Origin of the sequence: Dyella sp., assembly GCF_051954575.1 — a bacterium.
In the GTDB taxonomy this organism is placed as follows: domain Bacteria; phylum Pseudomonadota; class Gammaproteobacteria; order Xanthomonadales; family Rhodanobacteraceae; genus Dyella_B.
The window spans coordinates 1-51,223 of sequence record NZ_JBQCHP010000024.1 but is presented as its reverse complement, the minus strand read 5'-3'; the positions used below and the strand labels follow the sequence as shown (position 1 = coordinate 51,223).

Sequence of the window (51,223 nt, the reverse complement as noted above, 5' to 3'; positions counted from 1 at the left end):
CTGCTTTAAGCCCTCAGCGCCTGGACGCCTCGCGGCATAGCCGGTACGTGGAACCTTTGGAGACTACCTTTCTATCTAGACGTGAGCGCTCAGGCTTTTAACCTTCCCATGCCGTGAGCCTTTTAGGCCATTTCTTTGGGTTACTTTTCTTTGGGCCAGCAAAGAAAAGTGACTCGGGCCCTTTAGGGACCGAAAGCGCCGCAGGCAATGGTCACCTTCGCGTGCGGCTCTGTTTCCTCGGCAAATTGTGGGGATATTTCAGGGTTTGCAACCCAGCTTTGTATTGTTCTTTTATCCGAATCAACATCGGTTACAGCAGCCTGATGCCGCACCCAGCCTACGTTGCGCGCTTGTACGGCTGCATGGCAATGCGTACCAGGTAGATCACGATCACCACGTTGCCGATCAACGCACCCAGCTTCAGCCACCCGAACTTGTGGAACACCTCGTACGCCTCCACCGGGATCAGCGAACCGGTGGCGATCACCGTGAACCATTCCGCCCAGTGTTTGCGCAGCCACAGGCCGATGCCTTCGGTCGCGAAGATCGCGGCGTAAGCCAGGGCAACGATACCGATGGCCATGAACTTGCTGGGGCCCATTTCCTGCAGCAAGCCGACCAGGCGCCAGCGCAGGTCGCTGCTGTCCTGCAACGACAGGTGCTCCAGGATGTGCACCAGGTGATCGAAGTTCTTTTCCTGGTGCAGGCCGAACGCTACGAAGGCGACGAAGAGCAGGCACAGCGTCTTGATCACCTCATAGATGGCGATCACGCGCAGGCCGAAACTGTGGCGGGCCTCGATCTCGGGGACGGGCTTGGTCATGGGGATTGCCCAGGGGCGATGGCTCGGGGTGAAGGGGACAGTGTAGTGGCAGCTACGGCTTGCGCACGTGCGGCTGCATCGCAATCCGCACCAGATAGATCACGATGGCGATATTGCCGATGAACGCCCCCAGTTTCAGCCAGCTGAACTTGTGGAACATCTCGTACGCCTCGAACGGAACCAGTGAACCGGTGGCGATCACGGTGAACCATTCCGCCCAGTGCTTGCGCAGCCATAGGCCGGTGCCTTCCGTTGCGAAGATCGCCGCATAGGCCAGCGCCACGATGCCGATCGCAGTGAACTTGCTGGGTCCCCAATTCTGCAGCAGTCCGACCAGGCGCCAACGCACGCCGCTGATGTCCTGTAACGATAGATGCTCCAGCACGTACATCAAGTGCTCGAAGTTCCGTTCCTTGTGCAAGTGGAACGCCGCCAAGGCCACAAGGATCAGGCCCGCCGACTTGATCGCCTTGTAGATGGCGATGAGGCGCAAGCCGAAACTGTGTTGGGCTTCGATGTCGGAAACGGGCTTGGTCATAGGGGCGCATCCCGGGTCATGGCCCGGGTTGAAAGAAACAGCTTAATTGCGGGTAGGTACGGCAAGGCCATGTCTCTATATGGACACAGCCTTGGCTTTCCAGCGTGACGAACGACAGGGCCGGGTCTGTTTGCCCGCCATGCCGCGTCATCGCTTAAGTCGTGTACCGACGTACACTCCTTCGCTCTTCCTTGCCTGGCGCGCACACAGATCCCGGCGCGGGCCACGCCAATAGTGCGAACAGGCCCTAGCAGCAGCGCCCGCCCGTGCCCTTGTAGCGCGCGGTCTGCCGGTCGCGGAAGAACTCGGCATAAGTGGGCACCTGGCGTTCCGGATGATGCGCGCGCAGGTGCGCGACGTATACGTCGTAATCGGGTACGCCGCAGCTGAGGCGGGCGGTTTGTACCAGGCGTCGCCAGAATGTCAGCAGCGTCATGGTCAGGTCCCCCGGTTGGCCGCCACGCTGGCCAGGGCGACGCGTGGCGCTTCACGCGCGGTGGGCGCATTGCTGCGCAGGGCCTTGACGATGGCGTACAGGCTGAAACACAGCATCGACAGCACCAGCAGGATGAACACCGCGGTGAGCGTGGCATCCACCCGGTTGTTGGTGATGATGCGCTGCATTTCGCCCAGGTTCTTGGCCGGCGCCAGCAACTTGCCGGCCGCCAGCGCGTCGGTGTACTTCTGCGCGGCGGCGGTGAAACTGATCGAGCCGGTGAGCTTTTCGAAACCCGCGGTCAGCGTGCAGATCACCAGCCACAGCGCCGGAATACCCGGCACCCACGCATAGCGCTGGCGCTTGAGCTTTACCGTCACCACGGTGGCGAGCATCAGTGCGATCGCCGCCAGCATCTGGTTGGCGATGCCGAACAACGGCCACAAGGTGTTGATGCCGCCCAGCGGATCGACCGCGCCCTGATACAGGAAATAGCCCCACAGACCCACGCAGATGGTCGTGGCCAGCACGTTGCCGATCCACGATTCGGTGTTCTTCAATGGCGCATGCACCAGGCCGGCGATTTCCTGGATCATGAAACGGCCCACGCGCGTGCCGGCATCGACCGTGGTGAGAATGAACAACGCTTCGAACAGGATCGCGTAGTGGTACCAGAACGCGACCATGCCTTCGCCGGGCAGGATGTTGTGCAGCAGTTGCGCCATGCCCACCGCCAGCGTGGGCGCGCCGCCGGCGCGGCCGAGGATGGTGGTTTCGCCGATGTCTTTTGCGGTGCGCGTCAGCTCGTCCGGCGTCACCACGAAGCCCCACTGGCTGATCACGCCGGCCGCGTGCTCGACCGTGGTGCCCACGACCGCCGCGGGCGAGTTCATGGCGAAGTACACGCCCGGATGCAGCGACGCCGCCGCGATCAAGGCCATGATCGCCACGAACGCTTCCATCAGCATGCCGCCGTAGCCGACCATGCGCGCTTCGCCTTCATTGGAAAGCAGTTTCGGCGTGGTGCCCGAGGCGATGATCGAATGCCAGCCCGATACTGCGCCGCACGCGATGGTGATGAACAGGAACGGGAACAACTGGCCCTGGAACACCGGTCCCGTGCCGTCGATGAAGCGCGACACCGCCGGCATCTGCAACTGCGGCGCGGCAAACACGATCGCGATCGCCAATAGGAAAATGGTGCCGATCTTCAGGAACGTGGACAGGTAATCGCGCGGCGCAAGCAGCAGCCATACCGGCAGCACCGAGGCGACGAAGCCGTAGACGATCAGCAGCCAGGCCAGCGATTTCGCATCGAAATCGAACAGCGCGGCCAGGCCCGGCGTGGCCGCCACGTGCGCACCGTAAGCGATGGAGCTCAGCAGCAGCACCAGGCCGATCAGCGACACTTCCAGGATCTTGCCGGGCCGCAACCAACGCAGATAAATACCCATCAGCAGCGCGATCGGAATGGTGCAGGCGACCGAGAACGTGCCCCACGGGCTGTGCGTCAGCGCCTTGACCACCACCAGCGCGAGCACCGCCAGCACGATCATCATTAATGCCAGCAGGCCGAACATCGCCACCACGCCGGCCAGTGCGCCCAGCTCTTCGCGCAGCATGTGGCCGAGCGAGCGCGCATCGCGACGCACCGACAAGCCCAGCACCATGAAATCCTGCACCGCACCACCCAGCACCACGCCGAACAGGATCCACAAGGTGCCCGGCAGATAACCCATCTGCGCCGCCAGTACCGGCCCCACCAGCGGGCCCGCGCCGGCGATGGCGGCGAAGTGGTGGCCGAATACCACCCACTTGTCGGTGGGCACGTAATCCAGGCCGTCGTTGCGCAAGACTGATGGTGGCGCGCGACCCGGATCCATCTGCAGCACGCGGTGTTCGATGAATTTGCCGTAGAAACGATAGCCGATCAGGAAGATCGCCACCGCGGCGGCCACCAGCCAGATCGCGTTGACCGGTTCGCCGCGCCGCAGCGCGATCACCGCCAGGCATGCGGCGCCTATCGCGGCGACGATGGCCCAGAGGATCTTGCCCGCAATACCCGTCGGCCTCAGTGCAGCGGTAGCCATAAATACCCCGGATCGTCAAAGCCTGCCTAAGATTCTTCCTGTCGACGCCGGGGGTCAATACCGGATCGGGCGCGTTTTGCAACGGCTTGGGTTCACGCCACGCCGCCCGCAGTTAGACTTCCAGGCAACCGGCATACGCGACGAGGTTGGCATGATCCGCGAGATTCTGAAGATGGGCGACCCCCGCCTGCTGCGCGTCGCGCCGCCCGTGCCCGACAGCATGGTCGGCAGCGCCGAGCTCGATGCGTTGATCGCCGACATGTTCGGCACCATGCACGACGCCGGTGGCGTGGGCCTGGCCGCGCCGCAGATCGGCGTGGACCTGCAACTGGTCATTTTCGGCTTCGAAAGTTCCGAGCGTTATCCGGACGCGCCGCCGGTGCCGCAGACCATCCTGCTCAATCCCATCATCACGCCGCTCTCGCAAGACATGGAAGAAGGCTGGGAAGGTTGCCTGTCCGTGCCGGGGTTGCGCGGTGCGGTCAACCGCTATTCGCTGATCCGCTACGAAGGCATCGATCCCAAGGGCGCGCGCATCGACCGCAACGCCGAAGGTTTTCATGCGCGCGTGGTGCAGCACGAATGCGATCACCTGATCGGGCGGCTGTATCCATCGCGCATTACCGATTTCACCAAATTCGGCTTTACCGACGTGCTGTTTCCGGGCACGGATGCCGGCGCGGAAGATTGAGCCCACCGCTACTCAAGATCGCGACACCGACGCGCGGCCGGCCACCAAGGTCGTAGCGGCCTTGTGGCCGATGCGCGTGGCCACGGGAGCGGCCACGAAGGCCAGCGCAACCAGGCAAACGCCGTTCCATCCGGCGTGCGCCCACGCAAGGCCAGCGACCGCCGCGCCGATGGCGCCGCCGATAAAGAAGATGCCGGTGAACAACGCATTGATCCGGCCGCGCGCTTCGGGCCTCAACAGGTTGACCGCGCGCCGGCCCAAGGCCTGATCGCCGATGGTGCCGGCATCGAGCAGGATCGCCGCCACCACCAGCAGAAACAGCGATAACACCGGTGAAAGCCGGCTGGCCATTAGTCCGCCGATCCAGGCCAGCGCGATGCCGGCGATCGCCACCAGGCGCGCGGCGTGCGTGCCGAGGCGATCGTGGCCGCGATCGCCAAGCCGGCCCGCAATCGGCGCCGCCAATGCACCGCTCACGCCGACCAGGGCGTACAGCGCGATGCCGTTGGCGCTCAGGCCGAATGGCGCGTTCGAAAGCCGCAGTACCACCGTGCTCCAGAACGCATTGAAGGCCGCAAAGACCAGCGCCGCCGAAAAGGCGCGCTGGCGCAACACCGGCTCTTCGCGCAGCAAGCTCGCCATGGAAGCAAGCAATGCGACATAACGTCCGGCATGCGCCGGTTGCCGGCGCGGAAGCATGCGCGCCAGGAGCAGCGTCAGCGCACCCACCGTTACAGCCAGCAGCAGATAGCTGGCGCGCCATCCAAAATACCCGGCCACCACGCTGGCCAGCGGACGCGAAAGCAGCACGCCCAGGATCAGCCCGCTCATGATGTTGCCGATCACGCGCCCGCGCTGCGCTTCGGGCGCCATCGCCGCGGCCATCGGTATCAGCATCTGGATCGCCACCGCGGTGAAACCGGTCAGGCCGCTGACCAGCAGAAACGCGGCCGGCGGTATCGGGCAGGCGGCCAGCCCCAACGCCACCACGTTGGCACTCAGCGTGGCGAGCACCAGCGAACGGTTCTCGCAGATATCGCACAGCGGCACCAGCACGAACAGTCCGCACGCATAGCCCAGCAAAGTCAGCGTGGACACCAGTCCGACGGCAGCCGGTGAAAGATGTAGCGAGCGCGCGATCATACCCACCAGCGGCTGCGCCTGGTAAAGGCATAACACGATCACCGCCGTCGCCACCGCGAACAAGCGGACGGGAACCTGCTGGGTTGCGACGGTGGTGGAAGAGGTCGGTGACATGAGGCCCTCGATTAAAGCACCTGGCGGCACATTCTCATGCTTCGCCTGTGCCGGGAGAATCATCGCTAAGATGGAAGGATCATTCCGCTGAACGGGAGAATCGCCATGGCCAGCCTGGATGACTACCGCACCTTCGTCGCCGTGGTGGAGCAGGGCAACCTTACCGCCGCCGCGCGGCATCTGGAGCGCTCGCTGCAGGCGGTGAGCCGTTCGCTGGCCTCGCTGGAAAGCGAACTGGGCGTGGAACTGATCCAGCGCACCACGCGCCGGGCCCAACCCAGCGAAGCCGGGTTGGCGTTTCATGCGCGCATCAAGGCGGCGTTGGCCGATATCGACCTGGCCCGTTCGGAACTGGCCGAGCATGGGGCGCGTATCGATGGCGTGCTGCGCATCGGCGGCTCCACCCAGTTCAGTGCGCCGTATGTGGTGCCGGTGATCGCCGCTTTCATGGAGCGTTATCCGGAGGTGAGCGTCGAATTGGTGGTGGGCGACCAGCGCGCCGATCTGCAACGCGAAAAATTGGACGCTGCCATACGGCTCGGCGATTTGCCTTCCAGCCGGCTGCACGCGCGTCAGCTGGGCACGCTGCGCATGGTGACGATCGGGGCGCCTGGTTATTTTGCGCGTCACGGCCGTCCGCGCACGCCGGCCGATCTGCGCAAGCACGCCTGCATCGTGCGTCGTACGGCGCAGGCGCCGCAGCGTTGGGACTATCGCCGTGGCAGCCGCAAACAGACCGTGGAAGTGCGCGGACGTTTCAGCGCCGACAACGCGGCAGCCTGCAATGCGGCGGCGATCGCCGGGCTGGGTATCGGCGTGGCGGCGCTATGGCAGGTGCGTCATCTGCTTGACCAGGGCCGGCTGGAAACTGTGCTGGATGAGTGGCAATTGCCGGGATTGCCGCTGCACATCGTATGGTCGCCGTCGAAGCAGCTGCCCGCGCGCACGCGTGCCTTCATCGACTTCGTGGCGGCACGCTGGACGGCCGAACCGCCAAGCTGAGCACCTCAAGCACGCTGCGGATGCAGCAGGAACCAACCCAGAAAGAACACGCCGGCGATCATGCAATACGTGCCGAACGTCGCCAACCTTCCGCGGCCTTCGAAATAGCGCATCAGGAAATGCAGGCTGAGCCACGCTGCGACAGCGGTCAGCACGCCACCCAACAACGCATCGCCCAATTGCGCGGGCGCTTTGAGCAACTTGGGAATTTCCAGCAGGCCGGCGGCGAGAATGATCGGCGTGCCGAGCAGGAACGAAAATTCGGCCGCCTTTTCCTTGTCCAGGCCGGTGGCGGAACCGGCGATCATGGTAAGACCGCTGCGCGAGAAGCCGGGAATCAACGCGCCCACTTGCGCCAACCCGACCAGGAAGGCGTGCCGGAACCGCAGCTTCTCCGGCCGCCTGTGCGCGCGCGTGCGCTCGATGCGATCACCAAGCCACAGCAATACGCCATTGACGATCAGCGCGAAGGCGACGATGCGCAGATCCTTGAACACCAGCTCCAGCCGCTTTTCCAGCAGCAGGCCCACTACGCACGCCGGCAACGTGCCGATGATCAGCGCCCACATCATATGGCCTTCATCGTTGTGCCGGCCGGACAACGATGCGACGAAACCGCGCATCAGCGCCACCCAGCGCTGACGGAAATAAAGCAGCAACGACAGTGCCGTACCCAGGTGCAACGCGACCAGAAAGGGAATGAGCTGCGGCGCGTGCTTGTCGATGTGCACACCGAACAGCGCGGGCACCAGTAGCGTGTGGCCAAGACTGCTGACCGGAAACAGCTCGGTGACACCTTGCAGCACGCTCAGGAAAAACAGAAACCACAAACTCACACGGTCATCCTTAGAGGGTGGAGCGGCGAGGATGCCATCGCTGTGGTGAAAGGCGTCTGAGCGTGTTGCGCGATGCACTTGCCTGTCTTGCAGCCGTCATCTTCGCGAAAGGAAGCATGACGGCCACAAGACTGGTGATCGGCTATACCCCGCCTTAAGGCGACTTAACCTTGAACTGCTGCGTCAGCAAGGCAAGCTTCGCCTTCATCTCTTCCGGCTTGTGCGTGCCCTGCGTGGCGTAGAACGCGGTGTACAGCTCTTTGGGCGTGTCGCTTGCGGGCGGATCGATCACCGTGGCGATGTCCATCTCGTCGCCATCGTTGTATGGCACGCCATCGTACGGATGCTGCTTGTGCACCAGCTTGCCCCAGGCTTCCTTGAAGTTATCGTCGAGATCGACACTGGGCGCGATATGCCGCGTGATGCTGATGCGATCCGGGTCGGTGGTGTTCAAGCGCAATTGCACCACACCGGCCTGCAGCGCGAACTTGCCGTGGCTTTCGTAGTAACCCACGCCGACGGCGAACAGGTTGTCCGGATCGACGGACTGCAGCGCCACGGGATAGCCAAAGGCGATGTTGCTGGATTCGTAGCTGAAATGCTTGCCGTAGTCGACGTCGATGCGGGCGTCTTTGAGCACATCCGGCAGCAGTGATTTTTCGGCCAGGAAATCCTTCCACTGCGCCAGCGTGCCGCCGTAGTCGACGTTGAGGAAATCGGCCAGCGCTTTCAGGTCAATGATGCTGTCGTGCGTGATCACCGAGGGATTCAAACGCATCATGATCGCGTAGCCATCGGGCGTGGGCAGCGCGAACACCACCATTTGGCCGTTGATGTACGACAGCGACCACACGAACGTCTTCCAGTGCCGCTGCCAGTTGTCTGTATAGGTGGCGCTGCTGGCCGGGTTGCCGAGCGAGGTGATCTTGATCTTTTCCGGGCCGACTTCGCGCGTCCAGTAACCGGTCTTCAGGATCAGATCCATCATCTGCTTGGGATCGTTGTAGAAGGTGACCGCCTTCACGGTATCCGGCCGGCGCAAATGCATCAGGAAGGTGTGCCCGACGTAGCCGCTGGCGACATAGCCGTTGCCGCTGAGCGGAACGCGATTGAGTTCGCGTCCGGAATACACCCACTGCCCGCTGCGGTTGCGCACGATCATTTCGGGAAACAGGCTCAACTGCGGCGTGTCGTGCAGGATGTGATTGGAACCGGCGCCACGCGGAAACAGCTCATCGCCCTGCTGCTGCAGCAGCGCCTTCAACATGTCCTCGCTCTTGGCGTTGAGCAGCTTGAGATAGGTGGCGCTGAACTCGTCGTACGTGGCGGGTAGGGGGAATTGCGCCTTGAACGTGCCGTTCTGGTTCTCTTCGATGATGTCCAGCTGATAGGACTCGCGCTTGTCCATCACCGCCAAGCTGCTCGTCGCGTTGAGCACTTCGCCGATCGGTAGCGCGTAATTGAGGTTTTCGTTCGGCGACTTCATCAGCACCACGCCAATGACCTTGCCATCTTGGTCGAGCAACGGACCGCCGCTGTTGCCAGGCGAGGCGGCCGCGGAGAAGCGCATCCACTTCCAGCGCCCGTTTTCGTCCTCCGGTGTGTCAGAGGTATACAAGCCGTCGCGAATCACCACGCCCGTACCGAGCGCATTGCCGACCGCGTACACCACGCTGTTCAACGAAGGCTTGGCGTTGGTGTCCAGTGCGGCGTCGCCGTTGGGTTGCTCCTTCAGCGAGAACACCACGAAATCTTGCTGCAGGGAAAACTTCACGATCTTGTCGATCGCATACACGTGACCGCCGGCATCGCGCAACGCTGGCGGCCCGGTGAGATCGCCTACTGCAGCCAGGAATACGTGGCCGGCGGTGACATAGCGGTTGTGGCCGATCGAAAAGGCCGTGCCGACGGAAAAGAACTTGTCCGTGCGCTCCTGATACGGCAGCAGGTCGAGTGGCAGCGGTTTTTCGTAGGTGAGCGGATCATCCACCGCGCGCGGAATCACCACCTCGAAGGTGGCGGCGTCGATTTTCGAAACCATGGAGGGGTCGGGGCTGGCCGCATGCACGCATGCCGGTGCGGCAAACGCCACTATTACACACAGCATCGGCATCAGCCGCTGCAATAAAACGCAAGTTCCTGAGATGACTGCCCGAGCCTGCCCACTCAACGTCTGCATATGTCCGTTCCCTCTTATAGATTCCCGACCGGTAGAACACCGATTTCCCGCGCCGGATACTGACATAGTGCCGTTGCGCGGGGGAGGGGCCGGAAAGGCGAGGGTCGATCAGCGGTAGCGGTTGATGCTGTCGCGCAGTTCGATGGTGGCGGCGCGCGCGGCCTGGGCGAAGTCCTCGCCTTTACCTGCGTAGAGAATGGCGCGCGAGGAACTGATCATCAGCCCCGTACCCGTCGAGGTGCGGCCATTGCGCACCACCGCTTCGACATCGCCGCCTTGCGCGCCGATACCCGGCACCAAGAGCGGTACGTCGCCGACCAGGGCGCGCACCTCGGCCAGCTGTTCCGGCCAGGTGGCGCCGGTGACCAGCGCGCAGTTGCCGTGCGTGTTCCATTCCTGCGCGATCAGGCGGGCGACGTGCTGGTAGAGCGGCTTGCCGCCGACGTCCAGGTCCTGCAGGTCGGCGGCGCCGGGGTTGGAAGTGTGGCAGAGCAAGATCACGCCCTTGTCGGCGCGGTCGAGAAACGGCTGCACCGAATCGCGGCCGAGATAGGGGTTCAGCGTGACGGCATCGGCGCCGTAGCGATCGAAGGCTTCGGTGACGTAATGCTGCGCCGTACTGCCGATGTCGCCGCGCTTGGCGTCGAGGATCACCGGCACGCCCGGATGGCTGGCGTGGATGTGCGCGATCAGGCGTTCCAAGATTTCTTCGGCGCGCAGGGCGGCGAAGTGGGCGATTTGCGGCTTGTACGCGCACACCAGGTCGGCGGTGGCGTCGACGATGGCTGCGCAGAAGTCGAACACCGCGTTGGGATTGTTCTTGAGATGCGCGGGGAACTTGGCGGGTTCGGGATCGAGGCCGACGCAGACGAGGGAGTTGTTGCGGGTCCATGCTTGTTGCAGGGATGGCATGAAATGCATCGGTCTCTCTCCTTGCCGCCTTTTGATCCCCTCTCCCCTCCGGAAAGAGGGTTAGGGCGAGGGGGTAATCTTGCGTTGCAGGTCAATCAGGGCGTGGTTCTATTTGGAGGTTGAGGCCAGCCTTGGCCCCTCACCCCCAGCCCTCTCCCCCGTTATTGATCAAAGATGGGGGAGAGGGAGTGGAGCGCGGCATCAGGCAAGCTTCTTGTACTTCACCCGATGCGGCTTCGAAGCCTCTTCGCCCAGGCGACGCTTCTTGTCCGCCTCGTACTCGTTGTAGTTGCCGGGGAAGAATTCCACGTGCGAGTCGCCTTCGAACGCCAGGATGTGCGTGGCGATGCGATCGAGGAACCAGCGATCGTGCGAGATCACCATCGCGCAGCCGGGGAATTCCAGCAGCGCGTCTTCCAGGGCGCGCAGGGTTTCCACGTCCAGGTCGTTGGACGGTTCGTCCAGCAGCAGCACGTTGCCGCCCTGCAGCAGCGTCTTGGCCAGGTGCAGGCGGCCGCGTTCACCGCCGGAGAGGTTGCCGACGATCTTCTGCTGGTCGGTGCCTTTGAAGTTGAAACGGCCGATGTAGGCGCGCGACTGGATCTCGAAGTTGCCGATGGTGAGGATGTCCAGTCCGCCGGATATTTCCTGCCACACGTTGTTCTTGGCATCGAGCATGCCGCGCGACTGGTCGACGTAGGCCAGCTTGACCGTATGGCCCAGCTTCACTTCGCCCGAATCGGGCTGCTCCCTGCCGATGATCAGCTTCATCAGCGTGGATTTGCCGGCGCCGTTCGGGCCGATCACGCCGACGATCGCGCCCGGCGGCACCTTGAACGACAGGTCGTCGATCAGCAGGCGATCGCCGAAGGCCTTGGTGACGTTCTTGAACTCGATCACTTCCTGGCCCAGGCGCTCGCCCGGCGGAATGAAGATCTCGTTGGTTTCGTTGCGGCGCTGGTATTCGACCGCGTTCAATTCCTCGAAGCGGTTCAGGCGCGCCTTGCCCTTGGACTGGCGGCCCTTGGCGGCCGAGCGTACCCATTCCAGTTCCTTCTCGATCGCCTTCTGGCGCGATTTTTCCTGCTGCGCTTCCTGCTTCAGGCGCTGGTCTTTCTGCTCCAGCCATTCGGTGTAGTTGCCCTTCCACGGAATGCCGCGGCCGCGGTCCAGTTCCAGGATCCATTCTGCGGCGTTGTCCAGGAAGTAGCGATCATGGGTGACCGCTACCACGGTGCCCGGATAGTTCTGCAGGAACTGCTCCAGCCAGTCCACCGATTCGGCGTCCAAATGGTTGGTGGGCTCGTCCAAGAGCAGCATGTCCGGCTTGGATAGCAGCAGGCGGCACAGCGCCACGCGGCGCTTCTCGCCACCGGAGAGCGGGCCGATCTTGGCGTCCCACGGCGGCAGGCGCAGCGCATCGGCGGCCACTTCCAGCTGACGCTCCAGCGCGTGCGCATCGTTCACCGCCAGGATGCTTTCCAACTGCTCCTGTTCCTTGGCCAGCTTGTCGAAGTCGGCGCCTTCCTCGGCATAAGCGGCATACACCTCTTCCAGGCGCTTCTGTGCGTCGAGCACCACCGACACGCCTTCTTCGACCGCTTCGCGGACGGTCTTTTCCGGATCCAGTTCCGGCTCCTGCGCCAGGTAGCCGACCTTGATGCCTGGCTGCGGACGTGCCTCGCCCTGAAAATCCTTGTCGACGCCGGCCATGATGCGCAGCACCGTGGACTTGCCCGCGCCATTCAAGCCCAGCAGGCCGATCTTGGCGCCGGGGAAGAACGAGAGCGAAATGTCTTTGATGATCTGGCGCTTCGGGGGGACGATCTTGCTGACCCCGTTCATGGTGTAGATGTACTGCGAGCTCATGGAGTCTCCGGAGGCGTGCGCGCGCTGGCCACGAGGGCGGGCGACGCGGCGGGCGTGGGTATCAAACCCGGCATTATAGCGGTTTAAATGTAAGCGCCGGTGACGGCACGCCGCCTTATTGCGAGCCGACGGTCACCTGTTCGCCACTTTTCGCATCCGCCCGGCCATGCCGCCCGGCCAGGCTCTGCGGCCATGCGTACACGACGAATGGCGGCCGGCGCCGCACCTCTCGCTCTGCCCGCCGCGTTGCGCCGCTGGGACCGGCGCGCGGCACGCTGGACGCACGCGCGGGGCCGCGCGGCCGTGGCCTTGCACGAGTTCGTCTGCTTCGGCGTGAAGCAGGCTTCGGCCTGCCTGTTCGGCGGCGGCATGGTGCTGCTGCTGGGCTTGAGCTGGGCGTTCTATCCACCGCATGCGACGCTGGCTCGCTACGACTTCTTGACGCTCGCCGCGCTGGCGATCCAGTGCGCGCTGATCGCAACGCGCCTGGAAACACTGGAAGAGGCGAAGGTGATCTTGCTGTTCCATGTGGTCGGCACCGTGATGGAGGTGTTCAAGACCTCGATGGGCTCGTGGATCTATCCGGAAGCCTCGCTGCTGCGCATCGGTGGCGTGCCACTCTTCAGCGGCTTCATGTATGCCTCGGTGGGCAGCTATATCGCGCGGGCATGGCGGTTGTTCGATTTTCGCTTCACGCGTCATCCGTCATTCGCCACCACTGTGTGGTTGGCGGTGGCGATCTATGTGAACTTTTTTGCGCATCACTTTCTGCCGGATGCACGCTGGTTGCTGTTCCCCGCGGTGGCCATGTTGTTCGGGCGCACGTGGGTGCATTTTCGTATCCGCCGCGCGCATCGGCGCATGCCCTTGCTGCTGGGTTTCGCGCTGGTAGCGCTTTTTATCTGGTTTGCCGAGAACATCGGCACGTTTACGGCCGCATGGCGCTATCCCGCACAGCATCATGGCTGGCAGATGGTGCCGCTGTCGAAACTCGGTGCGTGGTTTTTGCTGATGATCATCAGCTATGTAATGGTGAGTGCGGTGGCGAAAAAGCCGGCGAGGGCCGCGTAGGTTGGGGTGCAACCCCAACACCGCGAAGCCTGGAGGGATGGCGACGTTGGGGTTTGCACCCCAACCTACGGCTCAGTGCCTTGATTTCAAAGCAAAGTCCTGGCCCCGCTGGCGGGCTCATGACAAACCGGCATGTGCCCAGACGGCAGGACCAGGGTGGCCGCCTACACCGCCGGCCATTACACTTTCAAGTCTTACCCCGCCCCACGCGACCCAACGAGGCCCGAATGTTCCCGAAGCAGCAAACGATCGCCGGCTATGACGAAGAGCTGGCCAAGGCCATTGCCGACGAAGCCCGCCGCCAGGAGGACCACGTCGAGCTGATCGCTTCGGAAAACTACGCCAGCCCGCGCGTGCTGGAAGCCCAGGGTTCGGTGCTTACCAACAAGTACGCCGAAGGCTATCCGGGCAAGCGCTACTACGGCGGTTGCGAATACGTGGACGTGGCCGAGCGCCTCGCCATCGAGCGCCTCAAGCAATTGTTCGGCGCCACCTATGCCAACGTACAGCCGCATTCGGGCTCGCAGGCCAACCAGGCGGTGTATTTCGCACTGCTCAATCCGGGCGACACCATCCTGGGCATGAGCCTGGCGCACGGCGGCCACCTCACGCACGGTGCGAAGGTGAACCTCTCCGGCAAGATCTACAACGCCGTGCAGTACGGCGTGAACGAGCAGGGCCTGGTCGATTACGACGAAGTCGAGCGCCTCGCCGTCGAGCACAGGCCGAAGATGATCGTGGCCGGCTTCAGCGCCTACTCGCAGATCATGGACTGGGCGCGCTTCCGCGCCATCGCCGACAAGGTCGGCGCCTATCTGTTCGTGGACATGGCGCACATCGCCGGGCTGGTCGCCGCGGGCGTGTATCCCAGCCCGCTGCCGCATGCACACGTGGTCACCTCCACCACGCACAAAACGCTGCGCGGCCCGCGCGGCGGCATCGTGCTGGCCAAGGATGCGGGCGAGGAGATCGAGAAGAAGCTGCAATCGATCGTGTTCCCCGGCATCCAGGGCGGTCCGCTGATGCACGTGATCGCCGCCAAGGCGGTGGCGTTCAAGGAAGCGCTGGAGCCGTCCTTCAAGGACTACCAGACTCAGGTGGTGAAGAACGCCAAGGCCATGGCCAAGACGCTGATCGAGCGCGGCTACAAGGTGGTCTCCGGCGGCACCGAAAACCACCTGATGCTGATCGACCTGATCGGCCGCGAAGTCACCGGTAAGGATGCGGAAGCGGCGCTCGGCAAGGCGCACATCACCGTCAACAAGAACGCCGTGCCGAACGATCCGCGCTCGCCGTTCGTCACCTCCGGCCTGCGCGTCGGCACACCGGCGATCACCACGCGCGGTTACAAGGAAGCCGACGTGGTGGAACTCACGCAGTGGATCTGCGATGTGCTGGATGCGCCGGCGGACGAGAATGTCATCAAGACCGTGCGCGAGAAGGTTTCCGCGCAGTGCAAGAAATTCCCCGTTTACGGCTAAGACGTGCATTGTCCGTTCTGCCAGCACGAAGACACCCGCGTGATCGACTCACGCCTCGCTGACGACGGCGCCACCGTGCGCCGCCGTCGTGAGTGTCCGCAGTGTGGCGAGCGCTTCAATACGTTCGAAACGGCGGAACTGAAACTGCCCGCTATCGTGAAAAGCGGCGAGCGGCGAGAGAGTTTCGACGAGCGCAAGCTGCGCACGAGCTTCGAGCGCGCGTTGCAGAAACGCCCGGTGGCCAGTGATGACGTGGACGCCGCGGTGCGCGCCGTGATCGATGACCTGCGCAGAAGCGGCGAGCGCGAAGTGCCGTCGCGCTACGTCGGCGAACTGGTCATGCGTGAGCTGAAGAAGCTCGATCAAGTTGCTTACGTGCGCTTCGCGTCGGTCTATCGCAAGTTCGAAGACGTGCACGCGTTCCGTGAGGAAATCGAGAAACTTGAGCGCGATCTGCCGGGATTGGAAAACCTGCAGCTTTCATTGCTTGGCGAAGCGGGAGCCGCCGCCAAGCGCGGACATCGCAAGGGGTAATGTAGGTTGGGGTGCAAACCCCAACATCGGTATGCCACGCATCGTGACGTTGGGGTTTGCACCCCAACCTACATCAGGTTTCCGCTGAGTCAGCCGAGGCTTGCCAGCCATGCATCATCGGAGCCTTCTTCAACGCCTTCGAACAGGAACGTGGACAGGTAGCGTTCGCCGGTATCGGGCAACATCGCCAGGATCACGCTGCCTTGTTCGGCCTTTTCTGCATACTGAAGTGCAGCGGCGACCGTGGCGCCGGAAGAGATGCCAACGAAAATGCCTTCTTCCTTGGCCAGCCGGCGCGCGGTGTCGCGGGCGACGACTTCGTCGACCGGCAGGTCCACGTCGAACACTTTGCGGTTGAGCACGTCGGGCACGAAGTCCGGCGTCCAGCCCTGGATCTTGTGCGGCTGCCAGGGCTTGTCCTGCAGCATGGATGCGCCGGCCGGTTCGGAGGCGACGATCTTCACCTCCGGCCGTGCGAGTTTCAGCATCTCGCCCACACCGGTGAGGGTGCCGCCGGTGCCCCAGCCGGTGACGAAGGCGTCGAGCCGCTTGCCGGCGAAATCGCGCAGGATTTCCGCGGCGGTGGTGTTGCGGTGATAAGCGGGGTTGGCCGGGTTCTGGAACTGGCGCGGCAGGAACCAGCCGTGCTGCTTGGCCAGCTCTTCCGCGCGGCGCACCATGCCGGTGCCGCGCTCGGCGGCGGGTGTGAGGATGACCTTGGCGCCGTAAGCGCGCATCAGTTTGCGGCGCTCGATCGAGAAGGTTTCGGTCATCACTGCCACGAACTTGTAGCCGCGGGCGGCGCATACCATCGCCAGCGCCACGCCGGTGTTGCCGGAGGTGGCTTCGACCACCGTATCACCGGCCTTGAGCAGGCCCTGCTTTTCGGCATCCAGGATCACCGCGATGGCCAGGCGATCCTTGACCGATCCGCCGGGATTGAACGCTTCCACCTTCGCATAGAGCGTGACGTGCGAAGGCGCCACCCGATGCAGGCGAACGATGGGTGTGTGGCCGATGGTGTCGAGGATGTTTTCGTAGATCATGGCCGTCGCCCTTACGCAGATGAAGGTCACCAAGGCTACTCCCGATTTTGGCGGCGCGACAAATGCCGCCGGTTCGCGCACACTGATGATCTTGCATATTGATATTCAGAAGCTTCCATGACTTTCTCCGTCGTCGATGCTATGCACATGGCCCAGGCGCTGCGCCTGGCCGAACGCGGCCTGACCACCACCCATCCCAATCCGCGTGTAGGTTGCGTCATCGCCCACGGCGAGCGCGTGGTGGGGCAGGGCTGGCACGTACGCGCCGGCGAACCGCATGCGGAGGTTCATGCGCTGCGTGAGGCCGGTGAACAGGCACGCGGCGCCACCGCCTACGTGACGCTGGAACCCTGCGCGCACCACGGCCGCACGCCGCCGTGTGCCGATGCGTTGATCGCCGCCGGTGTGGCCAGGGTCGTGATCGCCGCCGAAGATCCATTCCCGCAAGTGGCCGGCAAGGGCATCGCCAAATTGCACGCCGCCGGCATCGTCGTGGAAAGCGGCCTGATGCGCGAGGCTGCGCGGGAGATCAATATCGGCTTCTTCAGCCGCATCGAACGGCAACGTCCGTGGGTGCGCGTGAAGCTGGCGATGAGCCTGGATGGACGCACCGCCTTGGCCAACGGCGAATCCAAATGGATTACCGGCGAAGCGGCGCGCATGGATGGACAGCGCTGGCGTGCGCGCAGCTCGGCCATCCTCACCGGCGTGGGCACCGTGCTTGCCGACAATCCGCAGCTGACCGTGCGCCTTCCATCCACTCAGGATGAGAAGCCAAGCGTTTTTCCCACGCGGGTCATTCTCGACCGCCAGCTCCGCACGCCCGCCGATAGTCATGTTCTGGATGGCCAAACGCCCACGCTTATCCTGCACGCGGCATCGGCGCAAGTCATAGACGACCGCTTCGCCAAGGTGGAGCGCATCGCCGTGCCCGAACAGGGCGATGCGCTCGATCTGCGCGCCATGCTTGGCCTGCTGGCCGAGCGCCATTGCAGCGAACTGCACGTGGAAGCCGGCCCCACGCTTTGCGGCGCGTTGTTTGCGGCCGGATTGGTCGATGAGCTACTGCTTTACGTCGCGCCCGTCCTGCTCGGTGACCAGGCGCGTCCGCTGATGCATCTGCCATCGTTGACCGAGATGACGTCACGCTGGTCGTTGCGCGCGGTGGACCAGCGCCAGTTGGGTAGCGACTGGCGCCTATTGTTGCGTCCGGCGTAGTTCGTTGGTTGTTTTCGGCACGCCCATCATTTGGCGAAATCGATACCGATCTTTCCAAAGTGCGTGCCGGCAATCATCTGCTCTATCGCTGCGCGCAATTGCCCGAATCCATAGACGCTGTCGAGTACCGGCTGCAGTTGTGTCGCCCCAAGCGCGGCGACCAGGCGCTCATGTTGTTCCAGCGACGCTACCGAAATGCCTTGTACCTGCACGCGCTTGAGAATGATCGGTATGAGCGAGGCTTGCAGCTCGCCGCCGGCCAAAAAGCCGACGACTCCGACGAAGCCATGCATGCGTACCGCTTCCAGCGATTGCGCAAACGTGGCGGCGCCGGCGGTTTCGACCACGACATCGACACCCTCGCCGCCAGTGGCTTCGCGTACGGCGGCACCCCATTGCGGCGTCGTGCGGTAGTTGATGCCGATATCGGCGCCGAGCGCTTTGCTACGCGCGAGCTTTTCATCGCTCGATGAAAGCAGGATCACCTTCGCACCGCGCAGCTTGGCCAATTGCAATGCAAAGATCGATACGCCACCCGTGCCTATCACCAGCACGGTCTGTCCGGTAGTAACGTGCGCCTGCTCCAGGACTTGCCAGGCGGTAAGCGCGGCAATCGGCAGGGTTGCCGCTTGCAGTGCATTCATATGGGCGGGAGCGTGGGCCAGCGAGTAGGCGTCGAAGTTGGCGAACTCGCGCATGACGCCTTCGTCGGGGCCGCCAATCTCCGCGCCCTCCCATTCCGGCCGCATGCGACCACCCAGCCAGCGCGACTTATAGAACGTGGTGACGCGATCGCCAGGCTTGAACCGCGTCACCGCCTCGCCCACTTCCATCACCGTGCCGGCGCCGTCGGAAATCGGTGCAATCGGCAAGTTCACGCCGCGGTACAAATTGCCGCTTATCAGCAGGTAATCGCGGTAATTCAAGGAGGCCGCTTCCATTCGCACCAGCACTTCGTTGGGCCTGGGGCGTGGAGCGGGAAGGTCGGCAAGTTTCAGGTGGTCGAGGCCGAAGGCATTGAGCTGGATGCTGCGCATGTCCGTGTTCCGTGGTGGGGGAGAGATGCCGGCCATGCTCTGCCGTTTTATGAAAGGTGATAATCTTCTGGAAATACATATCTTTTATTCATTACGTGAATAAATCTTTCGAGCTGACGCCCACCCGTTTGCGCGAGCTTCGCGGCTTTGCCGCTGCCGCGCGGCTGCTCAATTTCTCGCAGGCTGCGCGCATCGCTGGCTGCACGCCGTCGGTGCTGAGCCGGCGCATCGCCTCGCTGGAACAGGCCACCGGCAGTGCGTTGTTCTTGCGTACGACGCGGCGCATGACGCTCACCAAGCGCGGCGAGCAGTTGCTTGCCTATTGCGAACGGTTGGAAGCGGTGATGGCCGAACTGGCGGTCAACTTGCGGCCGGCCACTGGTGAGCTGACGGGCCGCCTTTGCGTGAACCTGCCGGCCGCGTACGGGCGCACTCGCATTGCGCCGTTGCTTGCGCAATTCATGCGCAGCCATCCTCAGATACGTGTCGAGGCGATCTACGACGACGCCTATGTGGATCTTGTCGAGCAGAAAGTGGATCTGGCCTTGCGCGTCGGCAAGCTGGCCGATGCGCGCTGGGTGGCGCGGCGGGTCGGCAACATGGTGCGTTATGCGTGCGCGGCGCCCGACTATCTGACTGCCGCGCCGCCCTTGCATGACCCCGCCGATTTGAAACAGCACCGCTGCGTGGCTTTCACCGGGTTGCGCACCGGCACGCTGTGGCAGTTCGCCCGGCAACGACAGCGCCGCTCGGTGCGCGTGGACCCGATACTCACCTGCAACGATTCACAAGCCGTGCGCGACGCCATCCTGGCCGGTGTGGGTATCGGCATTCAGGGCGATTACATGGCCGACGCGCTGGTCGCGGAAGGCCGCCTGGTGAAGGTGCTGCCGGAGTGGCCGCTCCCGAGTTCGCCGATCCATTTGTTGTGGCTACCCGGCGCGGATCGTGCGCCGGCGGTGCGCAGCCTGATCGATTTTCTGGTCGAGTCCCTGGTCGACACGTAGGTCGGGGTGCAAACGGCCGCCATCGCATTCGGTGTTAAACTCCGCCGGCCGGTTTCGGCACTTACAACAAACGTCTTCAGGGCGGGGTGGAATTCCCCACCGGCGGTAGAGGTTGGAGCTTGCTCACTATGACCTAAGCCCGCGAGCGCTTCCGGTTGCATCGGAAGGTCAGCAGATCCGGTCCAAAGCCGGAGCCGACGGTCACGCTGTTTCCGGTTCGCCGGGGCGGCTCATAGTCCGGATGAAAGAAGACGGCATCATGCATCGCCTGCGCGGTGCGTGTGCCTTTGCCTTGGGGCGTTCCCACATTCGTAGCTCGTGGAGAACGTTCATGCTTATACGCAAATACCAAGTTTCGTCCACCTTCCGTGCGGAGGTGCGCTGATGTTTACCGGCATCATCCAGAGTGTCGGCCGCATCGCGCGGCTGGAACCTCGCGGCGGTGACGTGCGCCTGCATGTCGATACCGCCGATCTCGATCTTTCCGATGTGCAGTTGGGCGACAGCATCGCGGTATCCGGTGCCTGCCTTACTGTGATCGCGCTGGAATCGCGTGGCTTCGCCGCTGATGTCTCCAACGAAACGCTATCGCTCACCACGCTGGGCAAGCACAAGAGCGGCGATCCGGTGAATCTGGAAAAAGCGCTGCGCCTGGCCGATCGGCTCGGCGGTCATCTGGTGTCCGGCCATGTCGATGGCGTGGGCAAGGTGGTGTCCATCGCGCCGGACGGCCGTTCGCAGCGCTGGACCTTCGAGGTGCCGGCGTCGCTCGCGCGCTATATCGCGTCCAAAGGGTCGATCTGCATCGATGGCACCAGCCTCACCGTCAACGAAGTAAACGGCACCCGCTTCGGCGTCAACCTGATTCCGCACACGGTGGAACACACGGTGTTCCATGCGCGGCGCGCGGGCGATGCGGTGAACATCGAAGTGGACGTGGTGGCGCGTTATGTCGAGCGGTTGATCGGTGGCGGCGAAGGCTCGCGCATCGATGAGGCATTTCTTAAGCAGCACGGCTTCGTGTGATCACCGGGCAAGGCAAAAACAAGGAAACAACCATGGCATTCAATACCATCCCAGAGATCCTCGAAGACATCCGCGCCGGCCGCATGGTCGTGATCGTCGACGACGAAGATCGCGAAAACGAGGGTGACCTGATCATGGCCGCGCAAATGGTGCGGCCCGAAGACGTCAACTTCATGGTGCGCGAGGCGCGCGGGCTGCTGTGCCTCACGCTCACCGAACAACGCACGCGCCAGCTCGGGCTGCGCCCGATGGTGAGCGACAACACCTCGCCGTACCACACCAACTTCACTGTTTCGATCGAGGCGGCCGAAGGCGTCACCACCGGCATTTCCGCGCACGATCGCGCGCGTACCATCCAGGTGGCGGTCAAGTCGGATGCGCAGCCGCAGGACCTGGCGCAACCCGGCCACGTGTTCCCGCTCACCGCGCAGGCCGGCGGCGTGCTGACGCGCGCGGGCCACACCGAAGCCGGCTGCGATCTCGCTGCGCTCGCCGGGCTGGAACCGGCCGCGGTGTTGATCGAGGTGCTGCATGAAGACGGTTCGATGGCGCGCCGGCCCGAGCTGGAAATCTTCGCGAAGAAACATGGCTTGAAGATCGGCTCCATCGCCGACCTGATCCGTTACCGGTTGGAAACGGAAAAGACCGTTGAGCGCGTGTACGAAGAAGATGTGCAGACCGAATTCGGCCCGTTCCGCCTGGTGGCCTATCGCGACGCCATTCGCCAGGGGCTGCATTTCGCGTTGACGCGCGGCGTGGTGGACGATGGTGAGCCGGTGCTGAGTCGCGTGCACGTGCGCAACACCTTGTCCGACGTATTGCATCTGCAGCGCGAGGATCTCGGTCTTACCGTCACGGCCGCGCTGCGCCGCATCGCCGATGAAAACCGCGGCGTGCTGCTGGTGCTGTCCGGAGAAGATACGCCCGAGGCCTTGCTGCGCCGCCTCAACCGGCAAACCACGCCGCAGGTGCCCAGCGACCAGCATCAGGAATGGCGTCAGCATGGCCTGGGCGCGCAGATACTGGCTGACCTTGGCGTACGCCGCCTGCGCGTATTGGGCACGCCGCGCAAGCTGGTGGGCCTGGCGGGCTTCGGCCTGCAAGTGGTCGAATACGCGGAATAAATCCGTAGGTTGGGGTGCAAACCCCAACATCGCCATGTTTGGGTGGATCGATGTTGGGGTTCACACCCCAACCTACATTTCAGGGATCGTAAGGCGGTCTGGCCATATTCATCACTGCCACGCGCCTCGCTTCGTGGCATCCTTCGCCCGGTTCACACCAGCTCGAAGGGATCAGGATGAAGCTCGCTCATTTGCCGCGCACCGCCGTCGTAGCCCGCACCGCCTTGTTCACCGCACTCTCGCTGGCCTGCCTGTCGCCGGCGCTGGCCGATCAATCGGCCACGTCGCCGGACCTGCGCGCATCGAACATGCTCAAGCGCATGTCGCTGCAAGACATGCATCACATGGTGCAGAGCTACAACGACATGATGACCCTGCAACAGCAGCCGGGCGGGATCGGCGCGGCCGGTTACGTGCCGGCCTTGCCGAAGCTGGGCATTCCCGCGCAACAGCAGAACGATGCCGGCATCGGCGTGCACAACTATCCGATCGACCAGGGCCCGGGCAAGCAGCCGGCGCATGTGCGTGGCGAAGCGGGCAACACCACGCCGCTGCCTTCCACGCTGGCCATCGCGGCCACCTGGAATCCGCAGATCGCCTACGAAGGCGGCCGCATGATCGCGGGCGAGGCGCACCGCCAGGGCATCAATGTGCTGCTTGCCGGCGGCATCAACCTCACGCGCGAACCGCGCGACGGCCGCACCTTCGAATACCTGGGCGAAGATCCGCTGCTCGCCGCACGCATCGATGGCGGCGAGATTCGTGGCATCCAGTCGCAGCACGTGATCTCCACCATCAAGCACTATGCCTTGAACGACCAGGAAACCAACCGCACCACCGTCAACGCCAACATCGGCGAACAAGCGATGCGCGAATCGGATCTGCTCGCGTTCGAGCTGGCGATCGAAGACGGCCATCCCGGTTCGGTGATGTGCGGCTACAACAAGGTCAACGGCGTGTGGGATTGCTCCAACAGGCATCTGTTGACCGACATTCTCAAAGGCGACTGGAAATACCCTGGCTGGGTGATGACCGACTGGGGTGGCGATCACGGCGTGATGGATGCCATGGCCGGCACCGACCAGGTTTCCGGCATCGATCCGGTCACCGGCTTCAGCCTGGGGCAAACCTTCAGCAGCTTCGGCGCGCCGTTGCTGCAGGCGATCGACAAGGGTGAGATTCCACGCAGCCGCCTGGAAGACATGGTGCATCGCATTTTACGCTCCATGTACGCGGTTGGCTTGTTCGAGCATCCGCCGGTGAACAAGCCGCTCGATGTGGAAGCCGATGCCCTGGTCGCGCAACACGCGGCCGAGCAGGCGATCGTGCTGCTCAAGAACGACCAGGACCAATTGCCATTGAAGTCGGACATCAATACCGTCGCGATCATCGGCGGCCATGCCGACGCCGGCGTGCTGTCGGGTGGCGGTTCGGCGCAGGTGTGGCCGATTGGCGGCCCCGCCATTCCTGCCGTGAAGGGACCAGAGTGGCAGTGGAAGGTCTACGACCCTTCCTCGCCGATGAAAGCACTACAGAAGCTGCTGCCGAACGCGAAGATCGTCTACGACGACGGCAGCGACCCGGCGAAAGCCGCGGCCTTGGCGAAGTCTTCCGACGTTGCGCTCGTGTTCGCCACGCAGTGGACCTGCGAAGGCATCGACCAGCCGAATCTTTCACTGGACGGCAAACAGGACGATTTGATCGATGCCGTAGCGGCCGCCAACACGCACACCGTGGTCGTGCTGGAAAACGGCGGCCCGGTAAAGATGCCGTGGTTGCCGAAGGTCAATGCGGTGGTAGAGGCGTGGTATCCAGGCGCGCGCGGTGGCGAGGCGATCGCCGGCGTGCTAGCCGGCAAGATCAATCCGTCCGGCCGTTTGCCGGTGACCTTCCCGCAGGACGAGCAGCAGCTGCCGCGGCCGCAGGTCACCAAGGCACTGGATGTCGACTACAACATCGAAGGCGCCGCGGTCGGCTACAAGTGGTTCGACAAGAAAAACCTCGAGCCGCTGTTCCCGTTCGGCTTTGGTCTCTCGTACAGCCATTTCGACTACAGCGACCTGCACGTGAGCACGCAGGGCAAGCGCGTGACGGTCAGCTTCAAGGTGAGCAACGCCGGCAAGCGTGCCGGCATGGATACGCCGCAGGTATACGTAAGCCTGCCGGGCGACAGCGGCGAAGCGCCGCGCCGATTGGCGGGCTTCGAAAAGGTATCGCTGCAGCCGGGCCAGAGCCGCACGGTATCCGTCACCATCGATCCGCGCCTGCTGGCGACGTTCGATGTGCCGGGGCATCAGTGGAAGATCGCGGGGGGCAGCTATCCGATCCAGGTGGGGCATTCGTCGCGGGATCTGGCGTTGAAGGGGGAGGCGACGGTAGCGGCAGCGACCGTGGCGCCCTGAATAGGTTGGGGTGCAAACCCCAGCATCGCGATGCGTACACGTTGGGGTTTGCACCCCAACCTACGCAAAATGGCTACGGCAAGGTCATGATCTTGCCGTAGCAATGACTCAGTGGGTCGGTTCGATTGCGCTAGAGTGCTCCCCTTGCCAATGGACTGACGAAACGAGCCTCGCATGCCAACCACGCCCTCCTGCCGCATCCGCCTGATCGCGCCTTCTGGCTATCCGCACGATCGCGAGGCCATGACGCGCGGCATCGAGAGGTTGCGCCAGGCCGGTTGCGCGGTGGAAGGCACGGAGGTGATCGATCGCGCCGAACTGCGCTACGCCGGCAGCGATGCGCAGCGCACGGCCGATATCAATGGGCTGACCACGCTCGACAGCTTGCCGGATATCGCGCTTTCCATCCGCGGCGGCTACGGCGCCACGCGCCTGCTGGAGCATCTGCATTACGACGCCTTGCGCGAACGTCTCGCCGGCCAGCCGATCGCATTGGTCGGGCATAGCGATTTCACCGCGCTGCAGATGGCGCTGTATGCGAAAAGCAGCATCGTCACCTTCGGCGGTCCGATGCTGGGGCCGGATTTCGGTGCGCAGCGATTGAGCCCGCTGACCTGGCGGCATTTCTGGCGCACGCTCAGCGCGCCGCACGGCAACGCCAGCTGGGATTGCGGCGAGGCAACGGAACTGGCGGTGGAAGGGCCGCTGTGGGGTGGCAATCTCGCCATGCTGTGCAGCCTGCTCGAGACGCCGTATTTCCCTCGCATCGAAGGCGGCATCCTGTTCGTGGAAGACATCGGCGAGCCGCCGTTCCGCATCGAGCGCCTGCTGTATCAACTGCATCTGTCGGGCGTGCTGGGGCGGCAGCGGGCGCTGATCCTGGGCGATTTCACGCAATGCCGGCCGGCCGCTTACGACAACGGCTATGGCCTGCCCGATGCCTTCGAGCAGATCCGGCGCATGGCGGGTATTCCGGTGCTGTCCGGCATGCCGTTCGGCCACGATGCGGACAAGTTCACCCTGCCGTTCGGGGTGCCGGCGCGGTTGCGCGTGGTGGGGCAACGGGCCAGCCTGGATTTCCACGGCTACCCCCATTTGCGCCAGGGCCACGAACCTTCCATGGCCTGATCGGCACTCACGGAACGCCAGTTTTGGGTCACACCGGTCCGCCGCCTGACCCGCACGCGCCAAAACCCGTAAAATGGCCCGCTCGCCATGGGCAGGCCGCCCAGCACAGGAATCCTAAGCAGCATGAAGATCATCGAAGGCGATTTCGCCACGCCCAAGGGCCGTTTTGTCATTGTCGCCGGTCGTTTCAATGGCTTTGTCGTCGAGCCGCTGGTGGCTGGCGCACGCGACGCCCTGGTGCGCCATGGCGTAAGCGACGAGGCCATCGATGTGGTGCGCGTGCCGGGCGCGTGGGAAATCGGGCTGGTGGCGCACAAGCTGGCGCACTCGGGCAAGTATGCGGCGGTGATCGCGTTGGGCGCGGTGATCCGCGGCGCCACCCCGCATTTCGATTTCGTCGCCGGCGAATGCGCCAAGGCGCTGACCCAGGCCGCGCTCGGCTCCGGCGTGCCGGTCTCGTTCGGCGTGCTCACCACCGATACCATCGAACAGGCCATCGAGCGTTCCGGCACCAAGGCCGGCAACAAGGGCGCGGACGCCGCCATCGCCGCGCTGGAAATGGTCAACCTGTACGGAAAGCTGTAATGAACCAACGTCCCGAGGGCATCGATCTCGCCGCGCGCTCGCGTGCCCGCCGCCGTGCGCTGCAGGCGCTGTACGCCTGGCAGATGAGCGGTAGCAAGATGTCATCGGTGATCGAGCAGTTCCGTCACGAGCAGGACATGGAAGTGGCGGATCTTGAATATTTCGAAGACCTGCTGCGCGGTGTGGAAGAACACGTGCAGGCGCTGGACGAAGCACTCAAGCCGTATATCGATCGCGAGGTGGAGCAGATCGATCCGGTGGAACGCGCCGCGCTGCGCCTGGCCGCCTATGAACTGAAATACCGCCCGGACGTACCGTACCGCGTGATCATCAACGAGGCGATCGAGGTGACCAAGCGCTTCGGTGCCGATCATGGTCACAGCTACGTCAATGGCGTGCTCGATAAGCTGGCGGCGCAGCTTAGGGTGACGGAGAAGCAGGGATAATCGGGCTTCTCTATCGAAGCGCTCGTCATTCCGGTGAAAGCCGGAATCCAGTACAAACATGTGTGCGCAGCACACGACTTAAAACAGGGTTTGCGTGCTTCGCACGGCGTATTCAACTGGATTCAGGCTTTCGCCGGAATGACGGCAACGCAAGATCGAGCTGTCAGGCAAGCATGGATGTCTGCGCGTAATAGGCCATAGTCAATCCATGGAATTCTCCCTCATCGACCGCATCCGCCAGCGCACCGCGCAAAGCCGTGATGATGTGCGCCTGGGCATCGGCGATGACGCCGCCTTGCTGGCCGTACCAACTGGCCAGGAACTGGCGGTGGCGATCGACACCATGGTCGAAGGCGTGCATTTCCCGCGCGATGCGGCGCCTGCCGACATCGGCTGGAAAGCATTGGCGGTGAACCTCTCCGATCTTGCCGCGATGGGCGCTACGCCGGCGTGGGCCTTGCTGGCGCTGACCTTGCCGCACGCCGATGAGGCTTTCATCGATGGTTTCGCCGACGGCTTCGCGCAGCTGGCGCAAACCTATCGGCTTGCCTTGGTGGGCGGCGATACCACGCGCGGCGCGCTCACCCTCAGCGTGGCCGTGCATGGCTTCGTGCCGCCGGGCAAGGCGCTGACGCGCGCAGGTGCGCAAGCAGGCGATGCGGTGCTGGTCACCGGCACGCTCGGCGATGCGGCGGCGGGTTTGCGCTTGTTGCAGCAAAGCCGCCACGGCGATGGGCAAGCGGACTATCTGATCGCGCGCTTGAATCGTCCCATGCCGCGCGTCGCGGCCGGCCTGGCGTTGCGCGAACGCGCCAGCGCCTGCATCGATGTTTCCGACGGCTTGCTCGCCGATCTCGGACATATCTGCGCGGCCAGCGGCGTCGGTGCCGAAATCGAAGCGGCACTGCTGCCGCGTTCCTCCGCCTTGCTGGATCGATTCGACGACGCTAGTTCGCGCGACTTCGCCTTGAGTGGCGGCGACGATTACGAACTGTGCTTCACCGTGCCGCCGCAACGGGTTGCCTCCGTGCAGGCAGACTTGGCCAAGCTCGGCTGCGGCGCCACGCGCATCGGCCGCATCGTGGACGGCCAGGGCGTCAAGGTTCGTGATGCGGATGGCCAGTGGCTCGAACCGGCCCGGAAAGGATGGGATCATTTCCGCGCATGAGCGATCGCAAAATACTTACCCACGAACAACGCCGCGCGCTGCTCGCCACGCCGGCCGGCTGGCTGGCCTGCGGCTTCGGGTCCGGCCTCGCACCGGTGGCGCAAGGTACGTTCGGTTCGCTGGCGGCAATCCTGCCGTGGCTGCTGCTGCGCCAGTACTCGCTGTCGCTCAACCTCGCGGTGATCGTGATCGGCTTTGCCGTAGGCATATGGGCATGCGATATCGCGGGTCGCGCCTTGCGCGTGGACGATCATCGCAGCCTGGTATGGGACGAATTCATCGGCCAGTGGATCGCCTTGCTGCCGGCGCTGCTGGCGTCGTGGTGGGCGATCGTGCTCGGCTTTGCCTTGTTCCGTCTGTTCGATGTGTGGAAACCGTGGCCGATCCGTTATCTCGACCGGCACCTGAAAGGCGGCCTGGGCGTGATGGCGGACGACGTGATCGCTGGCATTTTTGCCGCGGTGGTGCTGAAGCTGGTGCTTACCTGGTCGTGATGCGCAGTCGGCCGCTTACGGAAGATCGATCGTCCTTGTTATCGTAACGCCCTCTCCAACGCATCGAGGTGGCAGCCATGAGCATGGCATGGACGAAAAGGCTGGCGGCGTCGACAGTGATGGCGTTGCTCGCGGGCACACCTGTGGCGTACGCACAAGGCGCAACGCAAGGCAGTGATGCCGGCTCGACCTATCTCGCGCAGCATTTCAGCTTCGACGCGCTCAATCCGGATGTGAAGGATGCCATCACGCGCGCGAACCTTGCGCCGGTGCCGTTCGCCAAGGTCACCCTGCACACGCGCGAGGTGGTGACTTCATCGGACCAGACGCAACAACCGTCCCACTACACCACCGCCATGTCGCTGGAAAATGCCGGGCATGGCCTGGTGCGTCGCGTGGCGGCGGTGCAGGACAGCAACGGCAATACGATCGCCACGCGGCTGGATCTGACCTATCGCGGTTATTTTTCGTTTCTCACCCAGGGCATCTCCGCGCGCGCGAACAGCCTTCCGCCGGTGCAGGAGGCGCGCAAGGTATTGCGCCTGGATACCGCTACCGGCGGACACTTTGCCTTCGTCTATCTCTACGGCAGCACGGGCGGGCAAACCTTCCAGGATCCAGGGCAATTCCTGTGCGACAGCGGCAAACGCTACAGCGCATCGCAGCTCAATGCGGCGATCGAGGGCCAGGCGACGGAACTGGATTGCCGCATGATCGATACCAACGGTATCGAGACCGACAAACTGACGCTGGCCTATCTGGAGAAGTACGACGTGGCCGTGACCTTGCGCACGCACAATGTGCAGCGCACGGTGGAGAGTACGATCCAGGACTTCAGCGCGCACTGAAGTCTTGATCTCGGCAGGGATAGCAACGCGGTTCAACGCAAGCCAAAAGAGGATATCCCATGCAATACCGTCGCCTTGGTCGCACCGGCTTGCAATTGTCCGCACTGTCCTTCGGTGCATGGGTCACCTTCGGCCGCCAGGTCGGCCGCGCCGAAGCGCGCGAGATGATGGCATTGGCCTGGGATCGCGGCGTCAACTTTTTCGATAACGCCGAAACCTACAATCACGGCGAAGCCGAGCGCCTGATGGGCGACGTGCTGGCGGATCTGCGCTTTCCACGCGACAGCTATTGCATATCGAGCAAAGTGTATTTCGGTGCCGCGGAAAAGCCGCGTCCCACGCAGCGCGGCTTGTCGCGCAAGCACGTGATCGAAGCCTGCAATCAAGCGTTGGAACGCCTGCGCGTCGGGCATCTTGATCTGTACCTGTGCCATCGCCCCGATCCGGAAACGCCGATCGAGGAAACGGTGGCGGCGATGGATACCCTGGTGCGCCAAGGCAAGGTGCTTTATTGGGGCACCAGCGAATGGCCGGCCGCGGCCATCCACGAAGCGCATCGCGTGGCGCAAGCCATGCACATGTACGCACCGGTGGTCGAGCAACCGCAATACAACCTGCTGCATCGCGAACGTGTGGAACAGGAATATGCGCCGCTGTACGCCGCCTATGGCATGGGCACCACCATCTGGTCGCCGCTGGCGTCGGGTCTGCTGAGCGGCAAATACAACCAGGGCATTCCGGAAGGCTCCCGCCTCACGCAACCGGGCTACGAATGGCTGCGCGACATGGTGCTGGGCGAGGGCGGCGAACGCATCGAAAAAGTGAAGCGCATGCCGGCGATCGCCGCGGAAGTCGGCGCCACGCCGGCACAACTTGCGATTGCATGGTGCCTGGCCAATCCGAACGTATCGACCGTGTTGCTGGGCGCAAGCAGGAAGGAACAGCTGGAGCACAATCTCGATACATTGGAGTTGTTGCCGCGGTTTGATCTGGCGTTGAAGGAAAGGATCGAGCAGGCGTTGGCATAAACACGGCGCATCGCAAGCACCCGTAGGTTGGGCTGAGGCAACGCCGAACCCAACGTCGCGATGCAAACGCTCGCATTGGGCTCCCCCTGCACGTGGATGGCGTCAGCCTCCACCGGCTTGACTCACAAATGAGAATCATTATCATCCATTCGTCCCTTGACGATGGAGCTTAAAGTCATGTCCCACACCGGCACGCTACTCACGCTTTCCCGCCTGTCGCCGCCGCCGAGGGCGGCGAACCTGGACGATACCGGCCGCGATGCAGCTACCACCCCGGTTCGCCGGGTTTCCAGCCATCGCCTGCTGGCCGGCGAGCGCGAGCTGGTGATCCAGCACATGGGCAGCGAATACCACCTGCGGCTTACCCGCAACGGCAAGCTGATCCTTACCAAGTAACGCCGCTTCGTTCGAAAAACACACTCAGCCAGCCCTTCACGCCAGCCGGGTCTTCTACCTGTCCAGGAGATCGCCATGTTCGGCTGGCTTGCCGCCCGTTCCCCTCTGCTTTGCCATCGCGTGCCGCGCATGCCCGCGACGCGGCGCATTCGACGTATCACGCCGTATACGTTGATCAGCGCGCTGCCTGGTTTGGGCAACGTGCTCTATCTCCATGCAACCTCGAATGATGCGATGGCGAACATGCCGACGCCAGGACTATTGGTCGCACAGCCTGCGTTTGCGCCGTTGTTGCATGCACATTGGCTGGTGGCTGTCAGTGTGGTGACGGATGACGGCCCGCGCGAATGGTGTGAATGCATCGATCGCATGGGCCGTGCACGCGCGCGCTGGCATCTGCTGCCCGATACGGATTACCTCGCCTGGGATGCGCTTACGGCTCGCTGCACACCCGATTCGGGCACGTCGTCTTCCATCGATGCACAACCGTTGCGCCCTCATCATGCGTGCGTGGTGAATTTTCGCCTGCGCACGATCGCCGGCATGCTGTTGCTGGAACAAGATGCGAACACCACGTTGTCGGACTTGGGGGATCGCATCGCCGCACGCATCGCGCATGCCGAATCGGCCGTGCTGCAGGCGTAGCGGCCGGTCTGTCCACTGTCCGGCGAGTGTCCGCGGACAACGACCGAGCTGCGCCATGCGCATGCAAGCCTTTGAATAGACGCATGTAATTCTCCATCCGAAGGCTGGCACACGGATTGCAGTTCATGATCAGGGGCCGCCCTGTCCGCGGCCAAGGACTGCATCATGATTCGTGACACTTCCGCCCAGGACCGCCTGATCCAGGTCAAGCCCAGCCCCAAGAAAAAACTCTTGTGGATCGGCGGTGCGGCGGCCGTCGTGATCGTTCTGGCTTTCTTGATGCCTGGCGTCACGCGTCTGTTTTCCGCCGATTCGTCGGTAAGCGCCTCGCGGCTCGCGTTCGCCACCGTGCAACGCGGCCCCTTCATCCGTGATATCGCCGCCGAAGGCCAAGTGGTCGCCGCGGTCAGCCCCACGCTGTACGCCACCTATGGCGGCGCCGTCACCTTGAAAGTGCACGCGGGCGACACGGTGAAGAAAGGCCAGGTGCTGGCGGTGATCGACAGCCCCGAACTGGTCAACAAGCTGGCGCAGGAGCAATCCAACGCCGATGCGATGCAGGTGGACTACCTGCGCGCGCAGATCGATGCGCGCAAGAAGCAGTCGGAACTGCAGAAGGGCTACGACAACGCCAAGATCGACGAGGAAAGCGCCGAGCGCGATTTCGACCGCTACGAGAAAGCGTACAAGCTCGGCGGCGTGCCACAAATGGACGTGGACAAATGGCAGGACACGCTGACCAAGTCCAAGATCGCGCTGGCCCATGCGCAAGCCGATCTCAATCTCGGCAACGATACCGGCACGTTCGACATCAAGGCCAAGAAGCTTGCACACGATCGCCAGGTGCTGATGGTGCAGGATCTGCAGCGCCAGGTGGACAACCTCAACGTACGCTCGCCGGTGGACGGCCAGGTCGGCCAGTTGTTCATCGCCGAACGCGCCACCGTGGCGAAAGATGCGCAACTGCTCAGCGTGATCGACCTGTCCGCACTGGAAGTGGAAGTGAAGGTGCCGGAAAGCTTCGCGCGTGACCTTGCCGTGGGCATGGGCGGCGAGATCAGTGGCAACGGCAACAACTGGAAGGGCCTGGTCAGCGCGATTTCGCCGGAAGTGGTGAACGGCGAAGTGGCCGCACGCGTGCGCTTCGAAGGCGGCACGCCCAAGCAGTTGCGCCAGAACCAGCGCCTGTCCGTACGCATCCTGCTCGACCATCGCGACAACGTACTGACCGTGCAACGCGGCTCCTTCGTGGATGAATCCGGCGGCAGCTATGCCTACGTCGTGCGCGACGGCATTGCCACCAAGACGCCGATCCGCGCGGGCGAAAGCAGCATCGACAAGGTGGAGATCCTCGATGGCCTGAAGGAAGGCGACAACATCGTGATCTCCGGTACCGACAACTTCAAAGGCGCGCAGCGCGTGGTGATCAGTCGCTGATGCTTTGCGGGAATCGTAAATCGGCAATAGCGAAGAGCGCTCTCCGAGAGACCTTGGCACCTCGCTCCAACTGTTCCCGATTGACGATTTGAGAATCCCGGTCTGTAAAGAACTCTCTCGTACTCAATTCACTGGAAAGGACCAACACCATGCTGAAGATGACGCATCTCTCCAAGGTCTACCGCACCGAAGTGGTCGAGACCTATGCGCTCCGCGATTTCAACATCGACGTGAAGGAAGGCGAGTTCGTCGCCGTGACCGGTCCGTCCGGTTCGGGCAAGACCACCTTTCTTACCATCGCCGGCCTCTTGGAAACCTTCACCGGCGGCGAATACCACCTCGACGGCGTCGAGGTGAGCCACCTCGACGACAACGCACGCTCGAAGATCCGCAACGAAAAGATCGGCTTCATCTTCCAGGCCTTCAACCTGATTCCCGATCTGAACGTGTTCGACAACGTGGAAGTGCCGCTGCGCTATCGCGGCATGAAGGCGCCGGAGCGCAAGGAACGCATCATGGGTGCGCTGGAACGCGTCGGCCTTGCCTCGCGCGCCAAGCACTATCCGGCCGAACTTTCCGGCGGCCAGCAACAGCGCGTCGCCATCGCCCGCGCGCTCGCCGGCAGCCCACGCCTGCTGCTCGCCGACGAACCCACCGGCAACCTGGATACGCAGATGGCGCGCGGCGTGTTGGAGCTGCTCGAAGAAATCCACCGCGAAGGCGCCACCATCGTGATGGTCACGCACGATCCGGAACTGGCCGCGCGTGCGCAGCGCAACGTGCACATCATCGACGGCCAGGTGGTGGACCTTGCCGAAGATCCGCGCTTTCACACCGCGTATGTCGCCGCCGCAGGCCAGATTCGCGGCTGACACGCTTTGCTCCCTCTCTCCCATCTTTAATCAAAAATGGGGGAGAGGGCTGGGGTGAGGGGCCGCTCTCGCCAAAAACGTTGATACCGAGATTGAACACATCCCCATGTTCACCTATTACCTCCAGCTCGGCCTGAGAAGTCTCAAGCGCAATCCGATGCTCACCGCGCTGATGGTGATGGCGATCGGCTTTGGTGTGTCGGCTTCGATGATCACCTATTCGGTATTCCGTGCCGTATCCGGTAACCCGATACCGGAAAAGTCATCCCAACTGTTCGTGCCGCAGATCGACGCATGGGGGCCGCAGCAGAATGACAAAGGCGAACCATCAGGCGCACTGACGTATACGGACGCGATGGCCCTGATGCGGGCGCACCAAGCTACGCGCCAGACCTTGATTTATCGGGTAATGCTGTCTGCGTTGCCGCTGCGCGCCAATAGCGTGCCGACGTCAGCGGAAGGCTATGCCGTAACGGGCGATTTCTTTCCCATGTTCAATGTGCCGTTTCTGTATGGCAGCGGCTGGAACAGCGGCGACGATGAGAACCGCGCAGCAGATGTGGTGCTCTCGCAGGAATTCAACCAGCGCATGTTCGGTGGCGCCAACACAGTGGGGCGGGAAATCACGCTTTCCGGTCACGATTACCGCATCGTCGGCGTAATGAAACATTGGAATCCCACTCCACGCTTCTACAGCGTTTGGGGTGAAAGCGGATTTAACGATCCACCCGACTTCTACGTGCTGCTCAACCGTATGCTCGATCTGAAGGTCGATACCTGGGGCAGAAACAGCTGCCGCGGCAACCTGGCTTTCACCAGCTTTGATCAGTGGCTGCAAAGCAACTGCGTTTGGTTGATGCCATGGGTGGAATTGGATACGTCCAGCGAGGTTGCGCGCTATCGGCGTTTTCTCGAAGGCTACGCCGCCGATCAGCAGCGCGCGGGACGTTTCGCCTGGTCGCCCAATATTCGCTTGCCTGACGTGATGAAATGGCTTGAGGTGGAGCATGTGGTACCACCCGAAAGCCGCATTTCCTTGGCGGTGGCGACAGCTTTCTTTGTGATCTGCCTGGTTAACACGATCGGATTGCTGCTAGCCAAATTCATGCGTCGCGCCAGTGAGATCGGCGTACGCCGCGCGCTCGGTGCGACGCGTCATGAAATCTATGCGCAGTACTTGGTCGAAGCCGCTTCCGTCGGCCTTGCTGGCGGTCTGGTTGGCCTGCTGCTGACAGCTATCGGAATGTCGGGCGTGGGACTGCTGTTCGCACCGGAGATCGCCAAGCTGGCACACCTGGATATGTCGTTGGTGGGCCTGACACTAGTGGTGGCCACCCTTGCCACAGTGGCGGCTGCGTTCTATCCCGCATGGCGTGCCGCACAGGTGCAACCTGCCTGGCAACTGAAATCCAATTGAGGCGAGGGCATAAGCGTGCAGATTCATCCCATTCTTACAGCCTTGCGCCGGCACAAGGCCGGTACCCTGCTGATCGCACTGCAGATCGCACTGACTTTGGCGATCGTCTGCAATGCGCTGTTCATCATTCATCAGCGCTTGTCGCACATATCCGAAGCGAGTGGCGTGGATGAAGAAAATGTGTTCGTGATTTCAAATTTATGGGGCGAGGAATATTCCCCCGATGAAGCGGCAGCAAAGATTAAGGAGGACCTCGCAACGCTGCGGCAATTGCCTAGCGTGCAAGATGCCACGCCCAGCAATAGCTACCCATTGAGCACCAGCGGCTGGGACAACTTCATCACGCTGACGCCGGAACAGGTCAAGCCAACCACCGATGCGTCGGTTTACGCCGGCGACGAACATTTCGTGCGCACGCTTGGCCTCAAGTTGATTGCGGGGCGGGACTTCCGCGCGGACGAAGTGGTCAACCTAGGCAAGCGCCAGAACATCACTCCGGCCGTTACGATCGTCAGCAAGACGTTGGCCAGCAAGTTGTTTCCCCACGGCGATGCGCTTGGAAAAGCGTTCTACTCCATGAGCAGTACGCCGACTACCATCATCGGGATTGTGGAAACCCTGCATCGGGAAGATGTTGATACGTGGAGTGCACCCTACACTGGTGAGTCATTGATCTGGCCCATACGTCTGGTGGGGCCGGTGGGCGTCCGCTATCTGGTGCGCTCCAAGCCAGGCCAACTCGATGCGGCCATGCACGAAGCACCCAAAGCGTTGTATGCGGAAAACCGCATGCGCATGATCGATCCCAAGGATGGTCTCTTGAGCTTCGCGGAAGTGCGTAGGCGCGCGTTTGAGCGTGACCGCGGCATGGCGGTCTTGATGGGCATCATCTCCGTCGTGCTGCTGGCGATCACTGGCGCAGGCATCGTCGGGCTTACCAGCTTCTGGGTTGGACAGCGGCGCCGCCAGATCGGTGTACGTCGCGCGTTGGGCGCTACTCATCGCGATATCCTGAATTACTTTCTCACCGAGAACCTGCTGATAAGCCTGGGTGGCATCGCCATCGGCATCCTGCTGACGTTCGGCCTAAACATGTGGCTGGTTACACGCTTTGAATTGAAGTTGATGCCGCTCACGTATGTGCTGACTGGCATGGTGATCCTGCTTCTGCTCGGCCAAGGCGCGGTGTTCGCTCCGGCTTTGCGCGCCTCGCGCGTGCCGCCGGTGGAGGCGACGCGCCCGGTATGAAACACGACATTTCTCGCACGAAAACGAAGAACATAAATGGGGAGGCACGGCATGCTGGGCTACTACATTGATCTTGCAGTACGGAGTCTGAAGCGAAGTCGTGGCCTTACCGCCTTGATGATCCTGATCATCGGTTTTGGCGTGGCGGCTTCCATGACCAGCTATTCGGTGTTCCGCGCGGTATCGGGCGATCCGATTCCGTGGAAATCGTCGAAGTTGTTCGTACCGCAAATCGATATCTGGGGGCCGAAAGGGCATTCGGACGCGACCAACAACAACGAGCCGCCGGATGCTTTCGACTACATCGATGCCGTGGCGCTGATGCGCGATCATCGCGGGCGGTATCAATCGGCGATGTACCGGGTGTCGCCCTCCATCGTCCCGGCCGACGCGCACATGCATCCGATCAACGTCGGTGGCCATGCGGTGTATAGCGAGTTCTTCCCCATGCTCGACGTACCGTTCAAGTTCGGCACGGGCTGGGGTGCCGATGGCGATGCGCAGCGGGCGTCCGTGGCGGTGATCAGCGGCAAGCTCAACCAGAAGTTGTTCGGCGGCGCCAACAGCGTGGGCAAGACCATCGATATCGACGGCAAGGATTACCGCGTGGTCGGCGTGCTGGGCGACTGGAGCCCCAAGCCGGTGTTTTATGACGTGGTGAACACGGGGGGCTTCACCAGCGGGCAGGAGGACATCTTCCTGCCATTCACCCGCGCCATCGATGTCGGCATGCCCAACGACGGCAATACCAACTGTTCGGAAATTCCCAAGGGCTCGGGCTTCGTCGGCCTGCAGCAATCCTCCTGCGTGTGGATTGCCTACATGGTCCAGCTGGACGACCAGGCCGCCGTGTCTGCATACAAGGAATACCTGGACGGTTATTTCCGTGACCAGAAGGCGGCCGGTCGTTTCAGTTGGCCGTTGAACAACCGGCTGCGCGATCTTCCGGCATGGCTGGATGCCGAGCACGTAGTGCCGAGCGATACCAAGATTTCGCTGATGGTGGCGCTGGGCTTGCTGATCGCCTGCCTAGTGAACACCGCAGGCCTGCTGCTGGCCAAGTTCCTACGTCGCAGCGGCGAAATCGGTGTGCGTCGCGCGCTGGGCGCGCCGAAGGCGGCGATCTATTTGCAGTTCCTGATCGAGGCGGGTGTGGTTGGATTGTCCGGCGGCGTGCTCGGTCTGTTGTTGACCTGGTTGGGTGTGCTGGGCGTGGGCCTGGTGTTGCCGAAGGAAATCTCTTCCCTGGCGCGAGTCGACCTGGGGCTGCTGGCGCTGACCCTGGCGGTGGCGGTGATCGCCACCATGCTGTCGGGGCTGTATCCCACCTTCCGCGCCTCGCGCGTGCAGCCTGCGCTGCAGCTGAAAACGAACTGAGGAGACACCCATGTCCTTGCACCCCATGATCGCGGCATTGCGCAAGCACAAGGCGGGCGTGGTGCTGATCGCCATGCAGATCGCCGTGACGCTCGCCATTGTCTGCAATGCGATCTTCATCATCTACGCACGCATCGACAACGTGCGCCGGCCCACCGGCCTGGACGAGAACAACCTGTTACTGGTGACCCAGCAGTGGGTGGGCGCGCCCAGCGGTGACGACCCTGCCGGCGTGCAGAAGCTCGACGCCATGCTGCGCGAGGATCTCAACGCCTTGCGTGCGCTTCCCGATGTCGAATCGGTTTCACCGACCAACTCCATTCCGCTGCTTCAATCAAGCTGGAACGGCAGCGCCGCGCTGAAGCCCGGTACCGATCTGCGCGAAGGCAATGCGCGCACCACCTTCTACTTCGGCGATGAGCAGTGGTTGAAAACCGCGGGCTTGCATCTGATCGCCGGGCGCGATTTCACAGCGGCGGACGTGACCAACATGGATTTCCGCAGCAACTCGCAGCCGGCCATCGTGATCGTTTCCAAGCCGCTCGCCGACAAGCTCTTTCCGGCCGGCAATGCGGTCGGCAAGGTAATCTATCTCAACGGCGATACCAGGCCGAGCACCATCGTAGGCGAAGTGGAGCGGCTGCAAGTCCCGTCGGTTAGCAGCTGGGCCAGCACGTTCGTATGGAACTCCACCATTGCGCCGATCCGCTTGAACGCCAATTTCTCGCGCTACGTGGTACGTGCCAAGCCGGGTCGGCTGGAGGCGGCCATGCGTGCGGTGCCCAATGCGCTGTATGCGGCCAACCCCATGCGCGTGCTCGATGACGACAGCGTCAAATCGTTCAAGGACATCCGCGCCGAAGCGTACCGCGCAGATATCGGCATGGCGGCGTTGATGGGCATGGTGTGCCTGATCCTGCTCGCCGTCACCGCCGCCGGCATTGTTGGCCTGACCAGCTTCTGGGTCGGCCAGCGGCATCGCCAGATCGGCGTACGCCGCGCGCTGGGCGCGCGCAAGATCGACATCCTGCATTACTTCCAGATGGAGAACCTGATGATTGCCGGTGCCGGCGCGCTGGTCGGCATTGCGTTGGCGGTCGGCTTGAATCGTGTGCTGATGAGCAAGTTCGAAATGCAGAGCATGCCGGTCTACTACGTGCTGGTGGGCCTGGCAGTGGTGATGACGTTGGGGCAGATCGCGGTGTTCGTGCCGGCGCGGCGTGCGTCCAACGTGCCGCCCGTGGTGGCGACGCGGACGGTGTAACGGACGGTTCGGGGAAGAGGAGACATCACCATGCTGTCCTACTACTTAGGTTTGGCGCTGCGTAGCCTGAAGCGAAACCGCATGCTTACCGCGCTGATGATCCTGGCGATCGCCATGGGTATCGGCGCGAGCATGACCACGCTGACAGTGCTGCACGTGCTCTCCGGCGATCCGCTGCCCGGGCGCAGCGCATCGCTGTATTACCCGCAGATCGATCCGCGGGACATGCAGTCCTACACGCCGGGCGTCGAACCGCCTGCCCAGTTGAGCTGGATCGACGGCATGTACCTGCTGCATGCCAAGCGTGGAACACGCCAGGCGTTGATGACCGGCGGCATGGTGCCGTTGCAGCCAGCGCAATCGAGCATCGATCCGTTTCACGCCAGTGCGCGTTACGCCACGGCCGACTTCTTCCCGATGTTTGGCGTACCGTTCCAATACGGTGCGGCTTGGGGCGATCGCGAAGACGAGGGCAAGGCGCGCGTGGTGGTAATCAGTTCCGAATTGAACGACAAGCTGTTCGGCGGCAAGAACAGCGTCGGCAAGACGCTGCGCCTGCAGGAGACGGATTTCCGCATCATCGGCGTATTGGGCGATTGGCGCCCCGATCCGCACTTCTACGACCTTTTCATGGGCGCGTATGCCAACTACGAGCAGGTCTACGTGCCGTTGTCGACCTCGCGCGACCTGCTCATGGAGCATGATGGTTCCATGGATTGCTGGGGCAATGGCGGCAGCGACCAGGCGCATCTGCAGACCTCGTCCTGCACCTGGCTGCAGTTTTGGGTGCAGTTGGATTCTCCCGCCAGCGTGGCCGACTACACGCAGTTTCTTCAGCATTATTCGCAAGACCAGCACGCCAGCGGACGCTTTGCGCGACCGCCGAACATACGGCTGCGCAACGTGATGCAGTGGCTGGATTACAACCAGGTGGTGCCCAGCGATACGCGTCTTCAAGCATGGCTGGCGTTTGGATTTCTGGTGGTCTGCCTGATGAATACAGTGGGCTTGATGCTGGCCAAGTTCATGCGCCGCGCCGGCGAGCTCGGGATACGCCGCGCCCTGGGCGCATCGCGGCGCGCGCTGTTCGGGCAGTTGCTGATGGAGTCCGGCGTGATCGGATTCGCAGGAGGCGTGGTCGGGGCGCTGCTGGCTTTGCTGGGATTGTGGCTGGTGCGCCAGCAGCCATCGGACTACGCCAAGCTCGCGCATATGGATACGGCTATGTTGCTGGCGACGTTTGTTCTCTCGGTGGTGGCAAGCACGCTGGCGGGTCTGTTGCCTGCATGGCGCGCATGCCGCGTGGCCCCCGCACTGCAATTGAAGGCGCAATAGGATGGATATCCGACCGATACTCTTCTCTCTGCGGCGGCATAAGCTCACCTGTTGCCTGCTGGTGCTGCAAATTGCGTTCACCTGCGCCATCGTGTGCAACACGATCTTCCTTATCGGCCAGCGCTTGCATCGAATGAATATGCCAAGCGGCGTCGCCGAGCAGGAACTGGTGTACGTGCAGATGGCTTATATCGGTGACCGCAAGGACGCAGACGCTCGCGCGGCCGACGACCTGGCAGCCTTGCAGTCGATTCCGGGCGTGAAGTCGGCTGCGTTGATCAGTGAACTGCCGTTCGACTACGGGTCAAACAACATGGACGTGCGAACCGACCCCACGCAGCGCATGGCCACACTCAGCGCTACGCAGTACTTCGGCGAGAACGCGGTACAGACGCTTGGCGCGCAGCTTGTGGAAGGACGTCAGCTGCGGCCCGAAGAGTACATGGACCTGTCCCAGGTCTTCACGTTGCTGGCGAGTCAACAATTCGACAAGCTGCCGAAGGCCACGTTGATCACGCGTGCCATGGCCGATCGTTTGTGGCCGGGAAAGGATCCGCTCGGCAAACAGTTCTATGTGGGGCAAGGTCTTCCGTTTACGGTGGTGGGGGTGCTGGCAAACCTGGTCCGGCCCGGTAATGACCGGCTGAACTTCGGTGCGCAATACAGCACCGTGTGGCCGGTGCGCATATCGCTGACGGAAGGCGCTTCCTTCCTCATCCGTTGCGCGCCGCAGGATCGCGACCGGGTATTGCGCAGGGCGGTGGACAAGCTCAAGGCGCTGGACCCCAACCGCATCGTGCTCGACAAAGGCACGATGGAGCAGCACCGGCGTGATTTCTTCAAGAACGATCGCGCTATGGCGGGCATTCTGGTTGGCGTATGCATGGCGTTGCTGATCGTCACCGCGTTGGGCATCGTCGGCTTGGCCAGCTTCTGGGTATCCCAGCGCAATCGCAGCATCGGTGTGCGTCGCGCGCTGGGCGCTACGCGCAGGAATATCCTGCATTACTTTCAGACCGAGAATTTTCTGCTCACCACGATGGGCGTCGTACTCGGCATGGTGCTGGCCTACGGCATCAACTTGTTCCTGATCGTGCACTACGAGTTGCCGCGCATGCCGGTTGCCTATTTCCCGGTCGGCGCGATCCTGTTGTGGTGTCTCGGACAGGCCGCGGTGCTCGGTCCTGCTTTGCGCGCGGCAGCGGTGCCGCCGGTGGTGGCGACGCGATCGGTTTGAGATATCCCGAGCAACAAGGAGCGATGTCGCGCATGGTGGGATACAGCTTTGAATTGGCGCTGCAGGGCATGCGTCGCTTTCCGCGTACTTCGGCGCTGGCCATGTTGACGGTGGCGATCGGACTTGCCGCAAGCATGACCACGTTGACACTGTTGCATACGCTGTCGGCCGATCCGTTGCCTGGCCTGAGCCAGCACCTTTATCTGGTGTGGGTGGATACGGTGCGGGCCAAGCCGACAACCTATACCACGCTCGATGGCACGGGCGTGGTCGATTACAAGCGTCTTCGGATGGCTGATGTCGAAGCGCTGCTGGCTGCGCGCCGCGCTGTTCGGCAAACGGCGGTGGCGGATATGTTTGCGCGCGTGGAAGGAGGTGATGCCGGACATGGCAACGACGAAACCATCCTGGCGGCCACCAGCGACTTCATTCCCATGTTCGGCGTGGCCTTGCGGGATGGTCGAAGCTGGACGGCGGCCGAAGATGCCGCGCGCACACCGGTGGCGGTGATCGACAGCGAACTGGCGCGTTCGCTGTTCAGCACCGAGCGGGCGGTCGGCAAGGTATTGCGCATCAAGGGCCATGCGGTACGCGTGATCGGTGTGAGCGCGCCATATGCGCCGCAGCCGCACTTCTTTGCGCTGGACCAATGGAGCTTCAGCGGCAGCGAACGCGAGCGCGTCTTCATGCCTTACAGCGCGGCGCTCGACGTGGGCGCCGAGCCGCGGCGGTCCGATGGTTGCGACGCGGATACCGCCAAGGACAAGACGCTGTTCAGCGTGGACGTCGCGCGCTGCGCGTGGCTGGGTTACTGGGTGCAGTTGGATACGCCGCAGGCGGTGGCGGACTATCGCATCTACTTGAACAATTACTTGCAGCAGCAGAAGGATCTTGCCTCGTTCGGTCGATCGCAGCAGGCGCAACTGCTGGATGTGCCGCAATGGCTGACGCTGCAGAACGTGATTCCTGATAACGTGCGACTCAACGTGTGGCTGGCCGGATCGTTCCTGTTGCTGTGCATGGTGAATGTGACGGGATTGCTGGCGGCGAAGTTCATGCGCCGCAGCGCAGAGGTGGGCATTCGCCGTGCGCTCGGTGCGCCGCGGCGCGCGGTGATGCTGCAACACATGATCGAAGCGGGCGCGGTCTGCGTGCTGGGCGGTGTGCTTGCGTGGCCGCTTACGTTGCTGGGTTTGGCGTTGCTGCGCATGCAGGGGCAGGGCTTTACCGATCTGGCGCGCCTGGACGTCAGCATGTTCGGCGCGCTGTTCATGCTGGCCATGCTGGTGGGAATGCTGGTGGGTTTTCTGCCGGCGTGGCAGGTATCGATGGTCCAGCCGGGGCTGCAGGTCAAGAGCGCATGAGAGAGAGCGTGCCATGTCCTTGCGAGTGATGCTCGCTTCGCTGCGCCGCCATAGCCTGATGCCGGCGCTGGTCCTGCTGCAGGTCGCGTTTGCGTGCGCGATCCTGTGCAACGTGTTCTTTCTCGCCTGGCAGCGTCTGGAACCCATGCTCGCGCCCAGCGGCCTGGATGCCGACAACCTGATCGTGGTGGACAATCTGGCGGCGATGGGGCGCAGCTTCACCGTCGCGGAAACCGAAGCGGGCGAACGGGCATTACGCGCGGTGCCGGGCGTGCGCGCCGCGTCGGCGGGGTTTGCCTTGCCGATGGTCGACAGTGCATCGATCCTGCTCAATTTGCGCGGACCGACGCAGGTGGCGGTAGGGGTGAGCGCGTTTTTCGGCAAGGGCCTGGTGCAGTCATTGGGACTGAAGATGCTGGGTGGTCGCGATTTCGTTGCCAGTGAATACCGCCCGTGGGGCATCGGCGCCAGCAATGGCGACGATGCGTGGAATACGGGCGCGGCGCAGCCGATCATCATTACGCAGGCGTTGGCGGACAAGTTGTTCGGTCGCGCCAATCCGCTGGGTCAGATGCTGATCGACCCCGAAGACAAGGATGGCCACGGCTACCAGGTGATCGGCGTGGTCAAGCATATGTTGCGCAACCAACTGGGCCTGGCCATCGATGGTCGCGCGGACTACACCGTGCTGCTGGCGCGCAGTATCGGCAACACGGCCATGCTCAATTATGCGGTGCGCGTCGATCCGTCGATGCGCGAGGCGGCCATGCAGGGCGTCAAGAAAGCGATCGAGCGCCAGTTCGCCCCATTGATGAGTGGAGGCGTACAGCCGCGGGTGGAGTTCTATGCCGACAAGCGCGACGAGGCGTTGAAGAGCTCCCGCGCTACATTGTGGCTGTTACTGGGCCTGGTGCTGACCATTGCGATCGTTACGCTGGTCGGGATCATGGGCTTGACCGGCTTCTGGGTGCAGCGTCGAACGCGGCAGATCGGCATACGGCGTGCGCTCGGAGCGCGGCGGGCGGATATCCTGCGTTACTTCCTGTTGGAGAACGTGCTGATCGTGGGAGCGGGTATCGCGCTGGGTATGTTGCTGGCCTATGTCGGCAACCTCATGCTCATGCATTACTACGAATTGTCACATCTGCCTTTGGCCTATCTGCCGATGGGCGCGGCCGTGATGCTGGCGATGGGGCAGTTGGGCGTATGGGGGCCGGCACGGCGCGCGGCAGCAGTGCCGCCGGTGGTGGCGACGCGATCGGTCTAACGTGTGATATGCGTTTCGCCATGCACGGCGATAATCTGCAAGGGGCCGGTTCGCAACGTATGCCGAGGAGGGAACATGCCTGGTTATGGTTTCAATGTCGGTGTCCGCAGTTACATGCGCCACGGATGGCTGACGATGTTGGCGATCTTTGCGTCCGGTCTGTTTCCCGCGCTGTCCGCCCGCGCACACGAGGTGTTGGATGACGCGCGCCAGATCGTGGTCGTCACCACGGCCGACTGGACCGGCGTAAGCGGCACGCTGCAGCGGTTTGAGCGCAGCGGTCCGCACGATGCATGGAAAGCGGCCGGACAGCCGTTCCCCATCGTCGTAGGGAAAACCGGGCTGGCGTGGGGTAGCGGCCTGGTCGCCAATGAGCGGCTGGGTGCAAATGCCGGCGATCCGATCAAGCAGGAAGGCGATGGCAAGGCGCCGGCGGGCGTGTTCGCGTTGGGTACGACATTCGGGTACGAACCGCAGGCGCTGGCCGGCTCGCGTTTGCCATACCTGCATCTGACGCCATCGGTCGAGTGCGTGGACGATGCGAAGTCGCGCTACTACAACCAGATCGTCGATCGGCAGAACGTGAGTGCGCCGGACTGGAACAGCTCCGAGCACATGCTGCGCGACGACGAGCTCTACCACTGGGGCGTGGCCGTCGAGCACAACGTCAAGCCGGTCAGGCCGGCCGGTGGCTCGTGCATCTTCATGCATATCTGGCGCGCGGCGGGGGAGGGTACGGTCGGGTGCACGGCGATGCCGAAGGAGGATGTCGAGCGGCTGATTCGATGGCTCGACCCGGCCAGATCGCCGCTGCTGGTGCAGATGCCGCGCGGCCAATACGACAAGCTGCGCAAGCACTTGGCGTCGCTGCGGCTGCCGCCGGCGCCGTGAGCGGCGGCGGGCAGTTTCGTCAGTTCGATGTACGTAGGCCGATCGTCATGGCAACCTTCCCGCCTGGAGCAGCATCCATGCCTGCATGTGTAGACGACGAATGCGTACCGTACTGATCATCGATGACAACCCGGCCGTGGGCGAGGCGCTGTCGCTGCTGCTCTCGCTGCACGATATCCGCCCCCTGGTGGCGCTGACACCTGACGAGGGGCTGGCCACCCTGGCGCGACAGTCTGTGGATGTGGTGATCCAGGACATGAACTTCACCGCCGATACCACCTCCGGCGAGGAGGGTGTGGACTTGTTCCGCACCATCCGCCAGCGCCATGCGGATTTGCCGGTGATCTTGCTGACCGCATGGACGCATCTGGAAACCGCGGTGGAACTGGTCAAGGCCGGCGCCGCCGACTATCTGGCCAAGCCTTGGGATGACGCCAAGCTGCTGACCACGGTGGAGAACCTGCTGGAGCTGTCCGAATCCACGCGCGAGGTAAACCGCACGCGCATGGAGCGCCGCAAGCGCCGCGACGACCTGCAGCGCCGGTACGAGCTCGACGGCTTGGTGTTCGCCTCCGAAGCGATGGCGCGTACCATCGACCTGGCCTGCCAGGTGGCGCGCTCGGACGTGCCGGTGCTGATCACCGGGCCCAATGGTTCGGGCAAGGAGCGCATCGCGGCGATCGTGCACGCCAATTCCTCGGTGAAGCACGGACCCTTCATTGCGGTGAACTGCGGTGCCTTGCCGGGCGAGCTGATCGAGGCCGAGCTGTTCGGCGCCGAGGCCGGCGCATACACCGGTGCCAACAAGGCGCGCGAAGGGCGCTTCGAGCTGGCCGATGGCGGCACGCTGTTCCTGGACGAAATCGGTAACCTGCCGCTGCCGGGCCAGATGAAACTGCTGCGCGTGCTGGAAACCGGGCAGTTCGAGCGCTTGGGTTCCGGCCGTACGCGCAAGGTCAAAGTGCGCGTGCTGAGCGCAACCAATGCGGATCTCAAGGCGATGATCCGTGCGGGCACGTTCCGCGAGGATCTGTACTACCGCCTCAATGTGATCGACGTGAACCTGCCGCCGCTGTCCGAACGCATCGACGACATCCTGCCGTTGGCCGAGCACTTCCTGGCCGGGCGCGCGGAACTCAGTGATGCCGCGCGCGAAGCGATGTTGACCTATGCGTGGCCGGGGAACGTGCGCGAGCTGAAGAACGCGATCGAGCGTGCAGCTTTGTTGGCGGGCAGCAACCCCATCACGCCGGAGCTGCTCAACCTGCCGCAGAACGCTGCCGGCCTCGCGGCGGTACGCAACCTCGACGAACCCAGCCGCGAAGTAGTGGAGGCGGCTTTGCACAAGGCCGATGGCGTGGTCAGCCGCGCGGCGCAGTCGCTAGGCTTGTCGCGGCAGGCGCTGTATCGGCGCATGGAGCGGTATGGATTGATGACGCAGGCGTGAGGCGTAACCTTGCGAGCGTTCGTGGGTTGGGGTGCAAACCCCAACGTTGCCATGCACGCATACACGGTGATGCTGGGGTTCGCACCCCAACCTACGGGGCATCTTTCGGCAGTGGCGTACCTGGACCGCAACGTGTAGAACAGCCGCACTTCACGCGGAGACCGCCCATGCTTCCACGCACCCGCCAAGCCAGGATCGCCGCATGCGCCTGAGATCGCTGGAAGCCCGCCTCACCCTATGGCTGGCCCTGGCCGCGCTGATGGGCGTCATGAGCTACATCGGTGTTACGCAGTGGCCTTTGCCGCAGACACTGCAGTGGCTGCGCAGCAATATGCCGGTGACGATCGCCCAGCCGACCGGTACCGAAGCCCTCATCATCTGCATCGTGGTGCTGACGCCGTTGTCGTGGTGGTTCGCGCATATCGTGATGGATCCGGTCAAACGCCTGCTGCGCGCGCTGGAAGGCGCGGTGGCGAGCTATCGCGATGGCGATTTCAGCATCTCCATTGCGCTCAATCGGCACGATGAACTGGGCGACCTGGTGCGCGTGCACAACGAGCTTGGGCAGACCTTGCGCGAGCAACGGCAGAATCTGGCCCAGCGCGAACTGTTGCTCGATACCGTGGTGCAGAACACACCGGTGGCGCTGGTGCTGACCGATGGCAGCGGTCGCGTCGCCTACGCCAACATCGCCGCGCGACATTTGTTCAACGAAGGACGCAGCCTCAATGGCCTGCATTTCGCAACGCTGATCGCCGATGCGCCCGAAGCCTTGCGCAAGGCGACGGAAGGCACGGAAGACGCACTGTTCAGCGTGGAAATGGACGGCAGCGAAGAAACCTTCCATCTGTCGCAGCGCGCGTTCCGCCTGCAGGGTCGCCCGCATCGGCTGCAACTGTTCCGCCGCATGACGCGCGAACTATCGCGCCAGGAAGTGGCGGCGTGGAAGCGTGTGATCCGCGTGGTCAGCCATGAATTGAACAACTCGCTGGCGCCGATTTCCTCGCTTGCGCATTCCGGCGCCGAGCTGGCCAGGCGCGGCGACGTGCAGCGCCTGCCGGGCGTGTTCGCCACCATCGGTGAGCGTGCGCGTCACTTGCATGGTTTTATCGACGGGTATGCGCGCTTCGCCAAGCTTCCTGCACCGCGCATGGTGGCGGTGGAATGGAAACCGTTCCTCGATGCGCTGTCGTTGCATTGCCGTTTTCAGTTGCAAGGCAACGCGCCCACGCAGGCGGGCTGGTTCGATCCGGTGCAAATCGAGCAGGTGCTGATCAACCTGGTCAAGAACGCCCACGAATCGGGCAGCGCGCCCGAAGGGGTCACGTTGGCGCTGACCTTGGTCGGCCACGAGCTGCGTATCGAAGTGGGCGATCGCGGGCCAGGCATGAGCGAGGCGGTACTGGCGCAGGCGCTGCTGCCGTTCTATTCCACCAAGCGCTCGGGCACGGGACTTGGGCTGGCGTTGGCGCGCGAGATCAGCGAAGCGCATGGCGGGCGCATTGCGCTGGCCAATCGCGAGGATGGCGGCCTACGTGTAACGCTGATATTGCCGCAGCCGGCTAGCGCAACGTAGGTTGGGGTGCCAACCCCAACATCGGCATACGCACAGACATAGCAACGTTGGGGTTGGCACCCCAACCTACGCGTTCCTGCGCTGCCCTATACTCCCTCCAGGTCAACTAGGAGGACACGTCATGGGACAGATCTTTGCATTGGTGGTCGTCGTCGTTGCGATCATCGTGATCGCCAAGCTGGTGCGTATCGTTCCACAAGGCTACGAATGGACCGTCGAACGCTTTGGCCGTTACACGCGCACGCTTACGCCGGGGCTGCATTTCCTGATTCCTTTCATCTACGAGATCGGCCGCAAGATGAACATGATGGAACAGGTGCTGGATGTGCCCAGCCAGGACGTCATCACCAAGGACAACGCCGTGGTGCGCGTGGATGGCGTGGTGTTCTATCAGGTGCTGGATGCGGCCAAGGCGGCGTATGAAGTGGCGAACCTGGAACAGGCCGCGCTTGCGCTGGTGATGACCAACATCCGTACCGTGCTCGGTTCGATGGACCTGGACGAATCGCTGAGCCAGCGCGACGCGATCAACGCCAAGCTGCTGAAGGTGGTCGACGAAGCCACGCACCCGTGGGGCGTAAAGGTCAACCGCATCGAAATCAAGGATATCGCCCCGCCGCGCGATCTGGTCGATTCGATGGCGCGGCAGATGAAGGCCGAGCGCGAGAAGCGCGCCAATATTCTCGAAGCCGAAGGTTTCCGCCAGGCCGCGGTGCTGAAGGCCGACGGCGAGAAGCAGTCGGCGATCCTCGCCGCCGAGGGCAAGAAAGAAGCCGCGTTCCGCGAAGCCGAAGCGCGCATCCGCCTGGCCGAAGCCGAAGCGCAGGCCACCAAGCTGGTGTCCGATGCGATCGCCAGCGGCAACGTCAACGCACTCAATTACTTTGTCGCCAACAAATACGTGGAGGCGCTGAAGGAAATGGCCCATTCGCCGAACCAGAAGATGCTGCTGATGCCGGTGGAAGCCACCGGCATCATCGGTTCGATGGCCGGCATTGCCGAACTGGCGAAGGAAGCGCTGGGCCAGCAGCCGGCACGGGTCGCCGCGCCGCCGCGCGGGCCGAACGCGTAAGAGGAATCTTCCTATGAGCGTAGCGGCGCATTATTTGTGGTGGATCGTCGCGCTGGTGCTGATTGCCATCGAAGTGGCCATGCCCGGCTATTTCATGCTGTGGATCGGCATTGGCGCGGCCGCAACCGGCCTGCTCGTGCTGGTGATGCCGGGGCTGTCGCTGGTGGCGCAGGCGATCGTGTTCGTGGTGCTGGCGTTCGTGTCGTGCGTGGTCTATTGGTATGCGGTGCGCCCGGCGCTGCAGAAAGACGAGCAGGGCGATGGCCGCCTCAACCGGCGTGCGGAGCAGCTGATCGGTGGGCGCTACGTGCTGATCGAGGCGATCGTCAACGGACGCGGCAAGGCGCGCGTGGGCGATGGGCAATGGCTGGTCAGCGGGCCGGATCTGCCGGAAGGAAGCACGGTGGAAGTGGTGGCGGTGGAGGGGACGACGTTGAAGGTGAAGGCGACCTGATACGCCGCAGGCCAGGATGAAATCCCAGCGTTGTTTGCCGCTGCGCGTGAAACGGTTCCCTCCCTTGCTTGCAGGGGAGGGGTAGGGTGGGGGTGTCCGAGCTTGCTGCACGATTTGAATTCATCGCGAGGTTGCTTCACCCCACCCCCGACCCTCCCCTGCAAGCAGGGGAGGGAGCGATACCGGCAAGGCTGTGATTCAACGCAACGTCGAAGGCATATCACGACATACCCAAGCGCCGCGCTTCCGGTAAGAATGGCGTCATGCCTGTAGCCACTTCCCGCTCGCCGTTGCCGTCCTTCGCCACTACGGCGATCAATACCCGCATTGCCTTTCTGGTGGAACTGGCTACCCGCCTGCACAAATACGGTGCCTCGTCACCGCGTCTGGAAATGGCGATCGCAGGTTCAGCGCAACGTATCGGCCTGAGCGCGGACGTATGGTCCAGCCCGACGGCCATCATCATTTCCTTTGCCGATCTCGCGCATGGCGAAGAAGGGCGGCTGGCGCAAGTGACGCAGGTGATCCGTCTGCTGCCGGGCGACGTGAACCTGGACAAGCTTTGCCGCGCCGACGAGATCGCCGATCGCGTGATCGCCGGCGAGCTGGACCTGCGCGAAGGTTTCCGCCTGCTGCGCGCACTGGAGCTGCCGGATACGCCGCTGCAACAGGCGGGGGTGATCGTGAGCTACGGCTTGTCCGCGGCGGCCATCGATGCGCTGTTCCTGCACAGCTCCTGGGTGGATCTGTGCGTGGCGGCGCTGGTGGGACTGTTGATCGGCACGATCACCATCCTGTCGGCCACACGCCCGCGCCTGCAGGTGGCCAGTGATGCGATCTGCGCAATGGTGGCGACCTTGGTCACCATCGTGTTCAGCGCGTTCGTGGCGCCGCTGGCGATCAAATCGGTAGTGCTGGCGGGGTTGATCGTGCTGATGCCCGGCATGTCGCTGACGACGGCGGTGCGCGAGATTTCCAGCCAGCACCTGGTGGCCGGCATGGCGCGCATGGGCGGGGCGATGTCGACGCTGCTCAAGCTTACCTTCGGCACGGTGGCCGCGACGCAGATTTGCGCGGTGTTCGGTATCGAGCCCCGCGATTTCACATTGCCGGCGCTCCCTTCATGGATGGATTATCCGGCCCTGCTGGTGGCGGCGATCGCCTTCGCCATGCTGTTCCGCGCAGCGTGGCGCGATTGGCCGGTAGTGATACTGGCGGTGATCGTAGGTTATGTAGCGACACGCCTGGGTGGTGCCATCTCGATCAATCTGTCCGGCGCGCCGTTCGGCATTTTCCTGGGCGGTCTGCTGTTGAGCGCGCTGGCCAATATGTATGCGCGCTATGCGGGGCGCCCTGGTGCGGTGGTGCGCGAGCCGGGCATCCTGTTGCTGGTGCCGGGCAGCGTGGGGTTTCGCAGCGTTTCGTATCTGCTCGACCGCAATGCATCGCTGGGTTTCGATTCCACCGTGCTGCTGGTGACGATACTGATTTCGCTGGTGGCCGGATTGATGTTCGGCGAATTGCTGGTTGCGCCGAGAAGGTCGCTGTAGGTTGGGGTGCAAACCCCCAACGTGGGGTGGATGTGTTTTTTTAGATGTTTGGGTTTTGAACCCCACCCAAAAAAAAAAAAAAAAAAACCGCCTAAACC

At 63.1% G+C, this 51,223-nt stretch carries 47 protein-coding genes and 1 riboswitch; of the genes, 36 read left to right on the top strand and 11 right to left on the bottom strand.

Going from position 1 to position 51,223, the window contains the following annotated elements; translation table 11 throughout:
* Positions 1-337: 337 nt before the first annotated feature.
* From ACTHNE_RS02740 to ACTHNE_RS02725, 4 genes are all read right to left on the bottom strand, one after another.
* Positions 338-823 carry a DUF2127 domain-containing protein gene (locus ACTHNE_RS02740; RefSeq protein WP_324939776.1) on the bottom strand — a complete coding sequence of 162 codons (486 nt, stop codon included), beginning with the start codon at positions 821-823 and terminating at the stop codon, positions 338-340.
* Between the two features lie 52 nt (positions 824-875).
* Positions 876-1,361: a DUF2127 domain-containing protein gene (locus ACTHNE_RS02735; RefSeq protein WP_440268524.1), complete on the bottom strand. Its 486-nt coding sequence runs from the start codon at positions 1,359-1,361 to the stop codon at positions 876-878.
* A gap of 247 nt (positions 1,362-1,608) precedes the next feature.
* Positions 1,609-1,797: a YbdD/YjiX family protein gene (locus ACTHNE_RS02730; protein WP_324939782.1), complete on the bottom strand. Its 189-nt coding sequence runs from the start codon at positions 1,795-1,797 to the stop codon at positions 1,609-1,611.
* 2 nt (positions 1,798-1,799) lie between these two features.
* Positions 1,800-3,887, bottom strand: a complete 2,088-nt coding sequence (locus tag ACTHNE_RS02725; protein WP_440268523.1) for a carbon starvation CstA family protein — start codon at positions 3,885-3,887, stop codon at positions 1,800-1,802.
* A 151-nt stretch (positions 3,888-4,038) separates the two neighbouring features.
* On the opposite strand from ACTHNE_RS02725, the gene def reads away from it, so the two are divergent.
* On the top strand, positions 4,039-4,578 hold the full coding sequence (gene def / locus ACTHNE_RS02720; protein ID WP_324939787.1) for a peptide deformylase: 540 nt from the start codon (positions 4,039-4,041) through the stop codon (positions 4,576-4,578).
* A gap of 12 nt (positions 4,579-4,590) precedes the next feature.
* Here the strand turns inward: def and ACTHNE_RS02715 are convergent, their stop codons facing one another.
* On the bottom strand, positions 4,591-5,835 hold the full coding sequence (locus ACTHNE_RS02715; protein ID WP_324939790.1) for an MFS transporter: 1,245 nt from the start codon (positions 5,833-5,835) through the stop codon (positions 4,591-4,593).
* A 105-nt stretch (positions 5,836-5,940) separates the two neighbouring features.
* Here ACTHNE_RS02715 and ACTHNE_RS02710 point away from each other — a divergent pair, with 105 nt between their 5' ends.
* Entirely contained in the window at positions 5,941-6,837 is an 897-nt protein-coding gene (locus ACTHNE_RS02710; protein WP_324939793.1) for a LysR family transcriptional regulator, read from the top strand.
* A 5-nt stretch (positions 6,838-6,842) separates the two neighbouring features.
* On the opposite strand, the gene ACTHNE_RS02705 is transcribed toward ACTHNE_RS02710, so the two are convergent.
* The 4 genes from ACTHNE_RS02705 to ettA all read right to left on the bottom strand — a co-directional run bounded on the left by ACTHNE_RS02705 (position 6,843) and on the right by ettA (position 12,633).
* Positions 6,843-7,673 carry an undecaprenyl-diphosphate phosphatase gene (locus ACTHNE_RS02705; protein WP_324939796.1) on the bottom strand — a complete coding sequence of 277 codons (831 nt, stop codon included), beginning with the start codon at positions 7,671-7,673 and terminating at the stop codon, positions 6,843-6,845.
* 154 nt (positions 7,674-7,827) lie between these two features.
* On the bottom strand, positions 7,828-9,714 hold the full coding sequence (locus tag ACTHNE_RS02700) for a S1 family peptidase (protein ID WP_324939799.1): 1,887 nt from the start codon (positions 9,712-9,714) through the stop codon (positions 7,828-7,830).
* Between the two features lie 246 nt (positions 9,715-9,960).
* Positions 9,961-10,773, bottom strand: a complete 813-nt coding sequence (gene pyrF / locus ACTHNE_RS02695; protein ID WP_324939802.1) for an orotidine-5'-phosphate decarboxylase — start codon at positions 10,771-10,773, stop codon at positions 9,961-9,963.
* A gap of 192 nt (positions 10,774-10,965) precedes the next feature.
* Positions 10,966-12,633 (bottom strand): energy-dependent translational throttle protein EttA, encoded by a 1,668-nt coding sequence (ettA, locus tag ACTHNE_RS02690; RefSeq protein ID WP_324939805.1) that lies wholly within the window; start codon positions 12,631-12,633, stop codon positions 10,966-10,968.
* A 192-nt stretch (positions 12,634-12,825) separates the two neighbouring features.
* Here ettA and ACTHNE_RS02685 point away from each other — a divergent pair, with 192 nt between their 5' ends.
* The 3 genes from ACTHNE_RS02685 to nrdR all read left to right on the top strand — a co-directional run bounded on the left by ACTHNE_RS02685 (position 12,826) and on the right by nrdR (position 15,719).
* Entirely contained in the window at positions 12,826-13,704 is an 879-nt protein-coding gene (locus tag ACTHNE_RS02685; RefSeq protein ID WP_324939808.1) for a DUF817 domain-containing protein, read from the top strand.
* A 227-nt stretch (positions 13,705-13,931) separates the two neighbouring features.
* A complete protein-coding gene (gene glyA / locus ACTHNE_RS02680; protein WP_324939811.1) occupies positions 13,932-15,185 on the top strand; it encodes a serine hydroxymethyltransferase in 1,254 nt (417 codons plus the stop codon).
* 3 nt (positions 15,186-15,188) lie between these two features.
* A complete protein-coding gene (gene nrdR / locus ACTHNE_RS02675; RefSeq protein WP_324939813.1) occupies positions 15,189-15,719 on the top strand; it encodes a transcriptional regulator NrdR in 531 nt (176 codons plus the stop codon).
* 89 nt (positions 15,720-15,808) lie between these two features.
* Here nrdR and cysK read toward each other — a convergent pair whose 3' ends face one another.
* On the bottom strand, positions 15,809-16,765 hold the full coding sequence (cysK, locus tag ACTHNE_RS02670; protein WP_324939816.1) for a cysteine synthase A: 957 nt from the start codon (positions 16,763-16,765) through the stop codon (positions 15,809-15,811).
* Here cysK and ACTHNE_RS02665 point away from each other — a divergent pair.
* Together ACTHNE_RS02665 and ribD are read left to right on the top strand one after the other, a co-directional pair.
* Positions 16,764-16,886 carry a hypothetical protein gene (locus ACTHNE_RS02665; protein WP_324939819.1) on the top strand — a complete coding sequence of 41 codons (123 nt, stop codon included), beginning with the start codon at positions 16,764-16,766 and terminating at the stop codon, positions 16,884-16,886. The two genes, cysK and ACTHNE_RS02665, sit on opposite strands and share 2 nt — an antisense overlap.
* Complete coding sequence (gene ribD, locus ACTHNE_RS02660; RefSeq protein ID WP_324939822.1) at positions 16,883-17,983, top strand: bifunctional diaminohydroxyphosphoribosylaminopyrimidine deaminase/5-amino-6-(5-phosphoribosylamino)uracil reductase RibD; 1,101 nt, start codon at positions 16,883-16,885, stop codon at positions 17,981-17,983. The genes ACTHNE_RS02665 and ribD overlap by 4 nt, the downstream gene beginning before the upstream one ends.
* 26 nt (positions 17,984-18,009) lie before the next feature.
* On the opposite strand, the gene ACTHNE_RS02655 is transcribed toward ribD, so the two are convergent.
* The gene (locus tag ACTHNE_RS02655) at positions 18,010-19,020 is read right to left on the bottom strand and encodes a zinc-dependent alcohol dehydrogenase family protein (protein ID WP_440268522.1); all 1,011 of its coding nucleotides are present in this window, start codon (positions 19,018-19,020) and stop codon (positions 18,010-18,012) included.
* A 95-nt stretch (positions 19,021-19,115) separates the two neighbouring features.
* On the opposite strand from ACTHNE_RS02655, the gene ACTHNE_RS02650 reads away from it, so the two are divergent.
* The 29 genes from ACTHNE_RS02650 to ACTHNE_RS02510 all read left to right on the top strand — a co-directional run bounded on the left by ACTHNE_RS02650 (position 19,116) and on the right by ACTHNE_RS02510 (position 51,125).
* Positions 19,116-20,027, top strand: coding sequence for a LysR substrate-binding domain-containing protein (locus ACTHNE_RS02650; protein ID WP_440268521.1), 912 nt, complete (start codon positions 19,116-19,118; stop codon positions 20,025-20,027).
* Positions 20,028-20,095: 68 nt separating this feature from the next.
* A riboswitch (FMN riboswitch) is annotated at positions 20,096-20,284 on the top strand.
* Between the two features lie 127 nt (positions 20,285-20,411).
* Positions 20,412-21,053, top strand: a complete 642-nt coding sequence (locus ACTHNE_RS02645; RefSeq protein ID WP_324939832.1) for a riboflavin synthase — start codon at positions 20,412-20,414, stop codon at positions 21,051-21,053.
* A 32-nt stretch (positions 21,054-21,085) separates the two neighbouring features.
* The gene (gene ribBA / locus ACTHNE_RS02640) at positions 21,086-22,177 is read left to right on the top strand and encodes a bifunctional 3,4-dihydroxy-2-butanone-4-phosphate synthase/GTP cyclohydrolase II (RefSeq protein WP_324939835.1); all 1,092 of its coding nucleotides are present in this window, start codon (positions 21,086-21,088) and stop codon (positions 22,175-22,177) included.
* 176 nt (positions 22,178-22,353) lie between these two features.
* A complete protein-coding gene (locus ACTHNE_RS02635) occupies positions 22,354-24,579 on the top strand; it encodes a beta-glucosidase family protein (RefSeq protein WP_440268520.1) in 2,226 nt (741 codons plus the stop codon).
* A 174-nt stretch (positions 24,580-24,753) separates the two neighbouring features.
* Entirely contained in the window at positions 24,754-25,707 is a 954-nt protein-coding gene (gene ldcA, locus ACTHNE_RS02630; RefSeq protein ID WP_440268519.1) for a muramoyltetrapeptide carboxypeptidase, read from the top strand.
* 123 nt (positions 25,708-25,830) lie between these two features.
* A complete protein-coding gene (ribH, locus tag ACTHNE_RS02625; RefSeq protein WP_324939843.1) occupies positions 25,831-26,292 on the top strand; it encodes a 6,7-dimethyl-8-ribityllumazine synthase in 462 nt (153 codons plus the stop codon).
* Positions 26,292-26,738, top strand: coding sequence for a transcription antitermination factor NusB (nusB, locus tag ACTHNE_RS02620; RefSeq protein ID WP_440268518.1), 447 nt, complete (start codon positions 26,292-26,294; stop codon positions 26,736-26,738). The genes ribH and nusB overlap by 1 nt, the downstream gene beginning before the upstream one ends.
* Positions 26,739-26,946: 208 nt before the next feature.
* Positions 26,947-27,906, top strand: coding sequence for a thiamine-phosphate kinase (gene thiL, locus ACTHNE_RS02615; protein WP_324941591.1), 960 nt, complete (start codon positions 26,947-26,949; stop codon positions 27,904-27,906).
* A complete protein-coding gene (locus ACTHNE_RS02610) occupies positions 27,903-28,400 on the top strand; it encodes a phosphatidylglycerophosphatase A family protein (protein WP_324941594.1) in 498 nt (165 codons plus the stop codon). The genes thiL and ACTHNE_RS02610 overlap by 4 nt, the downstream gene beginning before the upstream one ends.
* Before the next feature lie 77 nt (positions 28,401-28,477).
* Complete coding sequence (locus tag ACTHNE_RS02605; protein ID WP_324941596.1) at positions 28,478-29,248, top strand: hypothetical protein; 771 nt, start codon at positions 28,478-28,480, stop codon at positions 29,246-29,248.
* 59 nt (positions 29,249-29,307) lie between these two features.
* Complete coding sequence (locus ACTHNE_RS02600; protein ID WP_324941599.1) at positions 29,308-30,276, top strand: potassium channel beta subunit family protein; 969 nt, start codon at positions 29,308-29,310, stop codon at positions 30,274-30,276.
* A gap of 177 nt (positions 30,277-30,453) precedes the next feature.
* Positions 30,454-30,672, top strand: coding sequence for a hemin uptake protein HemP (gene hemP / locus ACTHNE_RS02595; RefSeq protein WP_324941602.1), 219 nt, complete (start codon positions 30,454-30,456; stop codon positions 30,670-30,672).
* Between the two features lie 75 nt (positions 30,673-30,747).
* Complete coding sequence (locus tag ACTHNE_RS02590) at positions 30,748-31,317, top strand: hypothetical protein (RefSeq protein WP_440268517.1); 570 nt, start codon at positions 30,748-30,750, stop codon at positions 31,315-31,317.
* A 165-nt stretch (positions 31,318-31,482) separates the two neighbouring features.
* Entirely contained in the window at positions 31,483-32,754 is a 1,272-nt protein-coding gene (locus ACTHNE_RS02585; RefSeq protein WP_324941610.1) for an efflux RND transporter periplasmic adaptor subunit, read from the top strand.
* 149 nt (positions 32,755-32,903) lie between these two features.
* Positions 32,904-33,626 (top strand): ABC transporter ATP-binding protein, encoded by a 723-nt coding sequence (locus ACTHNE_RS02580; protein ID WP_324941613.1) that lies wholly within the window; start codon positions 32,904-32,906, stop codon positions 33,624-33,626.
* A gap of 106 nt (positions 33,627-33,732) precedes the next feature.
* On the top strand, positions 33,733-35,043 hold the full coding sequence (locus ACTHNE_RS02575; protein WP_440268516.1) for an ABC transporter permease: 1,311 nt from the start codon (positions 33,733-33,735) through the stop codon (positions 35,041-35,043).
* 9 nt (positions 35,044-35,052) lie between these two features.
* Positions 35,053-36,291 carry an ABC transporter permease gene (locus ACTHNE_RS02570; RefSeq protein WP_324941629.1) on the top strand — a complete coding sequence of 413 codons (1,239 nt, stop codon included), beginning with the start codon at positions 35,053-35,055 and terminating at the stop codon, positions 36,289-36,291.
* 51 nt (positions 36,292-36,342) lie between these two features.
* A complete protein-coding gene (locus tag ACTHNE_RS02565) occupies positions 36,343-37,668 on the top strand; it encodes an ABC transporter permease (protein WP_324941619.1) in 1,326 nt (441 codons plus the stop codon).
* Positions 37,669-37,678: 10 nt separating this feature from the next.
* A complete protein-coding gene (locus ACTHNE_RS02560) occupies positions 37,679-38,932 on the top strand; it encodes an ABC transporter permease (RefSeq protein WP_324941622.1) in 1,254 nt (417 codons plus the stop codon).
* Between the two features lie 30 nt (positions 38,933-38,962).
* Complete coding sequence (locus ACTHNE_RS02555; protein ID WP_440268514.1) at positions 38,963-40,267, top strand: ABC transporter permease; 1,305 nt, start codon at positions 38,963-38,965, stop codon at positions 40,265-40,267.
* Position 40,268: 1 nt separating this feature from the next.
* Complete coding sequence (locus ACTHNE_RS02550; RefSeq protein ID WP_324947136.1) at positions 40,269-41,504, top strand: ABC transporter permease; 1,236 nt, start codon at positions 40,269-40,271, stop codon at positions 41,502-41,504.
* A 32-nt stretch (positions 41,505-41,536) separates the two neighbouring features.
* Entirely contained in the window at positions 41,537-42,868 is a 1,332-nt protein-coding gene (locus ACTHNE_RS02545; protein WP_324947133.1) for an ABC transporter permease, read from the top strand.
* 13 nt (positions 42,869-42,881) lie between these two features.
* Entirely contained in the window at positions 42,882-44,135 is a 1,254-nt protein-coding gene (locus ACTHNE_RS02540; protein ID WP_324947131.1) for an ABC transporter permease, read from the top strand.
* Positions 44,136-44,210: 75 nt separating this feature from the next.
* Positions 44,211-45,026: a L,D-transpeptidase family protein gene (locus tag ACTHNE_RS02535; RefSeq protein WP_440268513.1), complete on the top strand. Its 816-nt coding sequence runs from the start codon at positions 44,211-44,213 to the stop codon at positions 45,024-45,026.
* 100 nt (positions 45,027-45,126) lie between these two features.
* Positions 45,127-46,473, top strand: a complete 1,347-nt coding sequence (locus ACTHNE_RS02530) for a sigma-54-dependent transcriptional regulator (RefSeq protein WP_324938532.1) — start codon at positions 45,127-45,129, stop codon at positions 46,471-46,473.
* A gap of 202 nt (positions 46,474-46,675) precedes the next feature.
* Positions 46,676-48,049, top strand: a complete 1,374-nt coding sequence (locus ACTHNE_RS02525) for a sensor histidine kinase (protein ID WP_324938535.1) — start codon at positions 46,676-46,678, stop codon at positions 48,047-48,049.
* A gap of 121 nt (positions 48,050-48,170) precedes the next feature.
* Entirely contained in the window at positions 48,171-49,121 is a 951-nt protein-coding gene (locus ACTHNE_RS02520; protein WP_324938538.1) for an SPFH domain-containing protein, read from the top strand.
* A 13-nt stretch (positions 49,122-49,134) separates the two neighbouring features.
* A complete protein-coding gene (locus tag ACTHNE_RS02515) occupies positions 49,135-49,575 on the top strand; it encodes an NfeD family protein (protein WP_324938541.1) in 441 nt (146 codons plus the stop codon).
* 263 nt (positions 49,576-49,838) lie between these two features.
* A complete protein-coding gene (locus ACTHNE_RS02510; RefSeq protein ID WP_324938544.1) occupies positions 49,839-51,125 on the top strand; it encodes a threonine/serine ThrE exporter family protein in 1,287 nt (428 codons plus the stop codon).
* The last annotated feature ends 98 nt before the right edge of the window (positions 51,126-51,223 follow it).

Excerpts from the sequence above, each read along its gene's own strand:
- ACTHNE_RS02525 (WP_324938535.1), top strand. The coding sequence starts at position 46,676 with ATGCGCCTGAGATCGCTGGAAGCCCGCCTCACCCTATGGCTGGCCCTG.
- ACTHNE_RS02655 (WP_440268522.1), bottom strand. The coding sequence starts at position 19,020 with ATGCGCAGCATCCAGCTCAATGCCTTCGGCCTCGACCACCTGAAACTT.
- ACTHNE_RS02545 (WP_324947133.1), top strand. The coding sequence starts at position 41,537 with ATGGTGGGATACAGCTTTGAATTGGCGCTGCAGGGCATGCGTCGCTTT.
- ACTHNE_RS02540 (WP_324947131.1), top strand. The coding sequence starts at position 42,882 with ATGTCCTTGCGAGTGATGCTCGCTTCGCTGCGCCGCCATAGCCTGATG.
- ACTHNE_RS02585 (WP_324941610.1), top strand. The coding sequence starts at position 31,483 with ATGATTCGTGACACTTCCGCCCAGGACCGCCTGATCCAGGTCAAGCCC.
- ACTHNE_RS02635 (WP_440268520.1), top strand. The coding sequence starts at position 22,354 with ATGAAGCTCGCTCATTTGCCGCGCACCGCCGTCGTAGCCCGCACCGCC.
- ACTHNE_RS02530 (WP_324938532.1), top strand. The coding sequence starts at position 45,127 with ATGCGTACCGTACTGATCATCGATGACAACCCGGCCGTGGGCGAGGCG.
- ettA (WP_324939805.1), bottom strand. The coding sequence starts at position 12,633 with ATGAGCTCGCAGTACATCTACACCATGAACGGGGTCAGCAAGATCGTC.
- ribD (WP_324939822.1), top strand. The coding sequence starts at position 16,883 with ATGACTTTCTCCGTCGTCGATGCTATGCACATGGCCCAGGCGCTGCGC.
- ACTHNE_RS02605 (WP_324941596.1), top strand. The coding sequence starts at position 28,478 with ATGAGCATGGCATGGACGAAAAGGCTGGCGGCGTCGACAGTGATGGCG.
- ACTHNE_RS02520 (WP_324938538.1), top strand. The coding sequence starts at position 48,171 with ATGGGACAGATCTTTGCATTGGTGGTCGTCGTCGTTGCGATCATCGTG.
- ACTHNE_RS02700 (WP_324939799.1), bottom strand. The coding sequence starts at position 9,714 with ATGGTTTCGAAAATCGACGCCGCCACCTTCGAGGTGGTGATTCCGCGC.
- nusB (WP_440268518.1), top strand. The coding sequence starts at position 26,292 with ATGAACCAACGTCCCGAGGGCATCGATCTCGCCGCGCGCTCGCGTGCC.
- ACTHNE_RS02600 (WP_324941599.1), top strand. The coding sequence starts at position 29,308 with ATGCAATACCGTCGCCTTGGTCGCACCGGCTTGCAATTGTCCGCACTG.
- ACTHNE_RS02665 (WP_324939819.1), top strand. The coding sequence starts at position 16,764 with ATGGCCGTCGCCCTTACGCAGATGAAGGTCACCAAGGCTACTCCCGAT.
- hemP (WP_324941602.1), top strand. The coding sequence starts at position 30,454 with ATGTCCCACACCGGCACGCTACTCACGCTTTCCCGCCTGTCGCCGCCG.
- ACTHNE_RS02550 (WP_324947136.1), top strand. The coding sequence starts at position 40,269 with ATGGATATCCGACCGATACTCTTCTCTCTGCGGCGGCATAAGCTCACC.
- ACTHNE_RS02710 (WP_324939793.1), top strand. The coding sequence starts at position 5,941 with ATGGCCAGCCTGGATGACTACCGCACCTTCGTCGCCGTGGTGGAGCAG.
- ACTHNE_RS02725 (WP_440268523.1), bottom strand. The coding sequence starts at position 3,887 with ATGGCTACCGCTGCACTGAGGCCGACGGGTATTGCGGGCAAGATCCTC.
- ACTHNE_RS02730 (WP_324939782.1), bottom strand. The coding sequence starts at position 1,797 with ATGACGCTGCTGACATTCTGGCGACGCCTGGTACAAACCGCCCGCCTC.
- ACTHNE_RS02740 (WP_324939776.1), bottom strand. The coding sequence starts at position 823 with ATGACCAAGCCCGTCCCCGAGATCGAGGCCCGCCACAGTTTCGGCCTG.
- glyA (WP_324939811.1), top strand. The coding sequence starts at position 13,932 with ATGTTCCCGAAGCAGCAAACGATCGCCGGCTATGACGAAGAGCTGGCC.
- ACTHNE_RS02735 (WP_440268524.1), bottom strand. The coding sequence starts at position 1,361 with ATGACCAAGCCCGTTTCCGACATCGAAGCCCAACACAGTTTCGGCTTG.
- ACTHNE_RS02535 (WP_440268513.1), top strand. The coding sequence starts at position 44,211 with ATGCCTGGTTATGGTTTCAATGTCGGTGTCCGCAGTTACATGCGCCAC.
- ldcA (WP_440268519.1), top strand. The coding sequence starts at position 24,754 with ATGCCAACCACGCCCTCCTGCCGCATCCGCCTGATCGCGCCTTCTGGC.
- def (WP_324939787.1), top strand. The coding sequence starts at position 4,039 with ATGATCCGCGAGATTCTGAAGATGGGCGACCCCCGCCTGCTGCGCGTC.
- ACTHNE_RS02575 (WP_440268516.1), top strand. The coding sequence starts at position 33,733 with ATGTTCACCTATTACCTCCAGCTCGGCCTGAGAAGTCTCAAGCGCAAT.
- ACTHNE_RS02715 (WP_324939790.1), bottom strand. The coding sequence starts at position 5,835 with ATGTCACCGACCTCTTCCACCACCGTCGCAACCCAGCAGGTTCCCGTC.
- ACTHNE_RS02610 (WP_324941594.1), top strand. The coding sequence starts at position 27,903 with ATGAGCGATCGCAAAATACTTACCCACGAACAACGCCGCGCGCTGCTC.
- pyrF (WP_324939802.1), bottom strand. The coding sequence starts at position 10,773 with ATGCATTTCATGCCATCCCTGCAACAAGCATGGACCCGCAACAACTCC.
- ACTHNE_RS02515 (WP_324938541.1), top strand. The coding sequence starts at position 49,135 with ATGAGCGTAGCGGCGCATTATTTGTGGTGGATCGTCGCGCTGGTGCTG.
- ACTHNE_RS02555 (WP_440268514.1), top strand. The coding sequence starts at position 38,963 with ATGCTGTCCTACTACTTAGGTTTGGCGCTGCGTAGCCTGAAGCGAAAC.
- ribBA (WP_324939835.1), top strand. The coding sequence starts at position 21,086 with ATGGCATTCAATACCATCCCAGAGATCCTCGAAGACATCCGCGCCGGC.
- ribH (WP_324939843.1), top strand. The coding sequence starts at position 25,831 with ATGAAGATCATCGAAGGCGATTTCGCCACGCCCAAGGGCCGTTTTGTC.
- thiL (WP_324941591.1), top strand. The coding sequence starts at position 26,947 with ATGGAATTCTCCCTCATCGACCGCATCCGCCAGCGCACCGCGCAAAGC.
- ACTHNE_RS02560 (WP_324941622.1), top strand. The coding sequence starts at position 37,679 with ATGTCCTTGCACCCCATGATCGCGGCATTGCGCAAGCACAAGGCGGGC.
- ACTHNE_RS02685 (WP_324939808.1), top strand. The coding sequence starts at position 12,826 with ATGCGTACACGACGAATGGCGGCCGGCGCCGCACCTCTCGCTCTGCCC.
- ACTHNE_RS02510 (WP_324938544.1), top strand. The coding sequence starts at position 49,839 with ATGCCTGTAGCCACTTCCCGCTCGCCGTTGCCGTCCTTCGCCACTACG.
- ACTHNE_RS02580 (WP_324941613.1), top strand. The coding sequence starts at position 32,904 with ATGCTGAAGATGACGCATCTCTCCAAGGTCTACCGCACCGAAGTGGTC.
- ACTHNE_RS02565 (WP_324941619.1), top strand. The coding sequence starts at position 36,343 with ATGCTGGGCTACTACATTGATCTTGCAGTACGGAGTCTGAAGCGAAGT.
- ACTHNE_RS02590 (WP_440268517.1), top strand. The coding sequence starts at position 30,748 with ATGTTCGGCTGGCTTGCCGCCCGTTCCCCTCTGCTTTGCCATCGCGTG.
- cysK (WP_324939816.1), bottom strand. The coding sequence starts at position 16,765 with ATGATCTACGAAAACATCCTCGACACCATCGGCCACACACCCATCGTT.
- ACTHNE_RS02645 (WP_324939832.1), top strand. The coding sequence starts at position 20,412 with ATGTTTACCGGCATCATCCAGAGTGTCGGCCGCATCGCGCGGCTGGAA.